Source organism: Streptomyces sp. NPDC002935 (assembly GCF_040611295.1).
Lineage (GTDB): Bacteria > Actinomycetota > Actinomycetes > Streptomycetales > Streptomycetaceae > Streptomyces.
This window is the reverse complement of record NZ_JBEXNW010000015.1, coordinates 1-57,671: the sequence shown is the minus strand read 5'-3', so window position 1 is coordinate 57,671 and position 57,671 is coordinate 1. Positions and strand designations below refer to the sequence as shown.

General features: G+C 70.4%; 41 protein-coding genes and 1 riboswitch. Of the genes, 13 read left to right on the top strand and 28 right to left on the bottom strand.

Going from position 1 to position 57,671, the window contains the following annotated elements:
- Positions 1 to 436: 436 nt before the first annotated feature.
- The 3 genes from ABZX90_RS21515 to ABZX90_RS21505 form a co-directional block, all read right to left on the bottom strand.
- Entirely contained in the window at positions 437 to 1,693 is a 1,257-nt protein-coding gene (locus ABZX90_RS21515) for a DUF2690 domain-containing protein (protein ID WP_355207035.1), read from the bottom strand.
- 807 nt (positions 1,694 to 2,500) lie between these two features.
- Positions 2,501 to 3,022 (bottom strand): DUF3017 domain-containing protein, encoded by a 522-nt coding sequence (locus ABZX90_RS21510; protein ID WP_355207033.1) that lies wholly within the window; start codon positions 3,020 to 3,022, stop codon positions 2,501 to 2,503.
- 82 nt (positions 3,023 to 3,104) lie between these two features.
- On the bottom strand, positions 3,105 to 3,959 hold the full coding sequence (locus tag ABZX90_RS21505; RefSeq protein ID WP_355207030.1) for a bifunctional methylenetetrahydrofolate dehydrogenase/methenyltetrahydrofolate cyclohydrolase: 855 nt from the start codon (positions 3,957 to 3,959) through the stop codon (positions 3,105 to 3,107).
- Positions 3,960 to 4,226: 267 nt separating this feature from the next.
- Here ABZX90_RS21505 and ABZX90_RS21500 point away from each other — a divergent pair, with 267 nt between their 5' ends.
- Entirely contained in the window at positions 4,227 to 4,862 is a 636-nt protein-coding gene (locus ABZX90_RS21500; RefSeq protein ID WP_351133715.1) for a hypothetical protein, read from the top strand.
- A 157-nt stretch (positions 4,863 to 5,019) separates the two neighbouring features.
- Here the strand turns inward: ABZX90_RS21500 and purH are convergent, their stop codons facing one another.
- Together purH and purN are read right to left on the bottom strand one after the other, a co-directional pair.
- On the bottom strand, positions 5,020 to 6,609 hold the full coding sequence (purH, locus tag ABZX90_RS21495) for a bifunctional phosphoribosylaminoimidazolecarboxamide formyltransferase/IMP cyclohydrolase (RefSeq protein ID WP_355207027.1): 1,590 nt from the start codon (positions 6,607 to 6,609) through the stop codon (positions 5,020 to 5,022).
- Complete coding sequence (gene purN / locus ABZX90_RS21490; RefSeq protein ID WP_355207024.1) at positions 6,606 to 7,226, bottom strand: phosphoribosylglycinamide formyltransferase; 621 nt, start codon at positions 7,224 to 7,226, stop codon at positions 6,606 to 6,608. The genes purH and purN overlap by 4 nt, the downstream gene beginning before the upstream one ends.
- Before the next feature lie 472 nt (positions 7,227 to 7,698).
- Here purN and ABZX90_RS21485 point away from each other — a divergent pair, with 472 nt between their 5' ends.
- Positions 7,699 to 8,574 carry a hypothetical protein gene (locus ABZX90_RS21485; RefSeq protein ID WP_355207022.1) on the top strand — a complete coding sequence of 292 codons (876 nt, stop codon included), beginning with the start codon at positions 7,699 to 7,701 and terminating at the stop codon, positions 8,572 to 8,574.
- 262 nt (positions 8,575 to 8,836) lie between these two features.
- Here the strand turns inward: ABZX90_RS21485 and ABZX90_RS21480 are convergent, their stop codons facing one another.
- Positions 8,837 to 10,657 (bottom strand): DUF6350 family protein, encoded by a 1,821-nt coding sequence (locus ABZX90_RS21480; protein WP_355207019.1) that lies wholly within the window; start codon positions 10,655 to 10,657, stop codon positions 8,837 to 8,839.
- Positions 10,658 to 10,765: 108 nt separating this feature from the next.
- Between ABZX90_RS21480 and ABZX90_RS21475 the strand changes: the two genes are divergently transcribed.
- Entirely contained in the window at positions 10,766 to 11,923 is a 1,158-nt protein-coding gene (locus ABZX90_RS21475) for a helix-turn-helix domain-containing protein (protein WP_355207016.1), read from the top strand.
- Positions 11,924 to 11,999: 76 nt separating this feature from the next.
- On the opposite strand, the gene sucD is transcribed toward ABZX90_RS21475, so the two are convergent.
- The 6 genes from sucD to ABZX90_RS21445 all read right to left on the bottom strand — a co-directional run bounded on the left by sucD (position 12,000) and on the right by ABZX90_RS21445 (position 21,153).
- Positions 12,000 to 12,884 carry a succinate--CoA ligase subunit alpha gene (gene sucD / locus ABZX90_RS21470; protein ID WP_351133704.1) on the bottom strand — a complete coding sequence of 295 codons (885 nt, stop codon included), beginning with the start codon at positions 12,882 to 12,884 and terminating at the stop codon, positions 12,000 to 12,002.
- Positions 12,885 to 12,904: 20 nt separating this feature from the next.
- Positions 12,905 to 14,083, bottom strand: coding sequence for an ADP-forming succinate--CoA ligase subunit beta (sucC, locus tag ABZX90_RS21465; protein ID WP_351133701.1), 1,179 nt, complete (start codon positions 14,081 to 14,083; stop codon positions 12,905 to 12,907).
- A gap of 697 nt (positions 14,084 to 14,780) precedes the next feature.
- Positions 14,781 to 15,530 carry a hypothetical protein gene (locus ABZX90_RS21460; protein ID WP_355207012.1) on the bottom strand — a complete coding sequence of 250 codons (750 nt, stop codon included), beginning with the start codon at positions 15,528 to 15,530 and terminating at the stop codon, positions 14,781 to 14,783.
- Positions 15,531 to 16,094: 564 nt separating this feature from the next.
- Positions 16,095 to 17,258 carry a VWA domain-containing protein gene (locus ABZX90_RS21455; protein WP_351133697.1) on the bottom strand — a complete coding sequence of 388 codons (1,164 nt, stop codon included), beginning with the start codon at positions 17,256 to 17,258 and terminating at the stop codon, positions 16,095 to 16,097.
- On the bottom strand, positions 17,255 to 20,011 hold the full coding sequence (locus ABZX90_RS21450) for a DUF5682 family protein (RefSeq protein WP_355207009.1): 2,757 nt from the start codon (positions 20,009 to 20,011) through the stop codon (positions 17,255 to 17,257). Before ABZX90_RS21450 ends, ABZX90_RS21455 begins: the two co-directional genes overlap by 4 nt.
- Complete coding sequence (locus ABZX90_RS21445) at positions 20,008 to 21,153, bottom strand: AAA family ATPase (RefSeq protein WP_351133693.1); 1,146 nt, start codon at positions 21,151 to 21,153, stop codon at positions 20,008 to 20,010. The genes ABZX90_RS21450 and ABZX90_RS21445 overlap by 4 nt, the downstream gene beginning before the upstream one ends.
- Positions 21,154 to 21,286: 133 nt before the next feature.
- Between ABZX90_RS21445 and ABZX90_RS21440 the strand changes: the two genes are divergently transcribed.
- Together ABZX90_RS21440 and ABZX90_RS21435 are read left to right on the top strand one after the other, a co-directional pair.
- Positions 21,287 to 22,642, top strand: coding sequence for an SWIM zinc finger family protein (locus ABZX90_RS21440; RefSeq protein WP_355207007.1), 1,356 nt, complete (start codon positions 21,287 to 21,289; stop codon positions 22,640 to 22,642).
- An 81-nt stretch (positions 22,643 to 22,723) separates the two neighbouring features.
- Positions 22,724 to 24,346 carry a DUF5691 domain-containing protein gene (locus ABZX90_RS21435; RefSeq protein WP_355207004.1) on the top strand — a complete coding sequence of 541 codons (1,623 nt, stop codon included), beginning with the start codon at positions 22,724 to 22,726 and terminating at the stop codon, positions 24,344 to 24,346.
- A 268-nt stretch (positions 24,347 to 24,614) separates the two neighbouring features.
- On the opposite strand, the gene ABZX90_RS21430 is transcribed toward ABZX90_RS21435, so the two are convergent.
- On the bottom strand, positions 24,615 to 25,031 hold the full coding sequence (locus tag ABZX90_RS21430; protein WP_351133723.1) for a cobalamin B12-binding domain-containing protein: 417 nt from the start codon (positions 25,029 to 25,031) through the stop codon (positions 24,615 to 24,617).
- Between the two features lie 770 nt (positions 25,032 to 25,801).
- Between ABZX90_RS21430 and ABZX90_RS21425 the strand changes: the two genes are divergently transcribed.
- Complete coding sequence (locus ABZX90_RS21425) at positions 25,802 to 26,665, top strand: alpha/beta fold hydrolase (protein WP_351133687.1); 864 nt, start codon at positions 25,802 to 25,804, stop codon at positions 26,663 to 26,665.
- Positions 26,666 to 26,874: 209 nt separating this feature from the next.
- Positions 26,875 to 28,566 carry a peptidoglycan DD-metalloendopeptidase family protein gene (locus tag ABZX90_RS21420; protein ID WP_355207001.1) on the top strand — a complete coding sequence of 564 codons (1,692 nt, stop codon included), beginning with the start codon at positions 26,875 to 26,877 and terminating at the stop codon, positions 28,564 to 28,566.
- A gap of 90 nt (positions 28,567 to 28,656) precedes the next feature.
- On the opposite strand, the gene pcrA is transcribed toward ABZX90_RS21420, so the two are convergent.
- On the bottom strand, positions 28,657 to 31,143 hold the full coding sequence (gene pcrA / locus ABZX90_RS21415) for a DNA helicase PcrA (protein WP_355206998.1): 2,487 nt from the start codon (positions 31,141 to 31,143) through the stop codon (positions 28,657 to 28,659).
- A gap of 431 nt (positions 31,144 to 31,574) precedes the next feature.
- A riboswitch (cyclic di-AMP (ydaO/yuaA leader) is annotated at positions 31,575 to 31,746 on the top strand.
- Between the two features lie 7 nt (positions 31,747 to 31,753).
- Between pcrA and ABZX90_RS21410 the strand changes: the two genes are divergently transcribed.
- Positions 31,754 to 32,941: an NlpC/P60 family protein gene (locus ABZX90_RS21410; protein WP_355206995.1), complete on the top strand. Its 1,188-nt coding sequence runs from the start codon at positions 31,754 to 31,756 to the stop codon at positions 32,939 to 32,941.
- Between the two features lie 258 nt (positions 32,942 to 33,199).
- On the top strand, positions 33,200 to 34,180 hold the full coding sequence (locus ABZX90_RS21405; protein WP_355206992.1) for a tellurite resistance/C4-dicarboxylate transporter family protein: 981 nt from the start codon (positions 33,200 to 33,202) through the stop codon (positions 34,178 to 34,180).
- Between the two features lie 42 nt (positions 34,181 to 34,222).
- Here the strand turns inward: ABZX90_RS21405 and ABZX90_RS21400 are convergent, their stop codons facing one another.
- Entirely contained in the window at positions 34,223 to 34,576 is a 354-nt protein-coding gene (locus ABZX90_RS21400) for a hypothetical protein (protein ID WP_355206990.1), read from the bottom strand.
- Positions 34,577 to 35,008: 432 nt separating this feature from the next.
- On the opposite strand from ABZX90_RS21400, the gene ABZX90_RS21395 reads away from it, so the two are divergent.
- Complete coding sequence (locus ABZX90_RS21395; RefSeq protein ID WP_355206987.1) at positions 35,009 to 36,091, top strand: C40 family peptidase; 1,083 nt, start codon at positions 35,009 to 35,011, stop codon at positions 36,089 to 36,091.
- 276 nt (positions 36,092 to 36,367) lie between these two features.
- On the opposite strand, the gene ABZX90_RS21390 is transcribed toward ABZX90_RS21395, so the two are convergent.
- The 5 genes from ABZX90_RS21390 to ABZX90_RS21370 all read right to left on the bottom strand — a co-directional run bounded on the left by ABZX90_RS21390 (position 36,368) and on the right by ABZX90_RS21370 (position 43,349).
- Positions 36,368 to 37,156, bottom strand: coding sequence for a SprT family zinc-dependent metalloprotease (locus tag ABZX90_RS21390; RefSeq protein WP_355206985.1), 789 nt, complete (start codon positions 37,154 to 37,156; stop codon positions 36,368 to 36,370).
- Between the two features lie 5 nt (positions 37,157 to 37,161).
- Positions 37,162 to 40,842: a type I restriction endonuclease gene (locus tag ABZX90_RS21385; protein ID WP_355206982.1), complete on the bottom strand. Its 3,681-nt coding sequence runs from the start codon at positions 40,840 to 40,842 to the stop codon at positions 37,162 to 37,164.
- A gap of 106 nt (positions 40,843 to 40,948) precedes the next feature.
- Positions 40,949 to 42,016, bottom strand: coding sequence for a hypothetical protein (locus ABZX90_RS21380; RefSeq protein WP_355206980.1), 1,068 nt, complete (start codon positions 42,014 to 42,016; stop codon positions 40,949 to 40,951).
- Positions 42,017 to 42,285: 269 nt separating this feature from the next.
- The gene (locus ABZX90_RS21375; RefSeq protein WP_355206977.1) at positions 42,286 to 42,534 is read right to left on the bottom strand and encodes a DUF397 domain-containing protein; all 249 of its coding nucleotides are present in this window, start codon (positions 42,532 to 42,534) and stop codon (positions 42,286 to 42,288) included.
- On the bottom strand, positions 42,531 to 43,349 hold the full coding sequence (locus ABZX90_RS21370; RefSeq protein WP_355207204.1) for a helix-turn-helix transcriptional regulator: 819 nt from the start codon (positions 43,347 to 43,349) through the stop codon (positions 42,531 to 42,533). Before ABZX90_RS21370 ends, ABZX90_RS21375 begins: the two co-directional genes overlap by 4 nt.
- 136 nt (positions 43,350 to 43,485) lie before the next feature.
- Here ABZX90_RS21370 and ABZX90_RS21365 point away from each other — a divergent pair, with 136 nt between their 5' ends.
- Positions 43,486 to 43,932 (top strand): ATP-binding protein, encoded by a 447-nt coding sequence (locus tag ABZX90_RS21365; protein WP_355206975.1) that lies wholly within the window; start codon positions 43,486 to 43,488, stop codon positions 43,930 to 43,932.
- A gap of 2 nt (positions 43,933 to 43,934) precedes the next feature.
- Here the strand turns inward: ABZX90_RS21365 and ABZX90_RS21360 are convergent, their stop codons facing one another.
- The 7 genes from ABZX90_RS21360 to ABZX90_RS21330 all read right to left on the bottom strand — a co-directional run bounded on the left by ABZX90_RS21360 (position 43,935) and on the right by ABZX90_RS21330 (position 54,976).
- Complete coding sequence (locus tag ABZX90_RS21360) at positions 43,935 to 45,134, bottom strand: restriction endonuclease subunit S (protein ID WP_355206972.1); 1,200 nt, start codon at positions 45,132 to 45,134, stop codon at positions 43,935 to 43,937.
- Positions 45,124 to 47,877, bottom strand: a complete 2,754-nt coding sequence (locus ABZX90_RS21355; protein WP_355206970.1) for a class I SAM-dependent DNA methyltransferase — start codon at positions 47,875 to 47,877, stop codon at positions 45,124 to 45,126. The genes ABZX90_RS21360 and ABZX90_RS21355 overlap by 11 nt, the downstream gene beginning before the upstream one ends.
- Positions 47,878 to 48,020: 143 nt before the next feature.
- Positions 48,021 to 50,801: an N-6 DNA methylase gene (locus ABZX90_RS21350; RefSeq protein ID WP_355206967.1), complete on the bottom strand. Its 2,781-nt coding sequence runs from the start codon at positions 50,799 to 50,801 to the stop codon at positions 48,021 to 48,023.
- A gap of 52 nt (positions 50,802 to 50,853) precedes the next feature.
- Positions 50,854 to 51,573, bottom strand: a complete 720-nt coding sequence (locus tag ABZX90_RS21345; RefSeq protein WP_355206964.1) for an RloB family protein — start codon at positions 51,571 to 51,573, stop codon at positions 50,854 to 50,856.
- Positions 51,573 to 52,826 carry an ATP-binding protein gene (locus ABZX90_RS21340; RefSeq protein ID WP_355206961.1) on the bottom strand — a complete coding sequence of 418 codons (1,254 nt, stop codon included), beginning with the start codon at positions 52,824 to 52,826 and terminating at the stop codon, positions 51,573 to 51,575. Before ABZX90_RS21340 ends, ABZX90_RS21345 begins: the two co-directional genes overlap by 1 nt.
- An 87-nt stretch (positions 52,827 to 52,913) precedes the next feature.
- On the bottom strand, positions 52,914 to 53,690 hold the full coding sequence (locus tag ABZX90_RS21335; protein ID WP_355206958.1) for a response regulator transcription factor: 777 nt from the start codon (positions 53,688 to 53,690) through the stop codon (positions 52,914 to 52,916).
- Positions 53,687 to 54,976 (bottom strand): PspC domain-containing protein, encoded by a 1,290-nt coding sequence (locus ABZX90_RS21330; RefSeq protein ID WP_351133668.1) that lies wholly within the window; start codon positions 54,974 to 54,976, stop codon positions 53,687 to 53,689. The genes ABZX90_RS21335 and ABZX90_RS21330 overlap by 4 nt, the downstream gene beginning before the upstream one ends.
- A gap of 178 nt (positions 54,977 to 55,154) precedes the next feature.
- Between ABZX90_RS21330 and ABZX90_RS21325 the strand changes: the two genes are divergently transcribed.
- Positions 55,155 to 56,579, top strand: coding sequence for a PspC domain-containing protein (locus tag ABZX90_RS21325; RefSeq protein ID WP_355206955.1), 1,425 nt, complete (start codon positions 55,155 to 55,157; stop codon positions 56,577 to 56,579).
- Positions 56,566 to 56,790: a hypothetical protein gene (locus ABZX90_RS21320; protein ID WP_351133664.1), complete on the top strand. Its 225-nt coding sequence runs from the start codon at positions 56,566 to 56,568 to the stop codon at positions 56,788 to 56,790. The genes ABZX90_RS21325 and ABZX90_RS21320 overlap by 14 nt, the downstream gene beginning before the upstream one ends.
- Positions 56,791 to 56,800: 10 nt before the next feature.
- Here the strand turns inward: ABZX90_RS21320 and ABZX90_RS21315 are convergent, their stop codons facing one another.
- On the bottom strand, positions 56,801 to 57,331 hold the full coding sequence (locus ABZX90_RS21315) for a DoxX family protein (RefSeq protein ID WP_351133662.1): 531 nt from the start codon (positions 57,329 to 57,331) through the stop codon (positions 56,801 to 56,803).
- Positions 57,332 to 57,671: the final 340 nt, after the last annotated feature.

Here is a 57,671-nt window from a genome sequence, read left to right as displayed (position 1 = left end):
GCCGCCGGGCTCGGGAGAGGGTGAACTCGGCGACCGCCAAAGGGGGTACCGGGGGCCACGGGAAGGGATCTCCCCCTCCCCGAAAGCACCGGATCCCGTGGGGGTACGGTCCGCCTGCCCCGTCCTGACGAACTCAATCCCCCCTCCCAAGAATTTCTCCGCCCGCCCCAACAGCCGCCCCTCATCCGCGCGGGAGGGATGACACCCAAGCCACGATGCGCCCGCAGCCGTCGACGCACGGAAGGGGCCGTGCCGGTACATCACATGCCCGTCGCTTACGTCCGGATCGAGCAGCGGCTCCCTCGGAAACCCACGTCTGATCCAACGGCGACGGGTGGATGTACCGGCACGGCCCCGACCCACAACGAACCCGCACCCTGACGCGAGCGCAAGCGACCCCGCGCCCGCACCCGGAACGCGAGCGCAAGCGACCCCCCTACTTCGTGCAGCCCTTCTGACCGGACTTCAGCGTTGCGCAAGCCGTCGCGTCACCGGCGTCCTTCACCGCGACCATCGGCGTGTACGCATCCGCGTCCGCGTCCACGACACCCGTCTGCTTCGCCGCCGCCCCCGACGACACGTCGACCCGGTCACCAGCCGCAGCCTGCGTGATACGCGCCCACGCCGCCCCGCACGTCTTGCTGTACCGCACCTCCACCAGCGTCGTGCCCACCGTCACGCTGGTCGTGGTCTTGGCCAGTTCACCGCCGCAGCCCATGTTCTCGGGGTCCTTCCCGGTGCACGCGGCCCCGCTGCACTTCACCCCGGGCGGCAGATCGGGCTGCGCGCTGGCGGAGGTCGCGGGCGTCTTCGGCGTACCGCCCGCACTCTTCTCCTCCCCGCCCCGCGTGAGGTAGACGGCGGCCGCGACGACGACCAGCGCACCCACGACCCCGGCGAGGAACATCGTCAGCCGCCGCTTGCGCCGCGCCCTGTCCTCCCCCGACCCGGCAGCGACGGGCCGAGCGTCCTCCGGCGGCGGCCCCCCGGCCGTACGAGCCGGGCCCACGGGCGCCACCGGACCGAACTGCCCGCCTCCGTCGGACGGCGACGCGACAACCCCCCAACTGCCACCGGCAGCACGCCCTGTCCCACCGACCGAAGTGCCGGAAGCCCCACCGGAACCGGACGGCGACCCCACGGACGGCACCCCCCCGGACGACGACGGTCCCCCGTACGACACCCTGCCCCCGTCCCGCCCGGACGGCTGCAACGGCACCGCCGGCGGCACCGCCGGCGGCGCCGCCGGCGCGATCCCCGTCGCTCCCGCGATCCCGGGCGCGGCGGTCGCGCTGCCGCTCCTGCGGGCCGACTGCTGCGGCCCGCCGCTCCCCTTCGCCGAAGACGGCGGCCCGAACTCCCCCAGCGCGGCCCGCGCCTGGGATATCCGTATCGCCTCCATCGTCATGTCGTGGCGCATCTCCGAACGGCTCCAGGCACGCTCGGCCAGCTCCCACATGGTCGTCAGATGCACGGGACTGGTCCCGGTCACCTCGGCCAGCGCGACGATCGCGCCCTTGGGCGCGAGCAGCCGGCCGTTCAGGTACCGCTCCCAGGATGTCTTGCTGTAGCCCGTGCGGTCGGCCACGGCGGCGATGCTCAGCCCGCTCCGGTCGACGAGCCGTCGCAGTTGGCTGGCGAACTCCCTGACCTGCGGATCGAGTTCCTCCGGCAAGGCCTTCCAACGAGGCATTCTTTCCCCCTCTTCCCCCCGTACGTGCACAACTGTTTCCCCGCGTATGGCTCCCCGAGCTCGCGGTTCCGCGTGAGCAGGGGGGTGTCCCTGTCTCCGGCAAGTCCCCGTTCTGGCTACCCACAGGGATGCGTTCGGTCAGGATCTCAGTTCCCGGGATGGGGGCGCACGGGAGCTTTTGAGCCGGGGCGTGCACCGTTGCACGCCCGCCGGGCCACGGTCCAGTGTTCCACCGGCATCGCGTACGACCGGTCGAACCCCCGCCCTTCGCACGGGACGTCCCGTACCGTCCCGATTGGCCACGTTAGCCCGACTGTCGTAATAGATCGGTGTACATCCCTGAACTTGTCAAGACATCGACACAACGAGAACACACAAGTGCCCCCAGACACCACAGAAACCGTCGGCTCGCTCACCCGTGACCGCCGCCCGGGAAGCGCGTCGCGCCGGCCGTCGACCGCGGCAGCGACCCAGGCACCGACCGCGGCACCGGCGAGGCGCCAAGCCCTGAACGACCGCCCAGAGGGCCGGAATCGGGCGGTTCCCGTCGCACGGCGCGCACACCGTACCGGAATGGCTACTTCCATGCCACAGCGGACCGCCGGCTGTTGAACAGCCCGTTCCCGTGCACAAGGGTTGACCCCGGGCGGAAGTTTCGCCCGAGCGCGGCCCGTCCTTGACTCGGGGGAGAGGACGGGCCGCCGCCGCACCCGGACGGGGAGACAGAACGGCCCGTTCCTCCCAGGGGAGAAACGGGCCGTCGGCACGCGCAGGCCGGCCGGCCCGTACGCGTAAGCCGTCCGCGGTTCAGCGCACCGTGAAGTGCAACGTGTCGTCGAGGAACGGGATCTCCAGCAACGGGTGGGGCTGGGCCATCATCGCGAGCAGCACGATGGCGACGCCCAGGACGCCGTACGTGAGCATGTCCGTGAAGCGGGAGCGGACCGCGAGCATGCCCACGCTGGGCAGCATCCAGCGCATCACGGCACCCGCGAGCAGCGCGGCGCCGATCAGGACGGTGCCGACGCGGACCACGTCGAGCGCGGTGAGCAGCAGGCCGAGCGCGACGGCCGACAGCACGGTGAGAATGGGCCACTGCCGCGCGGGCGCCGGGGCGTCCCCGGGCGCGGCCCGGCCGCCGCCTTCGGGCCGTGCCGTGTCCCGGGTGAACAGCGGGAAGCGCCGCGTGGCGCGCTGCGGCTTCCCTTCGGCGTCGGGCGCGCTGATGGCATCCCGTGCCGCCGTCCCCGGCTCGGTCTCGGACGCGGTCCCGGTCTTCACTTCGGCCTCTGTCCCCGTCTCGGTCGCAGCCTCGGACTCAATCTCCATCTCGGACTTGGACTTCGCCTTGGACCTGGACTCGTTTCGCGTGCCGCGCGCCGCGCCGTCCCCGGACCGCTGGGTATTTCCGTCAGCCGACACTGCGCTCCGCCGCCTCCACCACGTTGACGAGCAGCTGGGCGCGGGTCATCGGGCCGACACCGCCCGGGTTCGGGGAGATCCAGGCGGCGACCTCGGCGACGTCCGGGTGGACGTCGCCGACGATCTTGCCCTCGGCGCTGCGCGAGACACCGACGTCGAGGACGGCGGCGCCCGGCTTCACGTCCTCGGCCCGGATGAGGTGAGCGGAGCCCGCGGCGGCGATGATGATGTCGGCGCGCTTGAGGTGCGCGGAGAGGTCACGGGTACCGGTGTGGCACTGGGTGACCGTGGCGTTCTCGCTGCGCCGCGTCAGCAGCAGCGGCATCGGGCGTCCGATGGTCACACCGCGGCCGACGACCACGACCTCGGCGCCCTTGATCTCCACGCCGTAGCGGCGCAAGAGCGTGAGAACGCCGTTGGGGGTGCAGGGCAGCGGGGCGGGCTCGTTGAGGACGAGACGCCCGAGGTTCATGGGGTGCAGGCCGTCCGCGTCCTTGTCGGGGTCCATCAGTTCCAGGATGCGGTTCTCGTCGATGCCCTTGGGGAGCGGCAGCTGGACGATGTAGCCGGTGCAGGCGGGGTCCTCGTTCAACTCGCGGACCACCGCCTCGATCTCCTCCTGCGTGGCGGTCGCGGGCAGTTCGCGCTGGATGGACGCGATACCGACCTGGGCGCAGTCGCGGTGCTTGCCCGCGACGTACTTCTGGCTGCCGGGGTCTTCCCCGACCAGGACCGTCCCGAGGCCGGGCGTGACGCCCTTCTCCTTCAGGGCCGCCACGCGGACGGTCAGGTCGGACTTGATCGCGGCTGCGGTGGCCTTGCCATCGAGAATCTGGGCGGTCATGGCCCCCATCCTCCCGGATGACCCGGTCCTGGTTCCAATCCGGGGCCGCGGCGGCCCTCCGGCGCCCGATTCGCTCGTATCCCGCCATGATCACTGATGTTGCACTTGCACAACACATAGGGAATGGAGCTGGACAAGTAAGAGTCTGCTAAAGAACGATGAGCACACAGTGTCGCGGGCAGTACCGGGGGGACGGACCGCTCTGTAGAAATTCCTCCGAACCGTGCCGCGCGTCGTCCCCGCACCAGGCAACGGAGGAAACCCGCCATGAGTTTCGGCGACCCGAACAACCCCTACGGCCCGCCGCCGCAGCAGCCTCCCGCCGCACCGCCGACGGCTCCCGGCTACGGATACCCGCAGGCCCCTCCCGGCGTACCCCCGCAGGGCTACGGCTACCCGCAGCAGCCCGCGTTCCCCGGCTACCCGGGCGGCAACATGATGCCGCAGACCATGCCGGGCCTGATGACCACCGCCCGCGTGCTGCTCTACATCGTCGCCGGCGTGCAGATCCTCATCGGCATCTTCGCCATCTTCGGCGCCGCCACCATCAACGACGCGTCCAACGCGGGCGAGGACGCCTTCGGCAACAACGGCTTCTCCGACCTCGGCCACGACTCCGCCGGCATCATCCTCGTGATCGCGCTGCTCTTCCTCGCCCTCGCGGGCCTGTCGATCACGCTGGGGGTCAAGTTCACCAGAGGCGGGCAGGGCGTCCGCATCACCACCATGATCTACGGCATCCTGGGGTCCCTGTTCGGCGTCCTCGTCCTGATCTCCGCGGCGAACGCCAACTCCACCGCCGCCCTCGTATGGGCGCTGCTGTGGATCGGTTTCGGCGGCATCATGGCGGCGGCGATGATCGTGCCGTCCGGCGTCGCCTGGTTCAACCGCCCGCGCTACTGAGCGGACCGTCCGCACGGCGGAACCGTTCGCGCCGGCGAGCCGTTCACGCTGATCACATCAAGGGCCGTGTCTCACCCCGTACGAGGGGAGACACGGCCCTGGTGCTTTCCCGCCCGCGCCGAGCCCGTACGGGGACGGACTGGGCGCGGGTCCATGCTCAGTGGAAGAAGTGCCGCGTCCCGGTGAAGTACATCGTGACGCCTGCCTTCTTCGCGGCCTCCACGACCAGCTCGTCGCGGACCGAACCGCCGGGCTGGACCACGGCCTTGACGCCCGCGTCGGCGAGGATCTCCAGGCCGTCGGGGAACGGGAAGAACGCGTCCGAGGCGGCGTAGGAGCCACGGGCGCGCTCGGCGCCGGCCCGCTCGACCGCGAGCTTCGCGGAGTCGACGCGGTTGACCTGTCCCATGCCGACGCCGACCGAGGCGCCGTCCTTGGCGAGCAGGATCGCGTTGGACTTCACGGCACGGCAGGCGCGCCACGCGAAGGCCAGCTCGTCGAGCTCGCCCTCGCTGAGGGCGTCACCGGTCGCCAGGGTCCAGCTCGCCGGGTTGTCGCCGGGGGCCTGGAGGCGGTCGGTGACCTGGAGCAGCGCGCCGCCGTCGACGGGCTTGATCTCGACGCTCCCGGCCGGGGCCCGGTGGGCCCGCAGCACGCGGATGTTCTTCTTCTTGGTGAGGGCTTCGAGGGCGCCGTCCTCGTACTCGGGCGCGACGATGACCTCGGTGAAGATCTCCGCGACCTGCTCGGCCATCTCCTTGGTGACCGGGCGGTTGACCGCGATCACACCGCCGAACGCGGACAGCGGGTCACAGGCGTGCGCCTTGCGGTGCGCCTCGGCGACGTTCGACGCGACCGCGATCCCGCACGGGTTGGCGTGCTTGATGATCGCGACGCAGGGGTCCTCGTGGTCGTACGCGGCACGGCGCGCGGCATCCGTGTCCGTGTAGTTGTTGTACGACATCTCCTTGCCGTGCAGCTGCTCGGCCTCGGCGAGACCGCCCGTGCCGGAGGTGTAGAGGGCGGCGGGCTGGTGCGGGTTCTCGCCGTAGCGAAGGGTGTGCGCGCGCTCCCAGGTGGCCCCGAGGAAGTCGGGGAACTGCGAGTCGTCGACCGGCGCGTACGAGGAGGCGAACCAGGAGGCGACGGCGACGTCGTACGCGGCCGTGTGCTGGAAGGCCTCGGCGGCGAGCCGCTTGCGGGTGCGCAGGTCGAAGCCGCCGCCCTGGACGGCGTCGAGGACGTCGCCGTACCGGTCGGGGCTGGTGACGACGGCGACGGAGGGGTGGTTCTTGGCGGCCGCGCGCACCATCGAGGGACCGCCGATGTCGATCTGCTCGACACACTCGTCGGGGGTCGCCCCGGACTCGACCGTCTCCCGGAACGGGTAGAGGTTGACGACGACGAGGTCGAACGGCTCGACGCCGAGCTCGGCGAGCTGCTGCCGGTGGCTCTCCAGGCGCAGATCGGCGAGGATCCCGGCGTGGACCTTCGGGTGCAGGGTCTTGACGCGGCCGTCCAGGCACTCGGGGAAGCCGGTCAGCTCCTCCACCTTGGTGACGGGCACACCGGCCGCGGCGATCTTCGCGGCGGTGGAACCGGTGGAGACGAGCTCGACGCCGGCCGCGTGCAGCCCGCGGGCCAGCTCCTCGAGACCGGTCTTGTCGTACACGCTGACGAGCGCGCGCCGGATGACCCGCTTGGTGCCCTCGGTGCTCTCGGCCGTGACTGTGCTCTCGGCGGTCACTGGATAACTACCTTTCGTCCCTCAATGCGATAGCCGTTGCGGGCGAGCCGCCCCACGACATCGACGAGCAGCCTTCGCTCGACTTCCTTGATGCGCTCATGCAGAGCGCTCTCGTCGTCCTCGTTGCGGACCTCGACCACGCCCTGAGCGATGATCGGTCCGGTGTCGACGCCGTCGTCGACGAAGTGGACGGTGCAGCCGGTGACCCGGGCTCCGTACGCGAGCGCGTCACGGACACCGTGGGCGCCGGGAAAACTGGGGAGCAGCGCGGGATGGGTGTTGACGAACCGTCCGCCGAACCGGGCGAGGAATTCCTTCCCCACGATCTTCATGAACCCGGCGGACACGACGAGATCGGGCTCGTACGCGGCGGTCGCCTCGGCGAGCGCGTGGTCCCACTCGTCCCGGCTGCCGAAGTCCTTGACCTTGCACACGAAGGTCGGGAGCCCGGCGCGCTCGGCCCGCGCGAGCCCCTCGATGCCGTCCCGGTCGGCGCCGACGGCCACGATCTCGGCACCGTAGGCCGCTGAGCCCGCCTCCGCGATGGCGTCGAGCAGTGCCTGCAGATTCGTACCTGATCCGGAGACCAGCACGACGAGGCGCTTGGCCTTGGCCACGACGGGGCCCTTTCTCGGGGGAGCGTTTGTACGGTCGTACGAATGCTTCGCGCCCCGGGATACGGGGAAGTCTACGAAGCGGCCGACCGTCAGCAACGATACCGGCACACCGGGCGGCCCCCACGGGACGGGGGCGAGGCCGGAAGGTAGCGTCTGGGGGAGGATCCCACCCGGGAACACCGTCCGGCAGGGGAACGCCCTGTGCACGCGGGACGTTGACCTGGGACGAGGACGAACGCTCGGGGCACGCCCCGGCACCACCTGTGGCGCGGGCGCCGGAGACATCCGGAGCGCGTGTCCGGGGGTACGAAGCTCGGGGCGCGAGTCCGGAGTGCGAAGCTCGGGGCGTCAGTCCGGGGCGGACCGACCCGAGGCGTCAGCCCGGGAGGACCGGCTCGGGGCGCGCGTCGCGAGCGCGAAGCTGTGTGGACACGCCGCCTGCCAGAACCACCAAGGGGAAGACGCTCACCTGATGCCGGACCGCAGTCTCCGACTCCCTCCGCTCCTGCTGCGCGAGCGGCGCTCTTCGTCCACCCCGCCGAGGTCGGACGGGGACGGCTCCACAGGCGAGCCCGGCTCCGCGGACGGGAACGGCGGCGGCTCGACAGGTGGAAGCGGCGGCCCCTCCGGCGAGCGCGGACCCGACGCGCCCGACGCGTCCGGGCCGTCCGCTCCCGCGAACCCGGACGACAATCCGTTCGCGCCGCCGCCGGAGGGGACACCCGACCGGCCGTGGCAGCCGCGCGGACACGGCCAGGGCAACGGCCAGGACTCGGGCGAGAACGGCGAGGGCGAACCATCCGGTCCCGGGTACACCCCCTGGGGCAGTCAGTGGAGCGACCGGCAGCCCGGCCCCTCCAACGGCGGCGGTTTCGGCGACCGGCCCGGTGCGCCGAAGGGCGAGGGCGGTCCCGAAGGGCCCGGCGGCGGCTCCAACGGGGGTATGCGCTGGGACCCGACGGACCCGGCCCAGCGCCGCGCCCGTTTCGCCCTGCTCTCCGGCATGTGGGCGTTCTTCTTCGCCCTCTTCAGCTGGCCGTACGTGGCGCTGCTGCTCGGCGCGCTCGCCCTGTACTGGGGCAGCAGCGCGCTCCGCGCGAAGGCGCGCACGCCGGACCCGGACGCCCCGGCGCCCGATCCGAACGTCCGCCCCCAGACGACCGCCGCGGTGAGCGGCCTCGTCACCGCGTCGCTGGCCATCGTGATCGTCGCCGCGACCTTCACCGCCCAGCTCGTCTACAGCGACTACTACTCCTGCACGAACGACGCGCTGACGACCGCCGCGAAGAAGTCCTGCAACGACCTTCTCCCGTCGGAGCTGCGCGGGGTGCTGGGCACCGACAACTGACGCCGCGCCTCCTGCCGGGGACTCCCCCCGACAGGAGGCCACTTCCCCCGCCCCTCCTCTCAGGGCCCGGCCGGAACCCGCCAGGGTGAGGTCCGACCCGAAGCGGAGGGGCGAGGTTTCTCCCCGGACCGCCTCGACCCCGGAGGTCGGGTGGCCCGGCACGGGTGGCCCGGCACGGGTGGCCCGGCACGGGTGGCCCGGCACGGGTGGCCCGGTCCTCCGGCCGATCGTCGGCCCGTTCCCCGTTCCCCCCGGACCGCCCTCAGCCTGCGTCCTCCACTCCTCCGGTCCGCCCCCGGTCCGGGTCCCCCGTGCCCCCCGTGCCCTCTGGGCTCTCCGGGTCCGCCGCCCCCGTGCCCTCTGGGACCTCCGGGTCAGCCGGGTCCGCCGGCCGGGTCGCCTTTCCCAGTGCCTCCCAGCGGTTCTCCCTCGACCTTTCTTCGTGCCAGGCGGCCGCTGCGACCTCCCCCGGCAGGGAGTCGTACGGCTCGTACGGGTCGTACGGTTCGAAGTCCTCGAGGACGGACTCCAGCACCTCGGGGTCGACCGCTCGCACCGCGGAGGACGGCAACGACGGTGACGTCGGCCTCGGCAGCGGCGTGACCCTCGGCTTCGGCGAGGTGTCTCCCACCCGGCGCGGCCTCCACAGGGGCATCCGCAGCCGGGGAATCCACCCGGCTCCGCGTGCGCCCGGGCGGGCTCCCGCACCCTTCGCTGCCATCGCCATGGCCATCGGAGTCGCCCCGCGCCCCCGGCCCGTCCACTCCCCCGCACCCACCGCGACGGGAATCCCGACGAGCGCCGTCCACACCGCCGCCGAGGGCCCCACCTGCCACCACACCGGCCCGAAGTGAGTCAGGGCGGCGACCCCGAGCGGCCCTCCGGCCAGCCCCGCGAGCACACCGAGCGCGATGCCGCAGCCTCCGGCCGCCAGCGAGACGACGGCCACCGTCCGCCCCAGCGACCAGGGCTCCTCCCTGCCCGGGTTCCCCCGCACGGCCCCCGCCCTCACCACGAACCACCCCACCGTCACTCCGGCGGCCACCGGCACCAGCCCGCTCAGCCAGTTCAGCGGCGTCCCGGACCCCGCGCCCGGCACCGCCGCGAGCAGCGGAAACGCCGGGAGCAGATCGGTCGGCGCGCGCGTCCCCGCAGCGGCCCCGGACAGCGGACCCGCGACATGACCGGCGCTCAGGACGACACCGGGCCCGAGCCCGTACGCAGCTCCCCAGACCGCCGCGTTCGGCACCAGGACCGCACACAGCAGCAGTACGGCGAACCGCCCCGACCACCCGCCGGTGAGCTGGACGAACGAGGCGCGAGCCGTGTCCCCGTGCCACACCAGCGACACCGCCACGAGCAACGCCCCGCCTCCGACGAGGGCCGCGACCCCGGCCGCCGCGGCCCGCGCCGCACCCCCGAGCACCCGGTCGTCGGCGGCGACGAGACGGCGTACGGCGAAGACGGGACGCACTCCGCTGAGAGGCAGAGCCTCCACGGCCCGCTTCCCCCAGACCGGCATCGGCCCCCACGGACGCCCGTACGCCGTCCAGACCCCCGCTCCCGCGGCGATCGCCGCGAGGAGCGGCAGGCAGATCACGGCCCAGGCCCAGGACGGGCGCAACGCGCCGCCCGAGGCGTACAGCGCGGCGGCCCAGCCGACGGACAGATAGCCGACCGTGACGCCGGCCCACGCCGTACGCGGCGACGCCCCCGACGTGACATCGGCCGCCTCGCGCGCCGCCCGGTGCAACAGCCACGCCGGGAGGACGAGCAGAAGAAGCGGCGTCACCCCCACCGGCATCGGAAGACCGGACAGGGTGTCCGTGCGGATCAACTCCACGCCGTGTGCGAGCAGCCAGAGCGCGGCGGCGACATGCAGCGCTCCGCCCGGCCCGCTGTCCGGGTACGGCGAGCTGATCCACAGCACCATGACGAGAACGGCGAACGAGCCGAGCCCGAGCCCCGCGGCGAGGGCGCCGCCCAGGAAGCCGGCGGCCAGTCCGGGTGATCGGTCGCGCAACCGGGTGAGCAGGGGTGACAACGAGAGCCTGCGGTCGGTGATTTGGGTCACGACCCTCATGCTCCCAACGACACGCGCTTTCTCGTCGTAACAGGCGAACCCTGGATGTGTCGCTCAATATGCAGTTATGTACTTTTTCGTACGAAGGGGCACCCTGTGGGATCCGACATGACACAGAGCCCCGCCACCCCGCTGCCGGCGCCCAAGGAGCGCCGCCGTCTGCGCGAGGACCAGTCGCTGACCCAGGCCGAGATGGCCACCCGACTCGGCGTCAGCCGGGCGACGGTGCGCTCGTGGGAGACGGGCCGTACGACGCCGCGCGGTCGCAAGCGGGAAGCGTACGTGAGGCTGCTCACCGCCGAGCCGACCCACACCCCGGCCGAGGTGAACGCCCGTCAGCAGGAGACCGCACCCGAGCTGGTGGGCGCGGGGGCCGGGCCGGCGTCGGCCCACAAGGCCCGGCCGGCCGACAGCCGGGAGCGGTCCACCGGGGACGGGGAATCCCGGGAATCCGCTCTCCCGGAGTCGTCACTGACGCCCGCTCAGGCCTTCGACGCGCTCTACGCGTTCTGCGCCCCCGCCCTCGTACGGCAGACCTATCTGCTGACCGGGCGGCGCGAGCTGGCCCGCGAGTCCGTGGAACGCGCGTTCCAACTGGCCTGGCACCGCTGGCCCGAGGTGGCCGTGGACCCGGACCCGGCCGGATGGGTGCGCGCGACGGCCTACGAGTACGCGCTCTCCCCCTGGCATCGGCTGCGTCCGCGCTACCGGCACCCGGAGGCACCGCCCGCCGGCGCCGCCGACCGCGCGCTGCTCGACGTACTCCTCGATCTGCCGCCCGTGTACCGGCGCACGCTGGTTCTGTACGACGGTGTGGGGCTCGGGCTGCCGGAGACCGCGGCCGAGACGGAGGCGAGCACCCCTGCGGCGGCCAACCGGGTGCTGCACGCGCGCGAGGCCGTCGCCGCTCGGCTGCCGGAGCTGGCGGTGCCTGAGGAGCTGCACTGGCGGCTCGCCGAGCTCGCGAGCTCGGAGCGGTTGCGCGCGGCGAAGCCCCGCACGGTCCGTTGGTACGGCGAGCGCCGCGCCCAGCAGTGGACCCGGGCGGCCATCGCCTTCACGGTCCTGCTCATCGGGGTGACCGCCCTGACGCTGCGCACGGCCCCGGACCACTACGAGGCTCCCCTCTCCCCGCCGGAGACCATCCACGGCCTGCCGCCCCGGGCCGCACCCGGCCCGCTCTCCGGGGCAGAGGTGAAGCTCCGGGCCAAGCTGAAGTCCCAGACGGTGAGCGGCCCCGAACGGCTGATCCCGGAGTTCCGCTGACGTCCGTACCGAAAAACGCCGGTGGGCCCACACCCCAAAAGGGTGCGGGCCCACCGGCATTCGGCCTAGCGGCAGCTCAGCCCGCGAGGATCTCGCGCGCGAGCTTCGCCGTCTCGGTCGGCGTCTTGCCCACCTTGACGCCGGCGGCCTCGAGGGCCTCCTTCTTCGCGGCGGCCGTGCCGGAGGAGCCGGAGACGATGGCGCCGGCGTGGCCCATGGTCTTGCCCTCGGGCGCGGTGAAGCCGGCGACGTAGCCGACGACCGGCTTCGTCACGTTCTTCGCGATGAAGTCCGCCGCACGCTCCTCGGCGTCGCCGCCGATCTCACCGATCATGACGATCAGGTCGGTGTCGGGGTCGGCCTCGAACGCGGCGAGCGCGTCGATGTGCGTCGTACCGATGACCGGGTCGCCACCGATGCCGACGGCGGACGAGAAGCCGATGTCACGGAGCTCGTACATCATCTGGTACGTCAGCGTGCCGGACTTCGAGACCAGGCCGATGCGGCCCGGCTTCGTGATGTCGCCCGGGATGATGCCGGCGTTGGACTGGCCCGGGGTGATGAGACCGGGGCAGTTCGGGCCGATGATGCGGGTCTTGTTGCCCTTCGACTTCGCGTACGCCCAGAAGGCGGCGGAGTCGTGGACGGCGATGCCCTCGGTGATGACGACCGCGAGGGGGATCTCCGCGTCGATCGCCTCGACGACGGCGGCCTTGGCGAAGGCCGGCGGCACGAAGAGGACGGACACGTTGGCGCCGGTCTTCTCCATGGCCTCGGCGACCGTGCCGAAGACGGGGATCTCATTGCCGTCGAAGTCGACGGACGTGCCCGCCTTGCGCGGGTTCACGCCACCGACGATGTTCGTGCCGTCGGACAGCATGAGCTTGGTGTGCTTCATGCCCGTGGCACCGGTCATGCCCTGGACGATGACCTTGCTGTCCTTGTTGAGGAAGATAGCCATGGCTGTTTAGTCCCTCTTCCTTACTTCGCAGCCGCGAGCTCGGCGGCCTTGTCGGCCGCGCCGTCCATGGTGTCCACACGCTGGACCAGCGGGTGGTTGGCGTCCGACAGGATCCTGCGACCCAGCTCGGCGTTGTTGCCGTCCAGACGCACGACCAGCGGCTTGGTGACTTCCTCGCCCTTGTCGGCGAGCAGCTGCAGCGCCTGGACGATGCCGTTGGCGACCTCGTCACAGGCGGTGATGCCACCGAAGACGTTGACGAAGACGGACTTGACGTCCGGGTCGCCGAGGATGATCTCCAGGCCGTTCGCCATGACCGCGGCGGAGGCGCCGCCGCCGATGTCGAGGAAGTTGGCGGGCTTCACGCCACCGTGGTTCTCACCGGCGTACGCGACGACGTCGAGGGTGCTCATGACGAGACCCGCGCCGTTGCCGATGATGCCGACCTCACCGTCGAGCTTGACGTAGTTGAGGTTCTTGGCCTTGGCGGCGGCCTCGAGCGGGTTGGCCGACTCCTTGTCCTCCAGCGCGGCGTGGTCCGGCTGACGGAACTCGGCGTTCTCGTCCAGCGACACCTTGCCGTCAAGGGCGATGACCTTGCCGGAGGCGACCTTGGCGAGCGGGTTCACCTCGACGAGGAGGGCGTCCTCCTTGATGAAGGTGTCCCACAGCGTCACCAGGATCTCGGCGACCTGCTCGGCCACCTCGGCCGGGAACTTCGCCTGGGCGACGATCTCGCGGGCCTTCTCGATCGACACGCCTTCGTTGGCGTCGACGGGCACCTTCGCGAGGGCGTCGGGGTTCTCCTCCGCGACGACCTCGATCTCCACGCCGCCCTGAACGGACGCCATGGCGAGGAAGGTGCGGTTCGTACGGTCGAGGAGGTACGAGACGTAGTACTCCTCGATGATCTCGGGCGCGGTCTCGGCGATCATCACCTTGTGGACCGTGTGGCCCTTGATGTCCATGCCGAGAATGTCCGTCGCGCGGGCGACGGCCTCGTCCGGGGTGGCGGCGAGCTTGACGCCGCCGGCCTTGCCGCGGCCACCGACCTTCACCTGGGCCTTGACGACGGACTTGCCGCCAAGACGCTCGGTCGCCTCGCGGGCTGCCTCAGGCGTGTCAATGACTTCACCGGCCAGCACCGGTACACCGTGCTTGGCGAAGAGGTCCCTCGCCTGGTACTCGAACAGGTCCACGCGCGTCCGTCCCTATCAGTGATCTCGCGGTTCGTTGGATGCGTGGGCGTGCCGCGAAGGGCAACGTGACGTCCGCTGTCACAAGGGTGGCGCACACGATGTCCGAGCGCGCGGCATGTCCGTCTCGCAGGTTATCGCCGTGGGGCACGGGACCCTAAATCGCAGGTCACACCTCAGCGGTGATACCTGTCACAGATCGTGCCCGGACAGGGCCTCACCAGGCTGGGGTTTGCCTGGTGAGGCCCCTCGAACAGCCCCGAAGGGCGCCCAGGGCGGGTGGTCCACACCCCAATGGGGACCACCCCGCCCTTCCGCAGGGGTCCGGCCGGACGGGTCCGATGGCTTTCGGCCGTCCGGGGCCATGCCCCACGGAAGTCGATCATCCGCCGCACGACGATTCCGAGCGCGGGCGTGTCCCACGGCGTCACCGCGTGTGCCGTGCGCCGCCGCACATGACGCGCCCCATCCCGTACATGCCGTACACGCCGTACGAGGTGTACGTGCTGTACGGGTGCCGTGCCGGGCGGGAGAGTGCTCGGGGTGCGCGGCGGACGGGGTGCGGGGTGCGGCCCGCGGGCTTGCGGCCGGCGGGCCCCGGGCTTCGACACGCCGCTCGGCGCCTGCGCCCGGCGCTCCTCGCCGGAGCGGTGGCCCGACAGCCCGCACGACCGGGCCGAGCTGTGCAGGGGAAATTCGCCTATCCAGGGAAAACGGGAATGTCCCGGTACCGGTCCCGGGTCTCGGTTGCGGTTGCCACCGCTGAAGCGCCGGGCGCGAGCCGCAGGGGCGCCCGGTGGTTCGGAGCGACGGCATGCGCGTCGCCGTGGCGCGGCGCGGTGACATCCGCGGCGGACGGGTTGCCCAGCGCTCCGCTCAGGTCGCCGGGAGGCGTCTGCCGGGCGGGCGCCCGCCCCACCTGTACGACGCCCCGCACGACGTCCAGGACACGGCGCACCACGACGGCGCCGCCGCCCGCGCCGAACCCGTCCGGTCCAGCGGGAACGGCGCCGCCAGGAGCGTCCGACCGCAGCACCGCGTGACTCCCGCCCCTCGTCGCGCCCGGCCGCTCGGCCACGCCACTCACCGGCTGCCGATTCCCGGTGGCGGACGGAGTCCCCGCACCCGCGCCGGGAAGCACGGGCGGACTCGGTGGGGCGGGCAGCTCCGGCAGTACAGGGAGCCCCGGCACGGACGGCACCCCGCCCGGCGAGATCGACAGCCCGCCGGTCACCGACTCGACCAGATCCCCGACCGGCCGTACGACGGTGCCGACAACCGGCCGAACAAGCTCGCCGACCGGCCGCACGACGTCACCCACAGCGCCGCCCAAAGCTCCGCCGGTGGCGGCTCCGCCCATCGCGTCGGTGACGTGAGGGACGTGAGCGGAGGGCGCGAGGTGAGGGGAGGACGCGATGGGTGCGGAGGGCGCGAGGTGAGTGCCGGACACACCGGGCTGCGTATCCGGCGCGGCTGGTGTGACCCTCTCCGCTCGTGGGGCGTGCTCGGGCCCTAGGGCGTGCTCGGGCTCTCCCTTGACGGGGTCCGTGACGGAAGGGGTGGCGCTCGTGGCGTGTCTGACGTGCGTGGCCGGCTTCAGCAACAGGTCCACCGAACTCCGGCCCGCATCGACGACCCGGCCCGAAGTCGGGTGGGTCACGCCGTCGGCCGCCTGTGCCTGCCCTCCGAGGAGAAGCCCGAGCCCGCACAACCCGCCCGCCAGCAGGACCGCCCTCAGCGCATACCGCCCAGCCGTGTCGCGCACCAAGCGCGGAACAGCACCCGACCATGCGGCTGACTGGGTCAAGACGGGGAGGGTCCTCCCGTACGAAGGGACGCGAAGGGCGCGAGGGCGCGAACGAACGCGCCGGCCTCGGAATGCCTGGGTCGGCACGGGCCGCCAAGGAATCGCCGGGGAGGGCCCGTTGGCCGTTTCGATCCTCGCACGGGACTCCCGAGGTTGCGCAAGTACCCTGTTACCGATGGACACTCATGTCCGGATTCCCATTCCTTCTCACCTGGTGTCCGGTATCGGAAGCGGCCGCTTTTCGATCGCCGCCGCCATGACCTCGGGAAACAGATCGGGCGTACAGGCGAACGCCGGTGCGTCGAGTGCCGCGAGCGCCGCCGCGTGCTCACGGTCGTACGCGGGCGCCCCCTCGTCGGACAGTGCGAGCAGCGTCACGAACTGCACCCCCGACGCCTTCATCGCCGCGACCCGCTTCATCATCTCGTTGCGGATGCCGCCTTCGTAGAGGTCGCTGATGAGGACGACGACGGTGTCCGCGGGCTTGGTGATCTGCGACTGGCAGTACGCGAGGGCCCTGTTGATGTCCGTGCCGCCGCCGAGCTGGGTGCCGAAGAGAACGTCGACCGGATCGTCGAGCTGGTCGGTGAGGTCGACGACGGCCGTGTCGAAGACCACGAGCCGGGTGGCGATGGACCGCATCGACGCGAGCACGGCACCGAACACGGAGGCGTAGACGACCGATGCCGCCATGGACCCCGACTGGTCGATGCAGAGGATGACCTCCTTCTTCACGGACTGCGAGGCACGCCCGTAGCCGATCAGCCGCTCGGGCACGATCGTCCGGTACTCGGGCAGGTAGTGCTTCAGGTTGGCCGCGATCGTGCGGTTCCAGTCGATGTCGTGGTGGCGGGGTCTGCTGATCCGGGCGCTGCGGTCGAGGGCGCCGGTGAGCGTGGCCCGGGTGCGTGTGGCGAGCCGCTTCTCCAGGTCCTCGACGACCTTGCGCACGACGGCCCGCGCGGTCTCCTTCGTCGTCTCCGGCATGGCCTTGTTGAGGGAGAGGAGGGTGCCCACCAGGTGCACGTCGGCCTCGACCGCCTCCAGCATCTCGGGCTCCAGAAGCAGGGCGGAGAGCCCGAGCCGGTCGATGGCGTCGCGTTGCATCACCTGCACCACGGAGGAGGGAAAGTAGGTCCGGATGTCGCCGAGCCAGCGCGCGACGGACGGCGCCGACGCTCCGAGCCCCGCCGAACGGTCGCGCCCCGACTGCCCCTTGCTCCCCTTCCCGTACAGCGCGCCCAGCGCCCCGTCCATGGCGGCGTCCTGCCCGGACAGCACGCATCCGGTGCCGTCCGCCTCGTCGCCGCCGAGCACCAGCCGCCATCGCCGCAGCCGCTCGTCACCGGCGCCCACCGCTGTCTCGGTCATGGAGCCACCCTCACCAGGTCGTTGTCGTGGTGCGTCCGTTCGGCACCGTCACTGCCACCGGCACCGCCGTCGCCGTCGCCGTCAGCACCGTCACTGCCTTCGGCGCCGGCACCGCCGTCGGCATCGGCACCCTCACTGCCGTCGGCATCAGCACCGCCGTCAGCGCTGTCACCGCCGCCGGTCCGGTCATCCGCGGCGTCATCCGCGTCGTCATCGGTGTCCCCGGACTCACCCAGCCCCAGCAACAGGCTCAGCATCGGCAGCACGGCGTCCGCGCGCTCGCTGTCGAGGTCGGGGGCGAACCCGGGTATTCCGGAGCCGACGGCCTCGGCACTCGTCCGTACCCCCGGGCCGCGCCGGACGAGTTCGCCCAGCGTTCTGCGCACCCCCGACTCGTACGCCGAGAACGTCCGACGCAACAGCGGCAGCACATCGGTGAACGCCTCCGTCGGCACGCCGGTCAGCCACGCGTCCACCAGCCCGAGCAGCCGCTCGTCGTGGACGAGCAGCATGCCGCCCCCTGAGCCGCCCCCGACGAACCCCTCGATCCACGCGGCCGCGTCGGCGGGCTCCGTCCCCGGCGACAGCACGAGACCCATCAGCCGCGCGGCCTCCTCCTGCGCCAACTCCCCTTCGTCGAAGAGCAGTCGAACCGCCCGCCCCCTCACCACCCCCGGCACGGTGTCCCGCGCGGCGAGCACCCGCAGCACCGCGTGCCAGCGCCCACGGATGCCGCCGACCGGAACTCCACCGGCGGGCGGGACGGCCCCGGCGGTCGCCTCCCCCAGCAACCCCACCGCCCCGTGCACGGCGTCGACATGGCGGCGCATCTCCTCGGCGGCGTCGTGGTCGAGGGCGGCGCAGGCCGGGGGGAGGCCGACGAAGATGCGCTCGGCGAGGCCGGCCGCGACGTCGGTGAGGGCGTGGGTGTCCGTGCCGCGTACGTCGCCGTAGCGCAGGGAGCGGACCAGTGCGGGCAGGGCCTGGGCGAGGTGGCCCACGTCCGCGTCGAGGGCGGCCCGGTCGGCGAGCACCCGCATCACCACAGGGAGTGCGTCCGGGAGTTCGGCGAGAAGGCAGTGCTCGGCGAGCGCCGTGACATCGGCCAGTGAGGGCGCGCCGACGGCATCCGCCTCGGCCTTGGCCGTCGCGGCGGCCAGAACCGTCGTACCCCACACGCCCGCCTCGGCGACCCGCACCGACAACTCAGGCTCCCAGCGCAGCCGCCAGGTCTCCCGGAAGGTGCCCGTGCTGCCGCGCGACATCGCGGGCTCGCCCCACGCGACGCCCAGGAGCCGCAGCCGGTGCAGCAGTCCGCTGCGCCCCGCGTCGGTCTCCTTGCGCAGGTCGAGCTCCAACTCCCGCTCCAGCGCCTCGGGTTTGAGCCGGAGCCGTCGCTGCGACCGTGCGAGGTCCCGCTGCAACGGCACCGCCGGGGCGGACTCCGGCACCTCCCCCAGCACCTCCCCGACCACGAGCCGGTCGCGCACCAGCGCCAGGGGAACGTCCGAGCCCTCGCACATCACGGCGCGGACGGCGTCGGTGGTCTCGGTCAGCCCGGGCAGCGGACGGCCGCGCATCGCGGCGAGTGTGTCGGCCAGCCGCACGGCCTCGATGACGTGGGCCGACGACACGCCCCGGTCCTCGTCGCGCAGCAGCCGGGCCACCTTGGTCATCCACCGCGCGACCGGGCGGTCGGGGGCGCTGAACAGATGCCCGTACCAGCCCGGCGAGTCGATGCCCGCCCCGTACCCGCTGACCCGGGAGAGCCGGCGGTGCGTCCAGGGCACCCACGTCAGGTCGACCTTGGCCTTGGGCAGGCCCTTGAGCAGTGCCCGGTCGGCGCCGACCGTGGTCCTCTCCCGCAGCGCGGGCACGTGCCAGGCCCCGCACACCACGGCCACGTCGTCCCCGAACTCGCGCTGAGCCGCCCGGATCTGGAGCCGCATGTATGCCTCGCGCACCAGGTCCCGGTCGTGTCCCCCGACCCCGTACACCTCGCGCAGCGCTCCCATGGCCTCCTCCAGCACGGTGAATGGCGCGAACGGATCGCCCGCCGTCCCGTCCCGGTGCTCGACCACGTCCTCCCACCAGCGCTCCGGGTCGTCGTAACCGGCTGTCTCGGCGAGCACCGCGAGGGGATCGATCCGCACGACCGCGTCGAGGGAACGACCGGTATCGCCGGCCTCGTCCGGGCGGCCGGGACCGCCGGCTTGCTCCGGGCGGCCGGGATCTCCTGCCGGGCCGGAGGTGGCGGGGCTCCCGGGTCGGCCGGGGTCCCCGGACGGCGTACGTCCGAGGTCGGCGGACGGCGTACGTCCGGGGGCCTCCGTCGCGTCCGGCTCGTCCCGCTCCCGGTCCGCTTCCTCCTTCCCCCAGGCCAGGGTGTGGGCCGCCGGGAGGTCGATGAAGCGGGCCGGCGCTCCGTGCTCCAGAGCCCACCGGATCGCCACCCACTCCGGTGAGAACTCGGCCAGTGGCCAGAAGGCCGACCGGCCGGGCTCGTCCACGACGTGGGCGAGGAGCGCCACGGGGGGCCGCATGTCCTTGTCGGCGGCCAGGGGGACGAGGGCGTCCGCCTCGGGCGGCCCCTCGATCAGGACGACCCGCGGGGCCGCCGCCTCCAGCGCGGCCCGCACGGCCCGTGCCGACCCCGGCCCGTGATGCCGCACACCGAGCAGCAGCGGCCCCGCGCCCCGCACGGCCGCCCCGCCCTCCGGCGCGGGCGGCTCGGCGTCCCGCACTCCGCTCATGCGCTCACCTCACGGCAGGCCCGGTAGAAGTCCTTCCAGCCGTCCCGCTCGCGGACGACCGCTTCCAGGTACTCCTGCCAGATGACTCGGTCGGCCGCCGGATCGCGGACGACGGCGCCGAGGATGCCGGCGGCGACATCGCTCGCCCGCAGGACGCCGTCGCCGAAGTGGGCGGCCAGTGCGAGGCCGCTGGTGACGACGGAGATCGCCTCGGCGGTGGACAGCGTGCCGCTGGGCGACTTCAGTTTGGTCCGCCCGTCGGCCGTGATCCCGTCCCGCAGTTCCCGGAAGACGGTGACGACGCGGCGGATCTCGTCGACGCCCTCGGGCACGGCGGGCAGGTCGAGGGAGCGGCCGATCTGGTCGACCCGGCGCGAGACGATGTCGACCTCGGCGTCGGCGCTCTCCGGCAGCGGCAGCACCACCGTGTTGAAGCGGCGGCGCAGCGCGCTCGACAGTTCATTGACCCCGCGGTCGCGGTCGTTGGCCGTGGCGATCAGGTTGAAGCCGCGGACGGCCTGCACCTCCTGGCCCAACTCCGGGATCGGCAAGGTCTTTTCGGAGAGGATCGTGATCAGGCTGTCCTGTACGTCCGCGGGGACGCGGGTCAGCTCCTCGACGCGGGCCGTCATGCCCTCGGCCATGGCCCGCATGACGGGGCTCGGCACGAGCGCGTCCCGGCTGGGCCCGTGCGCGAGCAGCTGCGCGTAGTTCCAGCCGTACCGGATGGCCTCCTCCGGCGTGCCGGCCGTGCCCTGCACGAGCAGCGTCGAGTCGCCGCTGACCGCGGCGGCCAGATGCTCGGACACCCAGGTCTTGGCGGTACCGGGCACACCGAGCAGGAGCAGCGCCCGGTCGGTGGCGAGGGTGGTGACGGCGACCTCGACGATGCGGCGCGGCCCCACATATTTGGGGGTGATCACTGTGCCGTCCGGCAGGGTGCCGCCCAGCAGATAGGTGGCCACGGCCCAGGGCGACAGCAGCCAGCGGGCCGGGCGGGGCCGGTCGTCCTGCGCGGCGAGCGCGGCGAGTTCGGCGGCGAAGGCATGCTCGGCGTGGGGCCGCAGCGCCTCGCTCTGCCGTCCCTCCCCCCGATCTCCCGCGGGTGTGTGAACAGACGTCGGTTCAACGGACACGGACATGGCTCGGTCCCCCTCCAGCTCGGCCGGTTCGGATCTGGTTCCACCGTGCACCACGCCACTGACAATGGGCTCTGACCTGCACAGATGCCCTTGCGAAGGTCGATTGTCAGTGGCGGGACCTACCTTCGATGGCATGACACAGCAGGCGGTGCGCTGGACGGCGGATCAGGTGCTGGCACTGGCGCCTGACGCCGCGTCACGCAAGGCGGGGAGCAAGCTGGGCGCGGCCGGTCCGTGGTCGGAGGCGGGGAGTTCCGAGGAGGGGACGGTATGGGGACTGTGCAGGGGAAGTGGCAGCAAGCCGTATCAGACGGTCATCGACATCGCGGACTCGACGGGTCCCGCCTACAAGTGCAGTTGCCCCAGCCGGAAGTTCCCCTGCAAGCACGCGCTGGGGCTGCTGCTGCTCTGGGCGGGCGCGGACGGCGCGGTGCCGTCCGGGCAGGAGCCGGACTGGGCCGCGCAGTGGGTGGAAGGAAGACGGAAGCGCGCGGAGGACAGGAAGACGGCGGGCGGGGGATCTGGAGCGTCCTCGTCGGGTGATCCCGAGGCGGCGCGGCGCAGGGCCGAGCGGCGGGCCGAGCGGATCACCGCGGGGGTGGCCGAGTTGGAGCAGCGGCTGGCGGACCTGCTGCGCGGCGGCCTCGCCTCCGCCGAGCGGGCGGGGTACGGGCTGTGGGAGGAGACGGCGGCCCGGATGGTCGACGCGCAGGCACCCGGTCTGGCCGCGCGCGTGCGGGAGTTGGGGGCGATCCCCTCGTCCGGTCCGGGCTGGCCGGTGCGTCTGCTGGAGGAGTGCGCGCTGCTCCACCTCCTCGACCAGGGCTGGCTGCGGCGCGAGCGCCTGCCGGACGGGCTCGCCGCGACGGTCCGTTCCCGCGTCGGGCTGTCCGGCTCGGCGGACGGCCCGCCGTTGCGCGACCGCTGGCTGGTCCTCGCGCAGTACGACACGGCGGACGCCCGGCTCACGACCCGCCGGATCTGGCTGTACGGCGCGGAGTCCGGCCGCACGGCCCTGCTCCTCTCCTACGGCGCCGCCGGCCGGGCTCCCGAGTTGGCTCTTCCGGTGGGGCTGGCCTTCGAGGCGGAGGTGTCCGCGTATCCGGGTGCCGGGCAGCTGCGGGCGGCGCTGGGCGAGCGGTTCACTCCTCCGGCGCCCGCGGCGATACGGCCGGCGGGGCTGACCACGCCCGAGGCGGCCGCCCGCTATGGAGAGGCCCTGCGCGCCGACCCCTGGCTGGACTCCTACCCGGTCACCCTGGACCGGGTCGTCCCGACCCCGGACGGCGATTCATGGCAACTCGCCGATGCCGAGGGGGAGTCGGCTCTTCCCCTCACCTCTTCCTCGCGGTCCCGCCCCGATCTGTGGCGTCTGGTCGCCCTGTCCGGCGGCGCCCCGGTCACGGTCTTCGGTGAGTGCGGCCACCGCGGCTTCACCCCGCTGACGGCATGGCCGCAGGGCGAGGGCGAGGCGGTGCCCCTGTGCTGACCGCCGCCACCACGCCCGCCACCCCGGCCACGACAGTGGCGGCCGGCCGCCTCTGATGCCCTCCGTACGGAAAGGACGCTCATGAACACGACCTCGGCTTCGGCGGGCGCGCCCGTCGGCGGCTCCTGGGAGGAGCTCGTCACCGTGGCGCTGCTCGGCACCGAGCGACGTACACCTCCGGGACTGCGCCCGGGGCAGCAGCCTTCGGGGGCGCTGCTGGACGCGGCCGCGGTGGAGACCGTACGGCGGCGGGCCGGAGTGCGGCCGACGCGGGCGGCGGCCCGTCCGGAGCCCGCGGCGCCGGACCCCCGGACCGCGCTGCCGGCCGCCGCGGCCCGCAGGCTGGCGATGCTGCTGGCGGACCGCCCCGGCACCGGCGGCGGTGGCCGCAGAGGGGCGGCGCCCGACCTCATGGAGCTGCTGCCCCAGTGGCTGACCCTGGCGAACACGCGCGGATTCGCCGCACCCCCGGGGACCCTTCCGGCGCTTCTCGACGCGGCCCGGGGGCGTACGGACCTGCGTCCCGCGGCGCTGGCCTTCGCCGGGCCGCGGGCGCTGTGGCTGGCCCGGCTGAACCCGGAGTGGCGGTTCGCGCTGCGCTCCTCACCCGGCGGCGGCACCGCGCTGCCGGACCCGGAGGAGACCGATCGCGTGCAACAGCTGTGGCAGGAAGGGCTGTTCGCCGAGCGGGTCGCGCTGCTGGCGGCGGTACGGTCCAAGGACGCGTCCGCCGCACGCGAGTTGCTCGTGACGACCTGGGCGACGGAGCGGGCCGAGGACCGGCTGATGTTCCTCGACTCGCTGCGGTCCGGGTTGTGCGCCGAGGACGAACCCTTCCTGGAGCGGGCCCTTGCCGACCGCAGCCGCAATGTGCGGTCGACCGCGGCCGAGTTGCTGTCCGCGCTGCCGGGGTCCGCGCTCGCCGCGCGGATGGCGGCCAGGGCCGGCTCGTGCGTGGCCGTCGACCGTACGCGGGGCACGCCCGTGATCGTGGTCGAGGCACCGCACGAGTGCGACGCGGGGATGGAGCGCGACGGGGTGGTGCCGAAGCCCCCGGCCGGACGGGGTGAACGGTCTTGGTGGCTGGGCCAGTTGGTCGAGGCGGCGCCGCTCGGGACTTGGCGGGAGCGGTTCGGCGGGCGTTCGCCGGAAGAGATGGTGGCCCTGCCCGTGTCGGACGGCTGGCAGGCGGAGCTGCACGCGGCGTGGTGCCGGGCGGCGGTGCGGCAGCGCGACCCCGGCTGGTCGAGGGCGCTCCTCGGGGCGCCCTCCGCACCGGAGGCCGGGGGGCCGGGGGCGGTGTCGCTGGCCGAGCGGTCCAAACTGCTCGCCACGCTGGGCGCCGAGGAGCGCGCCGAGTGGGTGGCCGGGTTCATCGGTACGCACGGGCTGTCCGAGGCGTTCCAGCTGCTCGGGGTGTGTGCGGTGCCCTGGGCGGGGAGCCTCGGGCGGGCGGTGGTCGACGCGCTCGACATCGCACGGGACGCGGGGAGTTATCCCTGGAGCTTCAGCGGGGTGATGGGGCTGGCCGAGCGCTGCCTCGACCCTGTGGAGGCGGGGCGGCTCGACGCTCTCACCTCGGTCCCCGACGAATCGGAGAACGCCGTACCGGGGGCCGGGGGCTACTGGGCCGAGGCGTTCCAACGGCTCGTGACGACGTTGCGGCTGAGGGCGGCGATGGCCGCCGAGCTGTCGCCGCCGTGAGGTTCCCAGCCGGCGCCTGGACCCACACGGCGCGACTCGGCCCACGCGGCGCGACTCCGCCCACGCGGCGCGACTCCGCCCGCACGGCGCGTCAGCGCACCCGGCACCTGGGGACGGCCCGGCACCTCGGCCCACCGGGCACCTCGGCACGACCCGGCACCATGGGACGGCCCGGCACTGCGATACAGCCCGGCACCCCACCGTCCGCTCACCCGGACCACCGGGCCGGCGGCGGTGGAGACACCCGGCGGCCACTCCGACGGGGCGGTTACGCCCCGGTCGGCTGCCTGACGTTCGCGCGCACCCAGTCCACGATCGACCCCGTCGTCGCACCCGGCGTGAAGATCTCCGCGACGCCCTTCTCCTTGAGGGGAGCGATGTCCGCCTCGGGGATGATGCCGCCGCCGAAGACCTTGATGTCCTCCGCCTCGCGCTCCTTGAGGAGGGCGATGACGGCGGCGAAGAGCGTGTTGTGGGCACCGGACAGGATGGACAGGCCGATCGCGTCGGCGTCCTCCTGGATCGCGGTGTCGACGATCTGCTCGGGGGTCTGATGGAGGCCGGTGTAGATGACCTCCATACCGGCGTCGCGCAGCGCCCGCGCGATCACCTTGGCCCCGCGATCGTGGCCGTCGAGCCCCGGCTTGGCCACCACCACGCGGATCGGACCGGACGCCACACCCATCACTGCCTCCATGAACGGACTACATCACCTGCACCGGCGAGGACTGCCGGCACATGGCTACGACTGCCGACTGACGGCCACTGACCGACAGTCACCAACATGCAAATGTCGACTACCCATTGTTACCAATAGGCGTTTGTCGACCGTCGACTACTGACCATCGACACATATCGCACAATTCTCCGCCCGCCGCGCCGGAGCGCTCCGGATCACCGGCTACGCCAGGCGGCACACGGGCCCCGGGCCGGATCGGCCGGGGAAGTGAACGAACGTTATCGCCAGCATCCCGCAACCGGCAGTTTCACGGTGGAGACCGAGGGGGAAATCACACACTGGGACAAGTTCGCCGCGCACGGTTCCGTATCGCGGCACTGGCGCCGCAGGGATCTGCGGCGTACGGGCCACGGCCGGAGCCTGCGCAAGAAGAGCCGCGATCAGGTGGCCGCACCACCGCGTCGTCAGCGGGACGGCGGGGTGATGGGGCACATCGGCGACGGCACGACAGCGGGGAGCACCGCCGGCAAGAGGACCACGGGACGACGAGGGCGACTCCACGCCACGACACGATGCCGGCGCACCCAGTCCGGCGGACGTCGCGGGGCCGGGGTCGGCGTCGTATCCCCACCTCCCGACGAGGCACTCCGTAGCGCCACCGGCGTACCGCACGCCGCATGCGCGCCGTCGGCCACCGCCGTCGCCGACCTCACGGCTTTCCACTAGGGCACACGGGGGACGGAGTGGTCCTGCCGCGTGCCGACTGGAGGTCGGCCATGAAGGTCACCGGGGCGACGTCGCCCTTTCTCCCCCTCTGTCAGCGCCTGTTTCCGATCCCGACGAAACTGGCAGGGCTCTCGGTGGCCCTCCTGAAGGCAACGGCCCTGGAGATCGCGATTCTCGCCGGGCACCTCCTCCTCTATCCCTCCGGCATCACCCAGGAACGCCGCACCGCACCCGAGCTCCCCTCACCCGACGCCACTCTGCCCAGCGCGGCCAAGCCCCCGGTCGTCCTGCTGCACGGCTTCATCGACAACCGCTCCGTCTTCCTCCTGCTGCGCCGCAATCTCGCCCAGCACGGCAGGCAGCACATCGAGTCGCTGAACTACTCGCCGCTGACGTGCGACATCCGCACCGCGGCGGAGCTGCTGGGCCGGCACATCGAGGAGATCTGCGAGCGCACGGGCCACGACCAGGTGGACATCGTCGGGCACAGCCTCGGTGGACTGATCGCGCGTTATTACGTGCAGTGCCTCGGCGGCGACACCCACGTCCGCACCCTCGTCACGCTCGGCACCCCGCACTCGGGCACCCGCGTCGCCCCGTTGATGAACGCGCACCCGATCGTCCGGCAGATGCGCCCCGGTTCCGCCGTGATCGAGGAACTGACCGGGCCCGCCCCGGGCTGCCGGACCCAGTTCGTCAGCTTCTGGAGCGATCTCGACCATCTGATGGACCCGCTGGAGACGGCCTGCGTCGAGCATCCCGACCTGCTCGCACAGAACGTCCGGGTGAGCGGTGTCGGCCATCTCGCGCTGCCCGTGCATCCCGCCGTCGCGACGGGGATTCGGCAGGCACTCGACATCGAGCCGTCCGAAGCCCGTTCCGCCGCCCGGATCGGCGGCCTCACGGTGGCCTGACGGTCGCCCGAAAGGCTTCCCACAGCCCCGGCGTTTCGAACGATTATCGAACGCCAGGCCAAAGCCTTGCCCACCCTCCCCCGAAACACGGCCGAATGCCCGTTTCCTGCGAAGGGGAAACCTGCCGAAGATTGTCGCGCCCGCATACCGCCGGGTACAGTCGCCGCACTGCTCTGCCAGCCCCTGTTGTCGAGGCGAAAGAGAAGTTGGTGAACGACCGTCACCCGTCGGGGACCGTGATTCCCCCGGCTCCGGCTTCCCATGACGCCTCGGCGCTCTACGCGCCCTACGGCGCGCAAGAAGCCCAGTACGGCGACTTCACCGCGTACGGCGACTACTCCGCCACGGCTTTCGACTCGGGCGCGAACGCGGCCACCGCAGGCGGCTACGCCGGCACGAACTTCGCCACCGACCCGCTCTTCGGCAACATGCCGGACGGGGGCGGCGGCACCGGTTCGTACGACGCCACCCAGTGGAACAGCGCCGCCCAACAGACCCCGAACTACGACCCGTACGCGGCGCAGCACCAGGCCGCCTACGACACCGGCGCCTACGAGACGACGGCCTGGGCGGCCGGCTACCAGCAGCTCGCCGACATCCCCGCGCAGCATCCGGGCCCCGACAGCTCGGGCCAGTGGGACGCGAACGCCTGGCTCCAGCCCGAGCAGCCGCTCGACGGGACCCAGCAGTGGAGCGCGCCGACGCAGGAAACAGGCGCGTACGACGCCACGCAGTGGAACACCGCCGGCGGCCAGGACGCGTACCAGGCGTACGAGCACCCGCAGCACGATTCGTACGAGCAGCACCACCCGCAGCACGAGTACGAACAGCAGCACGCGCAGCCGGAGTCGTACGAACAGCACGCGGAACCCGAGTCGTACAACCAGGGGCTCACGCAGCTCGACATGTCGTACGAGCAGCACTCCGATCCGGGGACTCCGGTTCCCTTCGATCAGCAGGCGACCACGACCTTCGACCAGGCGTCCCACGATCAACTCGCCTCCGAAGAGGGCGAGTTCGACGATGCCGAGGACTTCGCCGAGACGGACGACTCCCCCGACGCGTACGACCCGTACGCCGAGGGCGAGACGCCGCTGCTCGACGACATGGAAGAGATCACCCCGGTCCCGCGTCCCGCGTCGCGGACGGCTTCCCGTTCCCGGCGCCGCAGCCCCGCGAAACGTTCCGCCCTGCTGACCGTCGCGGTGCCCTCGGCCTGTGTGATGGGGGTCGCGGGGATCGCCGCCGCCTCCGTGGGCGGTGTCGGCGGCCTCGGCGGGGACGACTCGAAGGACACGACGCTCAGCGCCTCCGACGCGACCCCTGTGAAGCCGTCCGCCGCCAACAACAAGCTGGACACCCAGCTCCAGAGTCTCTCCGCGGGCGCGGACGACTTCGCCGACCGGGCGAGCCGCACGCAGGAACGGATCGACCTCAAGGCCCAGCAGGCCACGGAGAAGAAGAAGGCGGCGGAGGCGGCGGCCCGTAAGGAGCGGCTGCGTCCGAAGTTCATGCTTCCGGTGGCGCAGCAGGGCCTCAGCGCCTACTTCGGCCAGGCGGGCGTCAACTGGATGTCCGTGCACACGGGCATCGACTTCCCGGTCTCCTACGGGACGCCGGTGATGTCCGCGACCGACGGGACCGTACGGACGCAGTGGAACAGCGCGTACGGCAACATGATGATCGTGACCGCGATGGACGGCACGGAGACGTGGTACTGCCACCTCTCCACCTACAAGGTCCCCTCCGGCACCACCGTGAAGGCCGGTGACCAGATCGCCTTCTCCGGAAACTCCGGCAACTCGACCGGCCCGCACCTGCACTTCGAGGTCCGCCCGGGCGGCGGTTCGGCGATCGACCCGCTGCCGTGGCTGCGCAGCCACGGCCTGGACCCCACGTAAGTCACCACTCGTAAGTCACCACTCGCAAGGCGGCGTTCGCCGTAGTTCGTGAGTCGTGACGCGGCGTAGCTCGTGAGTCGTGACCCCGGCCTACAACTTCTCCACCGGCGCATACCGCAGCAGCAGCCGCTTCGGCTTGGGCTCTCCGAAGTCGACCGTGGCCTCCGCGTTCGCGCCCGTCCCCTTCACGCCGACGACGGTGCCGAGGCCGAACTGGTCGTGCGTGACCCGGTCCCCGACGGCCAGCGAGACCACCTGCTTCTCGGAGATACCGCGGCGCGTGGCGAACCCGGAGGCACCCGAGGCCGCGGAACGCGAACGCGACGACGACAGCGAGGCGGCGACACCGGAGACGGGGCCGGCCGGCATGGGCGTCGTCGCCCCCGTGCGCTTCCAGTCCAGATGGGTCGCCGGGATCTCCTCCAGGAAACGGGAGGGCGGGTTGTACGAGGGCTGCCCCCACGCACTGCGCATCGACGACCGGGTGAGGTAGAGCCGCTCCCGCGCGCGCGTGATGCCGACGTACGCCAGGCGCCGCTCCTCCTCCAGTTCCTTGACCTGTCCGAGCGCGCGCATGTGGGGGAAGACGCCGTCCTCCATGCCGGTCAGGAAGACCACGGGGAATTCGAGGCCCTTGGCGGTGTGCAGGGTCATCAGGGTGATGACGCCGTTGCCGTCCTCCTCGTCCGGGATCTGGTCGGAGTCGGCGACGAGCGCGACCCGCTCCAGGAACGCGGAGAGCCCGCCCGCGGTCTCGCCCTCACCGGTCTCCTGCTCGAACTCCAGGGCCACGGCCGCGAGTTCCTGGAGGTTCTCGACCCGGGTCTCGTCCTGTGGGTCGGTCGAGTTCTGCAACTCGGAGAGATAGCCGGTGCGTTCGAGGACCGCCTGCAGGATGGTGGCCGGGCCCGCGCCGGACTCGACGATCGTACGGAGGTCCTCCATCAGCGTGTTGAACCGCTTGACCGCGTTGGTGGAGCGCGCGGCCATGCCGTAGGCCTCGTCGACGCGGCGCAGCGCCTGCGGGAAGCTGATCTTCTCGCGCTGCGACAGGGCGTCGATCATCGCCTCGGCGCGGTCGCCGATACCGCGCTTGGGCACGTTCAGGATGCGGCGCATCGGGACCGAGTCCTCGGGGTTGGACAGCACCCTGAGGTACGCCAGGACGTCCCGGACCTCCTTGCGCTCGTAGAAGCGGACGCCGCCGACGACCTTGTAGGGCAGGCCGACGCGGATGAAGACCTCTTCGAAGACACGGGACTGCGCGTTCGTACGGTAGAAGACCGCGACGTCGCCGGCCTTGGCCTCGCCCGCGTCGGTGAGACGGTCTATCTCGTCGGCGACGAACTGGGCCTCGTCGTGCTCGGTGTCCGCGACGTAGCCCGTGATGTTCGAGCCCGCGCCCGCGTTGGTCCACAGGTTCTTGGGGCGGCGGGACTCGTTGCGCTCGATGACCGCGTTGGCGGCGGTGAGGATCGTCTGGGTGGAGCGGTAGTTCTGCTCGAGGAGGATCGTCGTCGCGTTCGGGTAGTCCTCCTCGAACTGGAGGATGTTGCGGATGGTCGCGCCGCGGAAGGCGTAGATCGACTGGTCCGCGTCACCCACGACGCACAGCTCGGCGGGGGGCAGGTTGTACTCGCTGGGCGGTACGTCCACGGGGTGCTCGGAGGTGCCGACGAGCTCCCGCACGAGTGCGTACTGCGCGTGGTTGGTGTCCTGGTACTCGTCGACCAGGACGTGCCGGAAGCGGCGGCGGTAGTGCTCGGCGACGTCCGGGAAGGCGCGCAGCAGATTGACCGTGGTCATGATCAGGTCGTCGAAGTCGAGCGCGTTGGCCTCGCGCAGCCGCGACTGGTACATCGCGTACGCCTGGGCGAGGGTCTTCTCGAAGCCGTCGGTGGCCTGGGCGGCGAAGTCCTCCTCGTCGATCAGCTCGTTCTTCAGGTTCGAGATCTTGGCGCTGAACGACTTCGGCGGGAAGCGCTTGGGGTCGAGGTCGAGATCACGGCAGACGAGCGCCATCAGACGCTTGGAGTCGGCGGCGTCGTAGATCGAGAACGACGAGGTGAAGCCGAGCTGCTTGCTCTCGCGGCGCAGGATGCGGACGCAGGCGCTGTGGAAGGTCATCACCCACATCGCGTTGGCTCGCGGGCCCACGAGCGCCTCGACGCGCTCCTTCATCTCGCCCGCGGCCTTGTTGGTGAAGGTGATCGCGAGGATCTGGCCGGGGTGGACATTGCGCTCGCCGAGCAGATGCGCGATCCGGTGGGTGAGCACGCGGGTCTTGCCGGAGCCCGCGCCGGCCACGATGAGCAGCGGGGAGCCGGAGTGCACCACGGCCGCGCGCTGGTTCTCGTTCAGTCCGTCCAGGAGGGCCGCCGGGTCGACGGCGGGCCGGGGCGCACCGTCGCGGTAGTACGCGTCCCGGCTCGGGGGCAGGTCGAACTTCCCGCCGAACAGATCGTCCGCAACCGGCTCCGGTACGTGATCGTCCTCGGGCGGCGGCGGGTGCTCGTCCTCGTGGGCCCCGGAGGGCTTGAGGTCCGCCAGGAAGCTGTCATCAAAGAGGCTGCTCATCGCTCTCCGAGTCTAGGCCGCCCCACTGACAGCCCGCCGCCACCCCGAGAACTCGATCGGAAGTCGTGACGCTTTTCCTGGGCGGACGGGCTTCCGGCCGGGACGCCCGGGAGCCCGTGACCGCACGCCATCGACCTGTCGCCCCCGGTGAGGTGCGGGCGGGCGGGGTCGACGTCGGCCCGGGACCCCTATGTGCGACGGCGCGGTGACAACGCGTGCGCCCGCGGGAGCTACCGTCGAATGAAGGGCGTGAGCGACCAAAGAGCCCGTATGGGGACGGTTCGCCGTGAATGCATCGCGGATGACGGGACCCACGGCAAAGGTCACGAAAATGTATCGGGCATATCGCACATCAACCTTCACACGGGCCACATCAGTTGGCTAGCGTGCGGGCAGGCCACTCGACCGCAACCGGCGAACGTCGCCGGGCCGAGCGGCCTCCGCCGAGTCCGGCACGCCTTCGAGGCCGCCGGAGCCGGGGACCCACCGACCTTGGGGTGAATCGGTCCAACCGCCTTGTGGGGCGAGGACCGTAGGGCAACCTTCCGGAACCACCCGCCCGAACCCGACAGCTAACTCGGTAGGCGGATGACGGAAGGAGTCGCCTCTCTTGGCGTCGCACCGCAAATGGCGTCCTACGGGTACGCGTCTTGCAGGCATACGGACCCCGGCCCTCGCGACGGCGGCCCTCACGTCCATGGCCCTGCTCTCCCAGACGGCGAACGCGGCCCCCTCGGCCGAACCCAGGCCCAGCCTCGAAGAAGTCGAGAAGAAGGTCAACGACCTTTACCACCAGGCCGAGACGGCCACCGAGAAGTACAACGCGACCCGGGAGAAGACCGCCAAGCAGAAGAAGCGCGTCGACACCCTGCTCGACGACGTCGCCAAGCGCACGGAGAAGCTCAACACCGCGCGCGAGGAGCTGGGATCGTTCGCCGCCGCGCAGTACCGCACCGGGGCCTCCGCCCCCGACACCGCGACACTGCTGCTCGCCGACGACCCGCAGGACTACTTCGACCAGACCCAGCTGATGAGCCGTCTGACGACCCGCCAGAAGGCGGCCGTCGACGACTACGTCACGGAGCAGGCCGCCACCACGAAGAAGCGCGCGGAGGCCACCGAGAGCCTCCAGTCGCTGACCACGTCGCAGAGCGCGCTCAGGACGTCCAAGGCGGCGGTGCAGCGCAAGCTCACCGAGGCGCGCAGCCTGCTCTCGAAGCTGAACGCCGAGGAAAAGGCGCGGCTGGCGGCGATCGAGAAGAAGCAGCAGGAGGAGGCCGCGGCCAAGGCGGCGGAGCTGGCACGGCAGCAGGCGGCCGCCGAGAAGGCGGCAGCGGACAAGGCCGCCCAGCAGCAGTCGTCGGGCACCACGACCGGCTCGTCGACCGGATCGACGGCCGGCTCATCGACCGGCTCGACGGCCACGGACTCCTCCTACGCGACGAAGGCGGCCAAGGCGCTCGCCTTCGCCCGTACGCAGATCGGCAAGCCCTACGTCTGGGGCGCCACCGGCCCGGACTCCTACGACTGCTCGGGCCTGACCCAGGCCGTCTGGAAGGCCGCCGGCGTCAGCCTCCCGCGCGTCACCTACGACCAGGTGAACGCCGGCACGACGGTCTCCCTGGCCGACGCCCAGCCCGGTGACCTGGTCTTCTTCTATGACGACATCAGCCACGTCGGTCTCTACATCGGCAACGGCATGATGATCCACGCGCCGAAGCCGGGCGCGTACGTCCGCGAGGAGTCGATCTACTACGACGGCACCTCGGCGATCCACAGCGTGGTGCGCCCGGCGTAGACCAGGCGGCGAGCGACGCCTCTCACGGGGCACGCGCGCGTGGAGCGGAGAATGCCCACGCACGCGTGCCCCGCATTTTCCTGGCCACGCACGCGCGCCCGGCGCTTTCGCGAACCGCGCACCCGTGCCCGGCGCTTTCGTGACCCGCGCTTTCGTGACCCGCGCTTTCGTGACCCGCGCTTTCGTGACCCGCGTTTTCGTGGTCCACGCGCGCGTGCCCCACCGGCAACGGCTCCGGAGATCCCTAGCATCGGGCGCATGCCAGACACACCGGACAAGCCGGACACTGCCTCGTTCCGCGGCTGGTGGGCGGGGCGGCCGCCCGCCGCCGGGGCCGCCGTCCTGGCCACCGGCATCATCTCGATCGGGCTGCATCTGACCGACCACGAGGCCCTCTCCCGTATCGCACTGGTCCTCGCGTCTCTCGCCTGGCTCGGACTCGCCGCGGACTTCGTCGTCCGGCTGATGCGCGACCGGGAGCGGTGGACGCGGCAGGCCGGCACACCGGCCGGGCTCACCGCCGTCGCGGCGAGCACCGTGCTCGGCACCCGGTTCTCCGAACTGGGGTGGCAGGGGCTAGCCGAGGCCCTGCTCGCGCTGTCGGCCGTGCTCTGGCCGATCCTGCTCCTGGCCGTCGTACGGCACTGGCGGCACCGGATGGCGGGAGGCGTGTTCCTCGTCTGTGTGGCCACACAGGGGCTCTCGGTCCTCGGCTCGACGATCGCCACCGCCGTGGGCCCGGACTGGCTCACGCATGCCGCACTGGTGCTGTTCTGGCTGGGGATCGTGCTCTACGGGGTCTCGTTCGCGCACTTCGACCTGTGGGAGGTGAAGCGGGGGGCCGGGGACCACTGGGTGGCGGGCGGCGCGCTCGGGATCTCGGCGCTGGCCGGGGCGAAACTCGTCGCCGCGCACCATGTGAACCCGTACCTGTGGAACGACGACGACCAGGGCGTCCTGCGCGCCACGACCGGCGCCCTGCTCGTGCTCGACCTCGCCTGGTACTGCGTGCTGCTCGTCACGGAGGCGGCGTGGCCGCGCCCGCGGTACGACGTACTGCGCTGGTCGACCGTCTTCCCGATGGGGATGACGGCGGTGTCGGCCCTCTCGGTCGCGGCCGTCCTCGGTGTCTCCTGGCTCAGAGGACCGGGGCAGGTGCTGCTGTGGTTCGCGGTGGCGGCGTGGCTCGCGGTCGCCGCGGGCGCCGCCCTCGCCGTCAGGGCCGCGGCGCGGGGGTGAGGGGGCCGGTCAGGTCCGCGGCGCGCGGGCCACGGGGGCCGATCAGGTCCACAGGACGGCGATGAAGATGTTCGCGACGGTCAGCAGCCCGACGAGGCCGAAGAGGCCCTTGTCCACCTTCTCGTCGTCGCGCTTCACGTAGACGAGCCCGAGGATCACGATCAGCAGGGCCAGCTTCACACCGATCTTGACGGTGTTGACCGTGTTGCCGTCGGCCTGATTCAGCCCGACGAGGGCGACGCCGGTGACCAGCATGGTCAGCGCACCGTGCAGCATCGCGGGCACGAAGCGGGCGGTGCCCTGGCCCATCGCCTTCATCTGGGTGAAGAAACCGCCGAGGAGCGCGGCGATGCCGATGATGTGCAGGCCGACGAAGAGATGGATGAGTATGTCCATGGGGCCGGAGCGTAATCGCACCCCCTGAGGCCTCTTCTCACCGGGCCACCCCTTCGCTCGGCCCCCTCTTGCCACCGGGTCACCTCGTGTCATCCGTAGCACCGGGGCCACTCCGGTCGTCCGGGATTCGCCGCATCGGTCATCACTCTGTGTGAAGCAGGTGCCACAAGGCCAGAACCTCGGCCACATACGGTCACCGGATGATCGAGTGGCGACAGTTCCGTACATAGCGTTACCAACGCCGCACTCCCAGGTTTAGCGTCCTCCCCCAGGTGACCGGCTCCCCACCGCCGCCCGGGCCAGGGGCGGCAGTCGGACACCACCGCCGAGAAGGTCCGGCGGCGGCCCGCTCCCCCTGTGTGAGCCGCCGCCGGACGTGTCACCGCTTGACCGCACTCGCAAGGGCGGTCGTACGGAAGGATGTGGGCCCTCGTGGCAGCGCACCGCAAGACCCGACAGCGCTCGATCGGTGGTAACACGGCCCGCACAGCAGTCACCATCGCCCTCGCGGGCGCGGCGACGGCGACCGGCTTCGACGGGATCGGGCACGCCGACCCCCAGCTGTCCCCGACGCAGGTGAAGGCCAAGGTCGACACGTTGTACGAGGAGGCGGAGGTCGCCACCGAGAAGTACAACGGAGCCAAGGAGAAGGCCGACAAGGCGGAGGCGCACCTGAGCACACTCCGCGACGAGGCGGCGCGCCGGGAGGACCAGCTCAACTCGGCGCGGGACGCGCTGGGTTCGATGGCGGCGGCGCAGTACCGCAGCGGTGGACTCGACCCCGCGGTGCAACTCGCGCTCTCCGACGACCCCGACCAGTACCTGGAAGGGGCCGCGCTCGCCGAGCGGGTCGGCACCCGGCAGTCGGCGGCCGTCGCCGGGATACGCAAACAGCTGCGCGAGATCGAGCAGTTGCGCGGCGCCGCGAACATCGAACTGGCCTCGCTCACGTCGCGGCAGACCGAGCTGAAGCAGCAGAAGAGGACGATCAACGGGAAGCTCGCCGCGGCACGCCGGCTGCTGGCGCGGCTCACCCCGGAGCAGCGCACCCAGTACGTGGAGCGGGGCGGGGCGGGCGAGCAGCAGCATGTCTCGCGGTCGTCGGCCCGCGAACCGAGCCCGGTGGCGCCGTCCGGCGCGTCCGGCTCCACCGCCGCGGCGCCCAGTTCCCGGGCCGCGGCCGCCGTCTCCTACGCCTACGCGAAGCTGGGCAGCCCCTATGTCTGGGGTGCCACCGGACCCGACGCCTTCGACTGCTCCGGGCTGGCCCAGGCCGCGTACCGCTCCGCGGGCATCTCCCTGCCCCGGACGACGTACGCGCAGATCAACGCCGGCCAGCGGGTCTCCCGCTCCGAACTCCGCCCCGGCGACCTGGTGTTCTTCTACGCGGGGATCACCCACGTGGGCATCTATGTCGGCAACGGGCAGATGATCCACGCGCCGAATCCGTCGGCACCGGTGCGGCTGGCCCCGATCGACGAGATGCCCTTCGCGGGTGCCACCCGGGTGGTGTGATCACCCCGGGTGGCGTGCCCGGGCACCTGTCGGACAGGTCCTGGAGCGCGTTCCCGGGCACCGCCCCAGCTTGCGCGATGGCGAGGGCGATGACGGTGCCTGGGAACGCCGCGCGTCCGAGGACCGGGCCGCCGAGCGGGCAGGGGCTCTGCCGGTGCCGGGACAGCGGACGGACCGTGACGCCGCGAGGGAGGCGGAACAAACCTGTCACACGACTACATGGCATCGGCAGGCTCTTCAGACCCTCGTCGTGGACAGAACCGGTCGGCCAAGTGGTCAGACCTGCTGGGAGACTTGTCCGAGCCACAATCGTCGTCCGAGGTCGTCCAGCTCCTCCTTCCGCGCCTCGCACTCCGGGATGGCGCGTTTGAGGAGACTCCAGTAGCCCGGTCCGTGCCCGGAAACCCTGGTGTGTGCCAGTTCGTGAGCGATCACATAGTCAACAAGGTGCGCCGGCAACTGGAAGACGGCCCAGTGCAACGCCATCGTTCCGTGGTCTCCTTCACCGGGCCGGTAGGTTCCCCATCGGTTTCCGACATCGCGCACCGTGACGGTGGGTTCGGGAACCTCCATCCGGGCGGCCCATGGCTGAAGTCGCCCCCTCGACCACCGCAGCCCGGACTTCGTGTACCACGCGACCAGGTCCCGTCGCGCGCGGGCGGGCTCCGCTGCGACCACCTTGTCCATCCTCAGTCGCCCCGCAGCCAGCCGCACCGGCGCCCTGCCCTCATCCACCAAGAGCAACCGGTATTCACGCCCCAGATAGCGAAAGCTCTCACCGTCCCGGAACTCACGGGTCGGATGTGCCGGCCGGTGCCGGCCCCGCAGCAGGAGCTTGGAATCGATCCATGCCCTGCTCTGCCGCACGAACTGCTCGGCCCTCGCCGCTTCACAGCCCACGGGCGCGCGCAAGGTCAGCGTCCCGTCCCGCTCGACCGTCAGACCGAGCCGCTTGCGCCGGTCACTCGTGACGATCAGGAAATCCCTGCCATCAACGGCGAGCACCTGCCCCTCGGCAAGGGGAGGACTGTCGGCGATGTCGGAGGGCAGGACGGGTTCTGGCACGCCTCCTATTGTCCCCGCCCCTGCGCACGGAAGGCGGCGGCATGCTGCTGGGCGTACCCGGCGATGGCGTTGGACAGGTCACGCAACGGCTTCGGGTCGCGCTCTCGCGGCTTCAGCCCCGCGTTCCGCAACTCGTGCCATATGGCGACCCGGAGGTCGCCCAGGCTGGACTCGTTGGCCGACCAGGATGCCCGATTCACATGTACGGAGATGAGCACGCCGAGATCCACGGTCAGGTCGCGCAGGAACTCCTGGCCCGGCTGGTCGAAGGCCGGCTGTTCGGCCAGTTGCTCCGACAGCTTGGTGTACAGCCGCTGCTCCACCGGACTCAGATCGGCCACGGCCGGATCGGCCTGCTCCGCCTTGCGTGCTCTGTCGATGAGCGGCCCAATACGCGTTTTGATCTCGTCCCAGCGTCCGTCGAACTCGGTGAGAATCTCCTGCAGTTCCTGCGCGAGCGTGCGGTAGACCGGGCGGTCCTCCTGCTCCAGACGCTCCTCCAGGTGGTAGCGGAGCGCCTGCACCTGCTCGGCCGCCGATTCCCGAGCCTCGGGAATGTGCCCCACGACCTCGTCGAAATCCGGCGCGAGAATGGACACCGGCGCGATCACCTGCGTCAGCTCGGGCAGTTCGAGGTGATCGGCGATCATCGCTCGAACCTTCCGGCCGTAGGCGCGCATCGCGAACTGACCGCCCGTGTCGTCCCGGTAGTGCCTGCGCACCCGCCTCTGCAGCACGGCCCACCGCCGTGCGTCGGGGATCCGCTTCAGGGCGGCCTCGTGCGGCAGCACGCGCTCCATCGCTCCCAGGAAGACACTCAGCTTCGCGTCGAAGTCGGCGCGGTCTGCCGGATCGCCCAGCGCCCACAGACCGCTGGTGACGCCCTCGGTCGTGTCCAGGCCCACGATCCCGAGTCCGTCCAGGATCCGATGCACCTCGGCAGCTGCCGCTTCCATGTCCGGGACCTCGCTGGACAGAGGGCGCACGGCGCTCAGGGCGGGCCCGTCTCCCTTGTACGCGGGCAGGGTCACGGCAAGGTTGTTCAGCACCCCGTAGTAGTCCACGACCCGGCCCTCCTCCTTGCCGTTGCGCGGCCGGTTGACGCGTGCGATGGCCTGCAGCAACTCCGCGTCCTGGATGGGCCGGTCCAGGTACAGCGCCTGTTCTATGGGGGCGTCGAACCCGGTCAACAGCATCGACTTCACGATGAGGAAGGCGATCGGCCGCTGCTCGTCGGCTGCCACGGGAACCGGACGGGCCGCGCGCCCTGTGGAACCGCCAGGAGCGGGGTCGCTCCACGGGTTCATGCTGATGGTCATGCCACTGGGCACCGGGTCCTGTTCCCGTGGGTGGTCCACCATCCACGGGTTGTCCTTCGGCAGCTCCGGGAACGGCTCCAGGAATCGGTCTACGTGCTCCTGCTGCCGCTGCGGATCCGTCCACTCCTGCCACAGTCCGCTCTTCTGCTCGTTCCCGGCGGAGATCACCGGTACGAACTCGATACGGCGCAGCAGTTCCTGGTAGTGCCACGCGCGCAGCAGCACGAGCTCGTCCCAGGTGTAGTCCTTGAGGTCCTTGCCCCGCAGCGTCGCCGGGTCGAAGGCCCGTACCTTGGCGAGGAGTTCAGCACGGGCGTCGTTCAGCATGTGCCGGTAGAGCACGACCGCACGACGGCTCACGGCAGCCACCTGGGCCTTGAAGCCACCGGTCAGCGGGCCGGTGACGTAGTGCTCCAGCATGTCGACGGCCTTGCGCCGGATGATGGGCAGGGACTCGGCGACGTCTCGGCTGGTGGGCTTCAGCCCGTTACGGACCTTGTCCTTGTCCTCGTCGCTCAAGGTGGCGATGAGGTCTTCGAACTTGAAGTTGATCCCTCTTTCGTCCTTCACGTTCGCCGGCCCGGCCCGACCTTCGTATCGGACGGGCACGACCACCTTGTCCCGCTCCGCCTCGTCCATGAGGTAGGCGTCGAGGAACTTGTCGTCCGGCTCAAGACCGAAGATCCGCCCGGTGTCGCTCAGCTTGCCCTTCATGATCGGCGTGCCGGTGAACCCGATGCGGGCGGCGTTCGGCACCGCGTCACGCAGGCAGGCGTGCAGCACGGAACTGTGCGAGCGGTGTGCCTCGTCGACGAGGACCAGCACATGCGGCGAGGTGCTGCACTCGGTGAAGCGCCGCCTGACCTGCTCGATGACGGCCTCGTCCGGCGTCGGGTCCGCGGCTTCCTCGGCGGACTCGCCCTCGGCGATGCGCTCCTGCGCCTCCGCGAACTCGACACTCGGGTCACGGTCGTCGTTCGCCGTCTCGCCGACGAGTCCGGGAATCCGTCCCAGGTACTTCTGGATCATCGCGAAGATCACCGCGCGCCCGCCGGGCTTCCCGGCCCGCCGCAGCATCCCCTCCACGTCCGCCTGCGACTTGGCGATCCGTACGGGGCGACCGCTGACGCGTACTGCGGCCGACAGCTGCCGTTCGAGCTGCTTGCGGTCGGTCACGACCAGCAGGGTGAAGCGGTTCAGCTCGGGGTCCCGGCTGCTCTGGAGCCGCCGGGCGAGGAAGGCCATGGTCAGGCTCTTGCCGGAACCCTGGGTGTGCCAGATGACACCGCCGCGCTCGTCGTCCTCCGCCGCCGGGTCGAGGCGGGTGCGCCCGGTCCGCAGCTTGGCCACGATCTTCTCGACGGCCCGGTACTGCTGATGCCGGCACACCGCCTTCACAGTCAGCGGCGGCTCCCCCTCCTTCGTCTTCACCGGCATCTCGAAGACGTAGTGCCGCATGATGTTCAGCAGGTTGCGCGGCTTGAGGACGATGGCGGCGAGCTTGTGCTGGTCGGTCGGCTTCTGCCCGTCGCCGAGCAGCCGCTTGCCGTTGTCCTGCCGGGTGGCCTGGAGGGCACGCGCAAGCGCCGCCTCGTCCTGGTAGTCCGGAGTGACGCTGCGCCAGGCGGCGAAGTGCTCCTCGGTCGACGTGATCGTGCCGAGGGCAGCCTCATCCCCACTGGCAGCGACGAGCAGTTGTACGGACGCGAACAGTTCCGGCACACCGCTCGGCCGGTCGCGCGGCGCGCGGACGTCGTCGTCCAGCGGCTCCCCGCAGTAGGCCCGCAGATCGCGGACGGCCTTCCCGATCGGATCCTTGATGTGGGGGCTCTTGCACTCGATGACGACGACGGGAATCCCGTTGACGAAGAGGACGAGGTCGAGGACCACTTCCTTGCCGTCGGCGGCACGCACCCTGAGTTGGTCGACGACGAGGAACTCGTTCCGCTTCAGGATCTCGGCGTCGTCGAGTCCTTCCAGCTCCCAGTCGACGTACTGCACGTGAACGGTCTTGCCCTGATGGTGTACTTCGTGCCCGTTCGCGGGGGTGCCGCTGAGCAGAAGGCTCGTCACATCGCTGTTGACGTCCTTCAGCTTGTTCGTGGCAACGTTGCGCGCCGCCCTGCGAAGTTCACCGACGGCGCCCTCGACATCGGCCTGCCCCATCCAGGCCTCACCGGTACCCGTGACGCGGTTGAGCCGCTGGATCGCCGAACCGAGGCGCCGGGTGAGAAGGACATCGCCGTACGCACGATTGTCATCGGGGCCCGACAGTTCCGGCCCGTGGACGTGCCGCCATCCCATCGCCTTCAACTGCTCGACGAACGGGCGCTCCACCTCGTCCAGTTCGGCCGTGCCCCGTGCCATGCGTACGCGCCTCTCGCCGTCTGCTGCCTGGCGCCGGTCGATCACGTGCCGACCGGTGCCTCATTTTGCGCCACACGGGGCGGATGCGGCATCGGTTGCGTCCAGTTCAGGCCGTCTGTTCGACTGCCGATCGAGGGGGTTTCGAGACGTTTCGCCGACTCGCGAGCGCGCTGCGGACCTGGGCGGCGTGTCGGTGCACGTCGTGGGCGGAGAGTGGGTGGGGGCCACGATCGGGTCTCCCTGCCTCGACGCCGGGCCGGAACGCTGCGGAGACGGCCGGCTGAGCGTCCGAATGGGCTCCGACTACCCGGCAGGCCCGACAAAGGCCGTCCGGAAGGGCTTCGGGGCGGCCGGGCACACCACAGTCGGTGCAAACCACCATGGCGCGGACCGTGCGTTCCACGGGAGTGGGCAGCTCGGGCGGCATCTTGTCGCGCAGCCGCCGCTGCACGAGGGCACGCGGTGAGTGCACGTGCTCGGGGAGCCCGGCGACGAGGGACTGCGCCAGGTGGTCCACGGTGGCCCCCCGGGCGAGCCACGTGGACGCGAGTTCTTCCAGGAGGGCACAGTCGGCGGCGGAGAGGGGCAAGCGGGGCTCGGTGCGGCCGAGTCGGGCGAGGGCTTTATAGGCGGGGGAGGGCGCGGGCCGTTCCGTGAGGTGTGTCGGATCGGCTTGTTCGGCGTGCTGTGCTTTCCGGGGCTGTACGTCACCGGGGGCGCTCAGGGGCGCAGAGACCGGGCACGCCTCTGTGGGAGCCTCGGGCTGCACCTCGACCTGTACGTCATCCACGAGGAACCGGGCCCACCAGTCGCTGTCACGTGCGGTGGCGGACCAGTGGGTGCGGAACACCCACCGGGTCACGCCCTCACCGCCCTCACCGCCGTCACCGGTCGCCCCGCAGCCCTCCGCGCGGCGGCGCACGCGACGCAGGTGACCGGCCCGGGAGAGCTCGTTGAGGGCGGTGCGGACAGCCTGCTGACCGTAGAGGGGCAGCACCTTGGCGAGGGTCTTGGCGTCCATGGCGGCGCCGTCGGGGAGCCGGTCGATGAACGCGGCGACGTAGCCCTCACGGGGCGAGAGGTGATCGAACCCGTCGGAGCGGGAGGGCGACCGGTCCGGCGTGGACCGTTTGCCGTATCCGGGGTTGGCCATGGGGTGTGCGGACGCGGGCATGACCGCGTTAGGGTCTTGAGAAGCCATGAGATCGCTTGTTCCGATCTTGAGGTGAGGCCCCGGCGTGGTGTTGGTAGCACCTGCCGGGGTCGTTTGTTTCTGCGAACGCTAGAGGTTCGCGACGGCGCGTGGCAAGCCGATCACGAAAAGTCATGTGCACAGGTGTGCCCGGGGGTTGGGAGGGAGGGTGGGTTCTAACCAACCGCCCAATCCTTACAAACAGAGCTCGGATCTCGTCGCTCGAAGCACGGGCTTCGAGCGACGGTGAGTCAGGTGCTTCGGACGTGGTCCACGAAGGCGGCCCAGGCGTGCGCCGCAACCGCGAACTCCGGGCTCCGAGCCCCGAGCTTCGAGTCCCGGACGTGGGTGACGTGAGGGCAGGCGGCGACCTCTACGCAGGCGTTGTCGAAGTTGGTGCTGTGACTGGACTTGCGCCAGGCGTAGGCGACTTCGAGGCAGTTGCCACCCTGGTCGTCGCTATGACTGGACTTGAACCACACAAGCTGGGAGTCGGTCACAGCTCCTGCGCCACCTTCCTGACGAACTCAGCTGACTCCTCGATACTGAGGGCATGCATGCGGATCATCGCATGGCGTGCCGACAATGCACTGACCTTCTCGGCGTTGGCATAGAGCGCACTTGTCTCATGCCCCTCCACGTATCCGTAATGCATGTGGTCGGCGGTCTCCAGCAACACGACGGGACCGATGAGGGCGACGCCACTGCACCGCCCCTGCGGCAACACCTGGATCGACACGTTCCGCAACTCGCCTATTTTCGGGAGATGTTGCAACTGGTATCTCATGGTCTCGCGACCACCCACCATCGCGCGGAGCGCCGCCTCGTAGACCACGAAACCGAAGATCACGCTCTTCTTCTGCGTCAGCGCTTCCTGGCGACGCAGTCGCGCAGACACTCGTTCTTCAATGGTCTCGTCATCCAAGGGCGGACAACTCCCGCCGATCAGCGCCCTGACGTACCCCTCCGTCTGCAGCAAACCCGGGATCAGTAGCGGCTCATACGAGTACACGGCCTTCGCGTCTGCCTCAACGGCCATGAACTCCTGCGACCGGGCCGGAAACGGTTCCGGCTTCAGGAACTCCTGGGCGGCGATCAGTTTCCCGCCCGCGCCACACATCTGGTCCGCGGCCTGCAAGAGGCGGAAGGTCGGCCGCCGCCGGCCGGTCTCCATCGACTTGACGTACTCGTAGTCGTAGCCGGCCTCCTTGGCCAGTTCCTGTCGGCTGACCCCGGCCTCCTCGCGCCACAGCTTGATCTGGCTGCCGCAGTACCGCCACGCCTGCTGTGGCTGCTGAGCATCTCCGGAAGTCACCACGCCCGATCCGCCTCCCGCCGACACAGCGTGTACAAGCACGCCGTGTACCCGCGCCGCCACTCCCGAGGTTAGGCGGCATCGACCAGCCTGATCACGGCAAATGACGGAGAATCACACGCAAGGACCGAAGCACATGCCGATGCCCGAAGACCGCCCTCGGTCTGCTCCGATCGCCGCCCCCAAGGACATCGAGTGGCGCCTGCCGCGCCACGCCCGAAGCGTGGGCAGAGCCCGGACTCTCCTCCGGGAGCAGGCCACTTCATGGAAGATCCCGGAAGAGGTGGCAGAGACGGCGGTCCTTCTGCTCAGCGAGCTGATGACGAACGCGTACCGCCACGCGAGGGTGTCCCCCGGCCGAGAGATCTGGGCCCGCTGCGCCCTGGACGACGACCGCGTCCGCGTATGGGTGACGGACGCGAGCGACACGCTTCCCACGCCCCGGAATACGTCACCGGACGACGAGTCGGGCCGAGGCCTGGAACTGGTGGCAGCGCTGGCGGACGACTGGGGTGCGGCTCCCCGTGAGGGTGGCATCGGCAAAACGGTGTGGCTCGAACTCCGGCTCACGCCTAAGGCATAGCCCTATGCGACGTTGCGCAGCCGTGCGTTCCCGGACAGCAGGTCATCGGTCAGCCCATTTTTAAGCGTCTGGAGCTTAGCCAGTTCATCTCGATCACTGGCCAACCTTTGATCGAACGCTTCGATCGGCGCAACAAGGCGTCGCTGCTCCTCAATTGAAGGCAGCGGCAAGCAGATGGAGCCGACAAGCGTGCCATTGAGGTTGGTCTGGTTCGACCCCTGCCCGATCTTCCGAATCTCGTTATAGCTACTCTCAAGCCAATGGTAGAGATACCGGTTATCGAGACGCGTCGGGTCGCACACAATGGCCGCCGCTGCCTGGTTGACTGTGGCATCGACCCCCAAGACTGCGCTCCTGCCGCGTGTGACTCCCTCCCCATACATCGCCAGCAGCACGGTCCCTTTCGGATAAACTCGTAGACCTGTCTCGGTAACAGCCCTTCGGGTCACACATTCGCCGCTATCAGCAATCACGGAGAAATTGATCTCTGCTGTGCGAACCCACGGGACAGTGCCACCAACCCAATAGTCCCCACGGGAACGCGAAGGAGTGCTGCCGGACGAAACAGCGGCAACGTCGCCCAAGACAGCCCAGCCCCTCTCCTGACTACTCAAAATTTTCCGCATGATTTCACCCCTAACAAGGCGGCCTTTCACGATCGACGCCTCGATGGATTTCTCTTGATCGTCGAGCGCCGAGAAAACCTCGACAATGCGTCGCTGCTCAGCAAGCGGCCGCAGCGGAAAAGAGAGCTTGGCGAACCGGTCTCCCCCTAGGTGTGCAATGCTGGTGGTTTTCTTAGCAATCGCCGCGAACACCCCGATTCTAAGCCACCAGCTGAACACGGCTTGCGCATACTCAGGGAGGACGGCACCTCCTGCGCGAAACCGCACCAAAGTGTTCTGGAAGTAATAGACGTTTGCGGGTTCCTTGTAGATGGCACTACGCCCTACAAGTTCGAGACTCTGCCCCTCATTTAGTAGAATATCCCCCGGCCGGAGCAAATAGATCAGCCGCTCACTGGGTGTGAATCCCATCAAATTCACATCCGAGTAATCAATCCGACCGTCAAGTACATTAGCGACCCGTAGGTACGGCAGCTGCTTTCCGTTGGCACGGCTCGCCGGTGAAAGCTGCTTTCCCATTCGCACCTCGCCGACCTCGCCCACAGGGAGCCAGCGAATTGAGTCCTCAGCCGACATAACCCAACTCCTTCAGGAACCCGCCCAGCACCTCAGCCGCCTTCTCCCGCCGCCCCTCGATTTCCCGCAACGAAACCCCGTACTTCCCGTCCCACACCCGATACGTCTCCGCCAACTCCCGCTGGCGGCGCACCACATGTCCGCCCAGCTTCCCGGAGAGGTCGTCCCGCAGGATCCCCAGGACCACGTCCCGTTCACCCGCAACCTCGGCCACGGCCCTGCGCGCCTGCTTCAGCACCGGCTCCGGCACGGAGAGGGGTTCAGCCGAACCGCCGTCGCCCCCCTCACCCGGAAGCGTCAGCAAAGTCTCCTGCTGAGCCTGCGCCGCAGACGAAACCACAGCCGCGGCCTCGGCCTTCTTCTTGGCCTTCTCCGCCTGCTCCCGCTTCTTCCTCCGGACCCCCGGCACCGGCCAGAAGTCGTCCTCCAGCTCCTCGATGACCTTCTTCGTCGCGGTCCGCCGCTTCTTCAGGTCGCGCATCTCCGCGTCACTGAGAACCGCCTCGACCAGTGCGGGGTCGATCTCCCCGGGCTCGCCGGATTCCTCGCCGTCCTCGGAGGGATCCCCCTCTTCGCCGGCCTCCGCCGCAGCCCGCGCCGCTGCCAGCGCGGCCTCCGCCTCCAGGCCCGCCTTCACCTTGGCGTCGAGGTCCGCGTGCGTGCGGTCCGCCGACGCGAGTTCCTCCAGGAACTCGGGGGCGATCGCGGCGATCACCTTGTGGCCGTACGCCTGCCGCCGTTCCGCCGAGGAACGGTCACGCGCACCGCCCGTGCGCGGGTCCGGCTCGGGCGCGAGCATCGTCTCAACGGTCTCGACCCAGCCGTCGACGACACCGGCGAAGCCGTTCACCGACAGTGCCTTCAACTCGTTCTTGGCGTCGTGCCACCAACCGGCCACCGCACCGGCGAGGGCGTAGCGGTCCAGGAGGCCGACCCGCAACAGACGTTCCCTGAAGGAGTCGATCAAGTCGGCCCGCAGACGCGCCAGTTGGGCCTTGCGCTCGTGCTCCGTGCGGTCGTCGCCCTCGATCGGCTCCAGCGCGGCGATCTGCTCCGTCTCCGACGCCCACCATTCCTCGAAGGCGTCCCAGAGCTTCTGCTCACGCCCGCTCGCCAGCTCGGCCAGTCGTGCCGCGTCCGGCCGCTCGGCCTCGGGTAGGAAGTCGACGTACTCGGGGTCGTCGTCGCGGACCGCGAAAAGGTCCCGTACCCCGATGTCGTACGCGTCGAGCAGCTGCTTCTTCGCCTCGATCTCGGTGGTCGGGACGCCGCCCACGAGGTGAGCCCGTACGTCCTGCGGCTCGGGCGGCGGGGTGTTGTCGACGTAGCGGCGGATGTTGAAGTTGAAGTCGTTCTCCTCCAGTTCGGAGCGGTCGACCACCCGTGCGAAGCTTTCCGCGTCCTTGAAGGCCTGGAAGGTGGAGACGATCTTCTCGACGTGTTCGGGCAGGAGGACGTTCTGGGCGCGCTCCGCGTGGAACTCCCGGTCCGCGTTGATGAACAGGACCTTGCCCCGACGGCTCTGCTGCTCCTCGCGGCCCGGCGCGCGCAGCACGATCACACAGGCCGGGATGCCGGTCCCGTAGAAGAGGTTCGGCGCGAGGCCGATGACCGCCTCGATCAGGTCGAGCCGCAACAGCTCGGCGCGGATCTTGCGCTCGTCGCCACCACGGAACAGCACGCCGTGCGGCATGACGGTGAACACGGCCCCGGCCCGCTTCTTCACCATGTCCAGCATGTGCTGGAGGAACATCAGGTCGGCTTTGCCGCGCTCGGACGTCTGGCCGTGCGGCATCCGCGTCAGCAGGTTCGGCACCTCGGCCTGCTTGTAGTCCATGGAGAACGGCGGGTTGCTGAGGACCAGGTCGAAGTCCCCCTCGGGGTGCATCGGGTTCGTGAGGGTGTCGCCGGTCTTGAGGGAGAAGTGCTTGGCGCCGTGGAAGAGCATGTTCATGGTGGCCATGACCCAGGAGCCGCTGTTGGCGTCCTGCCCGGCGAGCAGCAGGTCGTCGGAGTCCTCGCCGTGCTCGTCGATGTACTCCATGGCGTGGATGAGCATGCCGCCGGAGCCGACGCACGGGTCGTAGATGCGCATCCCGCCGTGCGGCCGGGCCAGCTCGACCATCATGCGGACGACGGAGCGCGGGGTGTAGAACTCGCCGCCCTTGCTGCCGGCCGAGTCCGCGAAGTCCTTGATCAGGTACTCGTACGCGGCACCGATCATGTCGGGGAACTCGAAATCGTTCCCGCGCAGCCGGATGCTGCCGAAGTGTTCGACCAGCGCGGCGAGACGCTTGTCGGCCAGCTCCGCCGCGGAGCCCTTGCCGCTGCCCCCACCGCCGATGCGGTTGAAGTTGACGTGCCCGAACAGACCGCGAAGCTCGCTGTTGCCCTCCTGGTTCTCCAGCTCGTCGAGGGCGGGCTGGAGGTACTCCATGGCCACGTTGTCGACGGCACCGGCGAGCCGGTCCCAGCGGGCCTTCTCCGGGACGAAGATGACCCCGCGGGGGCGATAGAACTCGAACTGCTCCGCGTCGTCCTCGGCGTCCTCGCGGCTCTCGCCGGCCTTCAGCCGCTCATCGATGATCGCCTCGCGGGCGGCCTCGAACTCGTCGTTGACGCGCTTGAGGAAGAGCAGCACGAAGATGAAGTCGCGGTACTCGGCGGCGTCCATCGTGCCGCGCAGGATGTCCGCCGCCGCGAAGAGATGGCGTTCCAACTGCGCGAGCGTGAGCTTGGCCACGTACGGCACTCCCCTGGGGTGACTGGATGTCCGGTTGCGGATGCACCGGGAAGCCTACGGCTTACCGTGCCTGCGACAGCACCGTATCCAGCCGACGTCGTGTGTGCGGCGACACCGAGGCAAGGGTGCCACCGCAAGTGCTCTCAGTCCTCGTAGCTGACCGACGTCCGGGCAGACCTCAGGTCCTCCATGAGCGTTCCCTTGATCAGTTCCAGCTTGGACAACTGGGCGAAGCGCAGCTCGCGCTGTTCCTCCAGCATGGCCATCTCCTCCGCGATGCGTCGCTGCACCGGCTCGGCAGGCAGATCGATTTCGACGTCGAGCAGCCTGCCTGCGGACAGGTCGTAGAGATCTCTTTGGGTGAAGCGCGCCTGTGCTTCGATCAAGGGACGGACGGAGGGTTGGGAGAGCCACGCCTTCAGGTATTCCGGAGACAGACGAGCGGTATCAGGGACCAGGCGCAGTACGTTGTTCCCACAGGCAGCAGCGGGTAGCTGATCTCGCCAGACCACCGCTCGATAGCCGCGTCCCGCCATGAAACGGCCCGTCACCAGGACATCTCCCGATTGCAGCCGGTCCGCCGGGCGCGGCGACGAGCCCGGCGGGAGATAGCGAACCTGTGCCAACTCCAGTCCTCGCTCCGACAGGTTGCGCGCCTCCACGACGGGGACACCGTCCGGCTCCTCGCCGAACCGTGCGGCGGCACCGCGCCGGGCGGCTGCCACCACATCCCGCAGTGGACAGCGCTCCACCTGCCCGTCGGCGTCGGGGGACGTATCCGTGAGCAGTGGCAGGAAGACCAGCTGCTCGTCGACGGCCAGCTTCTCCAGTGCGGCCTGCACGGTCTTCTCCGTGTCGATGAGTTCGTAGATACGCGCGGCCGTCCGGCGTCGCCGAGCGGCTGTGCCTCCGTCGTCTGCTCCGAAGGCCCAGGCGCTCTGCTCGGACCACGGGTTGTGAAGCACCACGGTTTCCGGCGTGCCGGTGAGCTGGGACTCGATCTCGCGGAAGGACAGGCCGTACTTCTGTTCCCAGCGCTGATAAGTGCCGACGAGTTGGTGCCGCCGCCGACGCACCATGGCTTCAAGACGACCGGCCATGCCTTCCTTCAACGGCGCCAGGTGCGTGCCGGGCAGCGTCTCCGTACCCCGTTCGCCCCACGTCCGAAACGCGGGTCTGGCACCGGCCCACCATTCCGCCAACGCGCCGACCAGGGCGTCCTCCGACAGAAGCCCCGGCTCCAGCAGACTCGCCGGGAAGGACGACATCAGATCCTTCCTGAGCCGGGCGAGCCCGCCCCGCGGTCCCCCGGTTCCCCGCCCGCCCGGGAGGACGCCAGCGATGTCCGCCTCCGCGCGCAGCCACCACGCTTCGAAGGCGGCACGGAGCCTGTCCTCCCGGGGGCGTGCCAGTTCGGCGAGGCCTTCCGCGTCGAGCCGCCGCTCGCGGAGCGGGAAGTCCATGTACGGAGAGTCCGGCCCCCGGGGCATGAAGAGCCGCGAAGCCGGAATGTCGTAGGCACGCAGGAGTGCCGCCTCGGCCTCGATCTCGGCAACGGGCATCCCGCCTTGCATATGGGCGTGGATGTCCTGAGGTTCGGGCGGCGGCGTACTGTCGACGTACCGGCGGACATCGAGGTTGTCACCGTTGGCCGCGAGCCGGCCCCGGTCCATGACACGCGCGAAGCCCTCCACATCCTCGTAGGAGCGGAACGCGGTGGTGATCTTCGCAATGTTCTCCCCGCCCAGGACGTTCCGGGTCTGTGCTTTCCGGAACTCGCGGGAGGCGTCAACGAACAGGACCTTGCCGCGGCGCTCCCGAGCTTTCTCTCCCGGAGTTCGCAGAACGAGCACGCACGTCGGAATACTCGTGCCGTGGAAGAGGCCGACGGGCAGCCCGATCACGGCCTCGATCACGTCGGCATCCAGCAACGCCGTACGTACGGCCCTCTCCGAGTGGGCGTCGCGGAACAGGAGGCCATGGGGCATGACGGTGCAGACGGTTCCCTTTCTCTCCTGTACCAGGCCCAGCATGTGCTGGACGAAGGCGAAATCGGCCGGGCCCCGCTCGGAAGGCGGACCGTACGTCAGCCTGCGCCAGAGCGCCTCCACCTGTTCGGGTCGCAGCCGGAGACCGAAGGGCGGGACGCTGAGCACCATGTCGTACCCGGCCTGCGCCATGTGTCCGTCGGTGAGCGCGTCAGCCCGCTCCAGAGCGCCGACCCGGGCCTCGTGGAAATACAGGCTCACCGCTGCCAGGACATAGGAAGCCAGGTTGACGTCCTGCCCGTAGAGCAGTGTTTCCCGCTGATCCTCGTCCTCGACCTGCTCACTGGCTTGGACGAGGATGCCTCCCGTTCCGCAGAACGGATCGCAGATCCTCATGCCCGCGCGTGGCGATGCCAGTCCGGCCAGAAGTCGGGCGACCTCACGCGGTGTGTAGTGTTCGCCGGCTCCCGCCGAGGAATCGGCGGTCCGCTTCATCTGGGCTTCCACGATCTCGCCCAGCAGCTCCCGATGAGCGAGACTCACGAAGTCCAGACGGAGATCCTGGAACAGACCGACCAAGCGGGCCCACCGGTTCTCGGGAAGACGCTTCAAGGTGGCCCAGGCCACTTCGACGAGCTGCGCGAACGCCTCCCCGCACCAACCGCCGATCCGTTGCGCCCATTGCCGAGAACGGAGGTCGCGCGCCAGACCCTCGAAGCACGAGATGCATTCGTCTCGAGTGAGGGATTTGTAATTATCGGCGCGACGACCCCACGGAGAAAGCCGCAGACCGTACTCGTCGTCGAGGTGCTTGCAGACAAGCAGGGCGAGGGCCAGGTCTGCGCCCCGCTGCTGGTCCATCGCGCCGCGAGTTACGTCAAGAGCCTCGAACAGCGCCTGCTGCACCGACCCGAACGTAGTGATCTCGCGCGTCATGGCCTTCCCCTCGCCGCTCCACCGCACAGCTCCGCCCCATGGCCCCGACAGGTCAGTAGTCGATCACGTCGAGGCCGTCCTCCACGAAGCTCCACACGTTGGTGTACGGATCCCAGTGGTTCTGATCAAGGCTCTTGTGCCCTGCGTTGATCTGCTTGGCATGCTGCCGGGCCTTCTTGTACTTCCTCTGTAGCTGGCCGGGCATGACCCGCTTGGCCTGCTCCGGGGAGACGGACCGGATGGTGGGGCCGTAGGTCTGGGCGAAGCCTGGCTGGTTCTTCAGTCTGCCCGCCGCGCTGTCACAGACGCCGCCGAAGGTGCTCGTGTAGTTCTGGTAGTGGAGCAGGCGCCACAGCTCGAAACAGGGGTGGGAGTAGGCGACGTGCAGCTTCGCCTTCCGGGCCCGCGAGAAAGCCGTCGGGATGTCCTCGTGCTGGTCCCGGTCGAAGAGACACCACACCTGAGGCCAGTTCCAGTCGTCGGGGTTCAGTTTCGCCTTCTTGGCGGCCCTCTGGACCTCGGTCCACTTCACGATGGCCTCGTCCACGAGCGGCAGCGGCTTGCGGCGCTTCGTCGGTGCGTTCAGGTTCTCGACACTGCAGTTGACCTTACGGCCCTGTTGTGCGCGGGTGCCCTGTTCGGTGACGAACTCGATGAATTCCGGCTCGGTGACCTCGCCCTCGGTGAAGACGTACACCTCACGCGGACGATCCTGAGGCAGCACTCTCTTGTGCCTGCCTGCGATGTTGTCCCGCCCCTTGTCCCGCGCCATCAGGAACGCTCTGCCTCCCCTGCCAGTGCCGTCAGCACTCTGCGGCCGATCTGTCCTTGAGTCACTCTCGGAACGGCGCCGAACGCTCCTGCGAGGTAGGAGTCCGAGAGGTCCTCGTCGGGACCCGGCTCCGCGTCGCTAAGCGGGTACAGCTGTGTCGCGCCGCCCGAGTCCTTCTCCGTGAGCCAGACCTGCCCCGGTTCCAGGGGACGCCCGCCTCTCGGCGACTTCAGCAGCGACGGAGCATGGGACGTGAAGACCAACTGGGCACCCTTGGTGTTGACCCAGGGTGCCTGGAAAAGGCGTACGACCTCTGCGGCGAAGCGTGGGTGGAGGCTGGAGTCCAGTTCGTCGATCAGCAGGACGGCGCCCTTGTCCAACGCCAGCAGCAGTGGTCCGATCAACGCGAACCACGAACGCGTGCCGAACGACTCGCGCTGCCAGTCCATCGCCACGGGCTCGTCGGAGTCACCGCCGTGCAGCAGGCGTACGAGCGGGGACTGTCCTGGGCGCTGCTCCACCTCGGCGCCCCGAATACCTAGGTCGGCGACTCGTAGCAGTTCCTCGATGCGGTCGCGAGCGTTCTCGTCCAGCAACTGGCGGGCGGTATAGGCCTCGCGCTGCGTACGCTCCGTCTCCGGTGTGACATCCCACAGGTTCTGGTTGAACCAGTCGTAGATTCGCGTGAGTTGCGGGTGGTTGTCGTTCGCCGCCCGGCTGAGCATGAGGGCGTTCGGGCGAGTGCTGCGGGCCAGGTGCGCTCGGTCGTGGATGCGGTCGCCGGGGAAATCGAAGACGTTGTCTCGTGCGGCGTCGCGGTCCAACCATACCTGCCGGCGCCCCTTCGGGTAGGCGTGAAGCCATTCCGACTCCACCACCCTCGGACCGAGCTCGAACCCGTAGGTCCAGCGGACGCCGTCGTCGAGCACGAAGTCGGCCTCGTAAAACGTGCTCTCCGTAGCCGACTTGGGGTCGAGTGCGAACTCCTCCCGGGGAATCCCCTGGTAGGACGTCCAATCGGAGTACGACCCGAGAACCGCTGCCTTCATCTTCTTCAGGGCGACAATGACATTGGACTTACCCGAAGCGTTCGCGCCGAAGATGCCCAGGAGCGGATAGACCTGAAGCGACTTTCCGTCCGACAAGGTCAGGGTGCGTGCCGCATCCGACTCCTCGCCCTGCGGCACCACGAAGGACAGCTCTTGCTCGTCGCGCAGCGATCGAACATTCGCCGCGCGAAACCGCAGCAGCATGCTGTCCTCCTCTCGTCGCGCACAGGGTATCCGCGTGATCGCGCACGCGCCTACCGGACGGTCACATCGATCCGGGTTTCGGCCGCGTCAGACCAGTCGTCGCGCCGTCGCCCAGCGCGTCAGCTCGTGCCGGTTCGACAGCTGGAGCTTCCGCAGCACCGCCGAGACGTGCGACTCGACCGTCTTGACGGAGATGAACAGCTGCTTGGCGATCTCCTTGTACGCGTACCCCCGGGCGATGAGGCGCAGGACCTCGCGCTCGCGCTGGGTGAGACGGTCCATGTCCTCGTCGACGGGCGGGGCGTCGGTGGAGGCGAAGGCGTCGAGGACGAACCCGGCGAGGCGGGGTGAGAAGACCGCGTCGCCGTCCTGGACGCGGAAGACGGAGTCCACGAGATCCGTGCCGGTGATCGTCTTGGTGACGTACCCCCGGGCACCGCCGCGGATCACCCCGATCACGTCCTCGGCGGCGTCCGACACGGACAGCGCGAGGAAACGGACCGGCTGCTCGGCATCGGCCATCAACGGGGCACAGCGGCGCAGCACTTCGACGCCGCCGCCGCCGGGAAGGTGGACGTCGAGGAGGACGACCTCGGGGCGGGTGGCCGTGATGACCGTGACCGCCTGATCGACGTCCGCCGCCTCGCCGACCACCTCGACGCCGGTCCGCTCGGTCTCCCCGATCTCGGCCTGCACCCCCGTACGGAACATGCGGTGGTCGTCGACGAGCACCACGCGCACCCGCCGCCCGCCCTCGGTGCCGGCCGGCTCGGCCGCGGGGGCGGCGGCTCCGGATGCGGCGGCCACGGGGGTCTCCCCGGTGGCCGAACCGCCGGACTCCACAGGCTCGTTCGCGTCGCTCATGACGTCTTCTCCGCCCTCTCCATCTCCAGCTCGACCTCCGTGCCGCCGTCCGGCACCGCGCGCAGTCGCGCCGTGCCGCCGTTGCGTTCCATACGGCCGATGATCGATTCTCTAACGCCCATGCGGTCGGCGGGTATCGCGTCGAGGTCGAAGCCCGGGCCGCGGTCGCGGACGGACACGAAGACCGTCCTGCCCTCGACTTCGGCGTAGACCTGTACGGCGCCGCCCTCGCCACCGTACTTGGCCGCGTTCACCATCGCTTCCCGCGCCGCCTGCATCTGCGCTGTCAGGCGGTCGTCGAGCGGGCAGTCGCCGACGACCACGACCTCGATGGGAACGCCGTGCTTGTCCTCGACCTCGGCGGCATGACGGCGGACCGCCTCGGCGAGGGTGTCGGGCTCGTCGTCCTCGTCCTTGCCGCTGCCCTCCGGCTTGTAGAGCCAGGCCCGCAGATCGCGCTCCTGGGCGCGGGCCAGCCGCCGCACCTCGTTGGCGTTCTCCGCGTTGCGCTGGATCAGTGTCAGGGTGTGCAGCACCGAGTCGTGGACGTGGGCGGCGACTTCGGCCCGCTCCTGCGCGCGGATGCGCATCAGTCGCTCCTCGGACAGGTCCTGGGTCATCCGGACCAGATAGGGGCCGGCGAGGAGCGCTATGCCGACGAGGACCGCGAGCGCCGCCTGGAGCACCGAGCCGAGGTGGGCCGCGGAGCCCTGGAGGACGAATATCCCGGAGACTCCGGCGGTGACGAGCAGAACGCCCGCCGCGGACCGCAGCAGCGTGAGCGTGCGGCGACGACGGCCGACCTCCACCCAGCGGGCCCGCCGGGCGTTGTCCGCCTGGCGCCACACCAGGGCGACACCGGCGCCGACGAGGACCGTCGGCCACAGATACGCCTTCGTCCCGCCGCCGAGATTCACATTGCCGACGAAGACCATGGCCACGACGACCATGAGGAGCAGGGCGACGATCTGGCCCTTGTCCGGCTTGCGGGCCACGAGCCTGCGCCGGCCGTCGGGCGAGGTCTCGGTGGTGAACGCTGGCGTACGGCCGGAGCCGACGCCGCCGACGCCGAGCGGCACGAAGAACCAGAACGCGGCGTACAGCAGCGCGCCCAGCCCGTCCGCCATGAACAGTCCTACGAACATCAGCCGCACCCAGACCACGGGCAGCCCGAGATGCCCGGCGAGCCCTCGCGCCACGCCCCCGAGCCAGCGTCCGTCGCTGCTGCGGTAGAGCTTGCGCGGGGGCCGCGGGTCGTCGACGGGCATGGCTGCGGCTTCCGGCATGGCATCGATGTTCACACGCCTGGCGGACCGGAGCATCAGGGTCGGCCCCGGATACTCCCCTGATCTTCGGCAAACCGGCGTTCGAACGGTCCCCGCCCCTCCCCTCGGGGCGGATATCAGGGTTCGGCCAGGGTCATCCCGACTCCCGCCGCGCCGTCCCGCCCGTCACCATGGACGCATGACAGATCAGCAGCACGCGGCAGCGGAGCCGGACTCCGGCACCGCTCCGGGTGATGAGCCGCGCGCTCACGGGGAAGCGGGCACCGCACGGCCCGCGGGCGCCAGCGCCGTCTCCGAGGTGCCGCGCAGGTTCCGGCGCGACCGTCGGCAGAAGATGGTGGGCGGGGTGTGCGCCGGGCTCGGCAGGCAGTGCGACATGGACCCGGTGATCTTCCGGATCGTGCTCGCGGTGCTCGCCGCGACCGGCGGCATCGGCCTCATCTTCTACGGCTTCGCCTGGCTCTTCGTCCCGTACGACGAGGACGAGGAGAACGAGATCCGCAAGCTGCTCACCGGCCGCGTCGACGGCCAGGCCCTGGCAGCCGTGCTCTTCGCCCTGGTCGGCTGCGGGGTGTTCCTGTCCATGCTCAACAACGGCGGGGTGCTGACGTTCGCCGTCGTCCTGTCCCTGCTGCTGGCCGGCGCGGGCTACTGGTCGCAGCACCGCGGCGCCACCGACCCGGACCCTTCCCCGAGCTCTGGGCTGCGCTCAAGCAGGGGAAGCCCCATAGCCGCCCAGGCCGTCGCCGACGCCCCGCCGGAGGCGCAGGCACCGCCCGTCCCCGCCGCGTACCCCTCCTGGTGGCGCGACCCGATAGTCAAGGACGGTTCGCACGTCGGCGGCACCGGCTATCTGTGGGGCCCCCTGGAGACCCGGGACCGTGATGTCGCGGATCTCGCGGCCGCGCTCAACATCGCGCGGGGCACCTCCCGCCCCGGCCTACGTACGGAAGGGGAGCGCAAGCCGCGCGGCCCCCGCCGGATCGGCGGCCGGATCTTTCTGCTCGCCCTCCTCGCGGGTGGCCTCGGCACCGGCCTGACCTGGAACGACCAGGCGCTCGGGACCAGCCTTCAGGCCGGGCTGGCCGCCGCCCTCATCGTCTTCGGCCTGGGCATCGCCCTCAGCTCCTTCCTCGGACGCACCGGCGCGGGAACAATCTTCCTGGCGGTGATCACGGCAGGCCTCCTCGCCGCCTCCGCGGCCCTGCCGAAGGACATCAGCACGCACTGGGTGCGCACGAACTGGACTCCGGCGACCGCGGCCGACGTACGGACGAGTTACGACCTCGGCACAGGCGTGGGCACCCTCGATCTCAGCCGCGTCGACCTCGCCAAGGGGCAGACGGTGAAGAGCAACGCGGAGGTGGGAGCGGGCCGGCTGGAGGTGATCGTCCCCAAGGACGCGACCGTGCGGCTCACCATCGACGTGGGTATCGGAGACATCCAGTTGCCGGGCGACGACAAGAAGGACGTGGACGTGGAACCGGGCAAGCACGACCAGGTGACCCTGGTGCCGACGACGGGCGGCAAGGACGGCGGCACCTTCGACCTCGACCTCCAGGTCGGCGTGGGCCAGGCGGAGGTGACCCGTGCTACGTCATGAGTTCCAGCCCGGAAAGCTGGTGGCGGGCCTCTTCCTCACCGCCGGGGGCATCGCCTACGCCGGAGACGCGGGCGGCTGGTGGGACACCGAGTGGTTCGCGATCATCCCCGTAGTCGTCGTCGGCCTCTGCCTCGCGGGCGCCGCGGCGACCGTGACCCACGCCGTACGCAGACGCCGCGCGGACCCGGGTCCGCGCGGCGTGAGGTCCTAGCACCGTTCCTCTAGCGGTAGGCCCCGGCGCGTTGCCTGCGCCGGGCTCGCAAGACCGCGTCCAAGGAGAAGACCGAGGCTCCCGCCAGCACGAGGGGGGTCCAGGCCATCAGATACGCGAGGTCGTTGCCGTAGTAGTACGGGTCGGAGGCCCAGCTCACGGTCAGCCACAGGCTGAGCGAGATGAACGCGCCGCCCAGCGCGGCGAGGCGGGCCAGCAGGCCGATCAGGGTGCCGATTCCGACGGCCAGCTCACCGAAGGCGATGGCGTAGCCGAAACCGACGGGGCTCTTCAGGGACAGGTCGACCAGGGCCGGGATCGCGGAGGAGTCACGCACCGTGCGCATCATGTCGCCGATCGACCCGGAGCCGGAGGCCTTCATGAAGGCGCTGTCGGTGAGTTTGTCCAGGCCGGCGTAGATGAAGGTGACGCCCAGGAACACCCGCAAGGGCAACAGGGCGTAACGGGTCGCGGTCTCCCGCCAGCCCCGCCTCTCCTCCAGATACGGTGCGTGAGTATCCGTCCGCATACCGTGAGTCATCGCTCTCCGCCGCCTCTCACCCGCGTACCGTCGATCCCTCAACAGACCATACGTACGAACCGATCCCCACGCTCATGGCCGGAACCTTTTTTCCTGCCCCCACCTCCCCGAACACCCCGGGCCGTCCCCCGGCGCGACGCCGCCCCCACAACCTTCTTTCGCCCCCTCCGCCCCTACCCTTCCCACCCCTGGGGCTCCGCCCCAGACCCCGCTCCTCAAACGCCGGAGGGGCTGGATCTTGCACGGGAGGGGCCGTGCCGGTACATCCCAAATGTCCGTCGCTTACGTTCGGATCGAGCAGCAGTTCGCACAGGTAGCCCACGTCTGATCCAGCGGCGAC

What these genes read in the sequence shown, in the direction of transcription:
- ABZX90_RS21515 (WP_355207035.1), bottom strand. Translation starts at nt 1,693, where the DNA reads ATGCCTCGTTGGAAGGCCTTGCCGGAGGAACTCGATCCGCAGGTCAGG.
- ABZX90_RS21510 (WP_355207033.1), bottom strand. Translation starts at nt 3,022, where the DNA reads ATGGAGATTGAGTCCGAGGCTGCGACCGAGACGGGGACAGAGGCCGAA.
- ABZX90_RS21505 (WP_355207030.1), bottom strand. Translation starts at nt 3,959, where the DNA reads ATGACCGCCCAGATTCTCGATGGCAAGGCCACCGCAGCCGCGATCAAG.
- ABZX90_RS21500 (WP_351133715.1), top strand. Translation starts at nt 4,227, where the DNA reads ATGAGTTTCGGCGACCCGAACAACCCCTACGGCCCGCCGCCGCAGCAG.
- ABZX90_RS21485 (WP_355207022.1), top strand. Translation starts at nt 7,699, where the DNA reads ATGCCGGACCGCAGTCTCCGACTCCCTCCGCTCCTGCTGCGCGAGCGG.
- ABZX90_RS21480 (WP_355207019.1), bottom strand. Translation starts at nt 10,657, where the DNA reads ATGAGGGTCGTGACCCAAATCACCGACCGCAGGCTCTCGTTGTCACCC.
- ABZX90_RS21475 (WP_355207016.1), top strand. Translation starts at nt 10,766, where the DNA reads ATGACACAGAGCCCCGCCACCCCGCTGCCGGCGCCCAAGGAGCGCCGC.
- sucD (WP_351133704.1), bottom strand. Translation starts at nt 12,884, where the DNA reads ATGGCTATCTTCCTCAACAAGGACAGCAAGGTCATCGTCCAGGGCATG.
- ABZX90_RS21455 (WP_351133697.1), bottom strand. Translation starts at nt 17,258, where the DNA reads ATGACCGAGACAGCGGTGGGCGCCGGTGACGAGCGGCTGCGGCGATGG.
- ABZX90_RS21450 (WP_355207009.1), bottom strand. Translation starts at nt 20,011, where the DNA reads ATGAGCGGAGTGCGGGACGCCGAGCCGCCCGCGCCGGAGGGCGGGGCG.
- ABZX90_RS21445 (WP_351133693.1), bottom strand. Translation starts at nt 21,153, where the DNA reads ATGTCCGTGTCCGTTGAACCGACGTCTGTTCACACACCCGCGGGAGAT.
- ABZX90_RS21440 (WP_355207007.1), top strand. Translation starts at nt 21,287, where the DNA reads ATGACACAGCAGGCGGTGCGCTGGACGGCGGATCAGGTGCTGGCACTG.
- ABZX90_RS21435 (WP_355207004.1), top strand. Translation starts at nt 22,724, where the DNA reads ATGAACACGACCTCGGCTTCGGCGGGCGCGCCCGTCGGCGGCTCCTGG.
- ABZX90_RS21430 (WP_351133723.1), bottom strand. Translation starts at nt 25,031, where the DNA reads ATGGGTGTGGCGTCCGGTCCGATCCGCGTGGTGGTGGCCAAGCCGGGG.
- ABZX90_RS21425 (WP_351133687.1), top strand. Translation starts at nt 25,802, where the DNA reads ATGAAGGTCACCGGGGCGACGTCGCCCTTTCTCCCCCTCTGTCAGCGC.
- pcrA (WP_355206998.1), bottom strand. Translation starts at nt 31,143, where the DNA reads ATGAGCAGCCTCTTTGATGACAGCTTCCTGGCGGACCTCAAGCCCTCC.
- ABZX90_RS21405 (WP_355206992.1), top strand. Translation starts at nt 33,200, where the DNA reads ATGCCAGACACACCGGACAAGCCGGACACTGCCTCGTTCCGCGGCTGG.
- ABZX90_RS21400 (WP_355206990.1), bottom strand. Translation starts at nt 34,576, where the DNA reads ATGGACATACTCATCCATCTCTTCGTCGGCCTGCACATCATCGGCATC.
- ABZX90_RS21385 (WP_355206982.1), bottom strand. Translation starts at nt 40,842, where the DNA reads ATGGCACGGGGCACGGCCGAACTGGACGAGGTGGAGCGCCCGTTCGTC.
- ABZX90_RS21380 (WP_355206980.1), bottom strand. Translation starts at nt 42,016, where the DNA reads ATGCCCGCGTCCGCACACCCCATGGCCAACCCCGGATACGGCAAACGG.
- ABZX90_RS21365 (WP_355206975.1), top strand. Translation starts at nt 43,486, where the DNA reads ATGCCGATGCCCGAAGACCGCCCTCGGTCTGCTCCGATCGCCGCCCCC.
- ABZX90_RS21360 (WP_355206972.1), bottom strand. Translation starts at nt 45,134, where the DNA reads ATGTCGGCTGAGGACTCAATTCGCTGGCTCCCTGTGGGCGAGGTCGGC.
- ABZX90_RS21350 (WP_355206967.1), bottom strand. Translation starts at nt 50,801, where the DNA reads ATGACGCGCGAGATCACTACGTTCGGGTCGGTGCAGCAGGCGCTGTTC.
- ABZX90_RS21345 (WP_355206964.1), bottom strand. Translation starts at nt 51,573, where the DNA reads ATGGCGCGGGACAAGGGGCGGGACAACATCGCAGGCAGGCACAAGAGA.
- ABZX90_RS21340 (WP_355206961.1), bottom strand. Translation starts at nt 52,826, where the DNA reads ATGCTGCTGCGGTTTCGCGCGGCGAATGTTCGATCGCTGCGCGACGAG.
- ABZX90_RS21335 (WP_355206958.1), bottom strand. Translation starts at nt 53,690, where the DNA reads ATGAGCGACGCGAACGAGCCTGTGGAGTCCGGCGGTTCGGCCACCGGG.
- ABZX90_RS21330 (WP_351133668.1), bottom strand. Translation starts at nt 54,976, where the DNA reads ATGCCGGAAGCCGCAGCCATGCCCGTCGACGACCCGCGGCCCCCGCGC.
- ABZX90_RS21325 (WP_355206955.1), top strand. Translation starts at nt 55,155, where the DNA reads ATGACAGATCAGCAGCACGCGGCAGCGGAGCCGGACTCCGGCACCGCT.
- ABZX90_RS21315 (WP_351133662.1), bottom strand. Translation starts at nt 57,331, where the DNA reads ATGACTCACGGTATGCGGACGGATACTCACGCACCGTATCTGGAGGAG.